This window comes from Neisseria animaloris, from assembly GCF_900637855.1.
In the GTDB taxonomy this organism is placed as follows: Bacteria; Pseudomonadota; Gammaproteobacteria; order Burkholderiales; family Neisseriaceae; genus Neisseria; species Neisseria animaloris.
In genome coordinates this window covers 800,878-858,548 of record NZ_LR134440.1, presented here as the reverse complement: position 1 = coordinate 858,548, position 57,671 = coordinate 800,878, and the positions used below count along the sequence as shown (strand labels likewise).

54 protein-coding genes and 2 tRNA genes (2 of these 56 only partly in view) are annotated in these 57,671 nt (G+C 48.0%); 40 read left to right on the top strand and 16 right to left on the bottom strand.

Annotated elements, in window-relative coordinates:
- Positions 1-291, top strand: the 3' portion of a protein-coding gene (locus EL216_RS04060) for a hemerythrin domain-containing protein (RefSeq protein ID WP_085389466.1). The gene continues 225 nt to the left of window position 1, outside the view; 291 of the gene's 516 nt are visible here — the last part of the coding sequence; its start codon lies beyond the left edge, outside the window; it ends in the stop codon at positions 289-291.
- Positions 292-355: 64 nt separating this feature from the next.
- Here EL216_RS04060 and lptG read toward each other — a convergent pair whose 3' ends face one another.
- Positions 356-1,426, bottom strand: a complete 1,071-nt coding sequence (lptG, locus tag EL216_RS04055) for an LPS export ABC transporter permease LptG (RefSeq protein WP_085389467.1) — start codon at positions 1,424-1,426, stop codon at positions 356-358.
- Positions 1,423-2,535 (bottom strand): LPS export ABC transporter permease LptF, encoded by a 1,113-nt coding sequence (gene lptF / locus EL216_RS04050; protein ID WP_085389597.1) that lies wholly within the window; start codon positions 2,533-2,535, stop codon positions 1,423-1,425. Before lptF ends, lptG begins: the two co-directional genes overlap by 4 nt.
- A gap of 197 nt (positions 2,536-2,732) precedes the next feature.
- On the opposite strand from lptF, the gene EL216_RS04045 reads away from it, so the two are divergent.
- The 4 genes from EL216_RS04045 to ushA all read left to right on the top strand — a co-directional run bounded on the left by EL216_RS04045 (position 2,733) and on the right by ushA (position 9,803).
- Positions 2,733-4,157, top strand: a complete 1,425-nt coding sequence (locus EL216_RS04045; RefSeq protein ID WP_085389468.1) for a leucyl aminopeptidase — start codon at positions 2,733-2,735, stop codon at positions 4,155-4,157.
- Between the two features lie 380 nt (positions 4,158-4,537).
- Entirely contained in the window at positions 4,538-6,835 is a 2,298-nt protein-coding gene (locus EL216_RS04040) for a type VI secretion system Vgr family protein (RefSeq protein WP_085389469.1), read from the top strand.
- A 12-nt stretch (positions 6,836-6,847) separates the two neighbouring features.
- Positions 6,848-7,984, top strand: coding sequence for a DUF2169 family type VI secretion system accessory protein (locus EL216_RS04035; RefSeq protein ID WP_085389470.1), 1,137 nt, complete (start codon positions 6,848-6,850; stop codon positions 7,982-7,984).
- A gap of 181 nt (positions 7,985-8,165) precedes the next feature.
- Positions 8,166-9,803: a bifunctional UDP-sugar hydrolase/5'-nucleotidase UshA gene (gene ushA, locus EL216_RS04030; RefSeq protein WP_085389471.1), complete on the top strand. Its 1,638-nt coding sequence runs from the start codon at positions 8,166-8,168 to the stop codon at positions 9,801-9,803.
- 83 nt (positions 9,804-9,886) lie between these two features.
- Here ushA and EL216_RS04025 read toward each other — a convergent pair whose 3' ends face one another.
- Positions 9,887-10,366: an FKBP-type peptidyl-prolyl cis-trans isomerase gene (locus EL216_RS04025; protein ID WP_085389472.1), complete on the bottom strand. Its 480-nt coding sequence runs from the start codon at positions 10,364-10,366 to the stop codon at positions 9,887-9,889.
- A gap of 484 nt (positions 10,367-10,850) precedes the next feature.
- On the opposite strand from EL216_RS04025, the gene EL216_RS04020 reads away from it, so the two are divergent.
- From EL216_RS04020 to EL216_RS04010, 3 genes are all read left to right on the top strand, one after another.
- Positions 10,851-11,153 carry a hypothetical protein gene (locus EL216_RS04020; RefSeq protein WP_085389473.1) on the top strand — a complete coding sequence of 101 codons (303 nt, stop codon included), beginning with the start codon at positions 10,851-10,853 and terminating at the stop codon, positions 11,151-11,153.
- Positions 11,154-11,375: 222 nt separating this feature from the next.
- Complete coding sequence (locus tag EL216_RS04015; RefSeq protein ID WP_085389474.1) at positions 11,376-12,755, top strand: FAD-binding oxidoreductase; 1,380 nt, start codon at positions 11,376-11,378, stop codon at positions 12,753-12,755.
- 176 nt (positions 12,756-12,931) lie between these two features.
- A complete protein-coding gene (locus tag EL216_RS04010; protein ID WP_085389475.1) occupies positions 12,932-13,984 on the top strand; it encodes an ABC transporter permease subunit in 1,053 nt (350 codons plus the stop codon).
- A gap of 61 nt (positions 13,985-14,045) precedes the next feature.
- Here the strand turns inward: EL216_RS04010 and ykgO are convergent, their stop codons facing one another.
- The 3 genes from ykgO to EL216_RS03995 all read right to left on the bottom strand — a co-directional run bounded on the left by ykgO (position 14,046) and on the right by EL216_RS03995 (position 14,956).
- Positions 14,046-14,171, bottom strand: coding sequence for a type B 50S ribosomal protein L36 (ykgO, locus tag EL216_RS04005; protein ID WP_003685279.1), 126 nt, complete (start codon positions 14,169-14,171; stop codon positions 14,046-14,048).
- The gene (locus EL216_RS04000; RefSeq protein WP_085389476.1) at positions 14,171-14,446 is read right to left on the bottom strand and encodes a type B 50S ribosomal protein L31; all 276 of its coding nucleotides are present in this window, start codon (positions 14,444-14,446) and stop codon (positions 14,171-14,173) included. The genes ykgO and EL216_RS04000 overlap by 1 nt, the downstream gene beginning before the upstream one ends.
- Before the next feature lie 204 nt (positions 14,447-14,650).
- Positions 14,651-14,956 carry a monooxygenase gene (locus tag EL216_RS03995; RefSeq protein ID WP_085389477.1) on the bottom strand — a complete coding sequence of 102 codons (306 nt, stop codon included), beginning with the start codon at positions 14,954-14,956 and terminating at the stop codon, positions 14,651-14,653.
- A 131-nt stretch (positions 14,957-15,087) separates the two neighbouring features.
- On the opposite strand from EL216_RS03995, the gene EL216_RS03990 reads away from it, so the two are divergent.
- From EL216_RS03990 to dld, 5 genes are all read left to right on the top strand, one after another.
- Entirely contained in the window at positions 15,088-16,110 is a 1,023-nt protein-coding gene (locus tag EL216_RS03990; protein WP_085389478.1) for an ABC transporter permease, read from the top strand.
- A gap of 31 nt (positions 16,111-16,141) precedes the next feature.
- Positions 16,142-16,423: a hypothetical protein gene (locus EL216_RS03985; protein WP_085389479.1), complete on the top strand. Its 282-nt coding sequence runs from the start codon at positions 16,142-16,144 to the stop codon at positions 16,421-16,423.
- Between the two features lie 241 nt (positions 16,424-16,664).
- The gene (locus EL216_RS03980) at positions 16,665-18,206 is read left to right on the top strand and encodes an ABC transporter ATP-binding protein (protein ID WP_085389480.1); all 1,542 of its coding nucleotides are present in this window, start codon (positions 16,665-16,667) and stop codon (positions 18,204-18,206) included.
- An 81-nt stretch (positions 18,207-18,287) separates the two neighbouring features.
- Entirely contained in the window at positions 18,288-18,617 is a 330-nt protein-coding gene (trxA, locus tag EL216_RS03975) for a thioredoxin TrxA (protein WP_054598580.1), read from the top strand.
- Between the two features lie 132 nt (positions 18,618-18,749).
- A complete protein-coding gene (gene dld, locus EL216_RS03970) occupies positions 18,750-20,441 on the top strand; it encodes a D-lactate dehydrogenase (RefSeq protein WP_085389481.1) in 1,692 nt (563 codons plus the stop codon).
- A gap of 54 nt (positions 20,442-20,495) precedes the next feature.
- Here the strand turns inward: dld and EL216_RS03965 are convergent, their stop codons facing one another.
- From EL216_RS03965 to EL216_RS03955, 3 genes are all read right to left on the bottom strand, one after another.
- Entirely contained in the window at positions 20,496-21,245 is a 750-nt protein-coding gene (locus EL216_RS03965; RefSeq protein WP_085389482.1) for an amino acid ABC transporter permease, read from the bottom strand.
- Between the two features lie 445 nt (positions 21,246-21,690).
- Positions 21,691-21,765, bottom strand: a tRNA-Glu gene (locus EL216_RS03960).
- 14 nt (positions 21,766-21,779) lie between these two features.
- Positions 21,780-21,856: transfer RNA gene (locus EL216_RS03955), tRNA-Arg, on the bottom strand.
- Between the two features lie 102 nt (positions 21,857-21,958).
- Here EL216_RS03955 and EL216_RS03950 point away from each other — a divergent pair.
- Positions 21,959-23,350, top strand: a complete 1,392-nt coding sequence (locus EL216_RS03950) for a 3'-5' exonuclease family protein (protein WP_085389483.1) — start codon at positions 21,959-21,961, stop codon at positions 23,348-23,350.
- A 62-nt stretch (positions 23,351-23,412) separates the two neighbouring features.
- On the top strand, positions 23,413-24,207 hold the full coding sequence (locus EL216_RS03945) for a Cof-type HAD-IIB family hydrolase (RefSeq protein ID WP_085389484.1): 795 nt from the start codon (positions 23,413-23,415) through the stop codon (positions 24,205-24,207).
- 87 nt (positions 24,208-24,294) lie between these two features.
- Here the strand turns inward: EL216_RS03945 and EL216_RS03940 are convergent, their stop codons facing one another.
- The 3 genes from EL216_RS03940 to EL216_RS03930 form a co-directional block, all read right to left on the bottom strand.
- Positions 24,295-24,963: a hypothetical protein gene (locus EL216_RS03940; RefSeq protein WP_085389485.1), complete on the bottom strand. Its 669-nt coding sequence runs from the start codon at positions 24,961-24,963 to the stop codon at positions 24,295-24,297.
- Positions 24,964-25,435: 472 nt separating this feature from the next.
- Complete coding sequence (gene erpA, locus EL216_RS03935; RefSeq protein ID WP_085389486.1) at positions 25,436-25,774, bottom strand: iron-sulfur cluster insertion protein ErpA; 339 nt, start codon at positions 25,772-25,774, stop codon at positions 25,436-25,438.
- A gap of 111 nt (positions 25,775-25,885) precedes the next feature.
- Positions 25,886-26,575 (bottom strand): S24 family peptidase, encoded by a 690-nt coding sequence (locus tag EL216_RS03930; protein WP_085389487.1) that lies wholly within the window; start codon positions 26,573-26,575, stop codon positions 25,886-25,888.
- A 303-nt stretch (positions 26,576-26,878) separates the two neighbouring features.
- Between EL216_RS03930 and EL216_RS03925 the strand changes: the two genes are divergently transcribed.
- Positions 26,879-27,154, top strand: a complete 276-nt coding sequence (locus EL216_RS03925; protein ID WP_085389488.1) for a hypothetical protein — start codon at positions 26,879-26,881, stop codon at positions 27,152-27,154.
- Between the two features lie 114 nt (positions 27,155-27,268).
- Here EL216_RS03925 and argC read toward each other — a convergent pair whose 3' ends face one another.
- The 3 genes from argC to EL216_RS03910 form a co-directional block, all read right to left on the bottom strand.
- Positions 27,269-28,312, bottom strand: coding sequence for an N-acetyl-gamma-glutamyl-phosphate reductase (argC, locus tag EL216_RS03920; protein ID WP_085389489.1), 1,044 nt, complete (start codon positions 28,310-28,312; stop codon positions 27,269-27,271).
- Positions 28,313-28,442: 130 nt separating this feature from the next.
- On the bottom strand, positions 28,443-29,597 hold the full coding sequence (locus EL216_RS03915) for an NnrS family protein (protein ID WP_085389490.1): 1,155 nt from the start codon (positions 29,595-29,597) through the stop codon (positions 28,443-28,445).
- Positions 29,598-29,659: 62 nt separating this feature from the next.
- Positions 29,660-30,025, bottom strand: a complete 366-nt coding sequence (locus EL216_RS03910) for a hypothetical protein (RefSeq protein WP_085389491.1) — start codon at positions 30,023-30,025, stop codon at positions 29,660-29,662.
- Between the two features lie 148 nt (positions 30,026-30,173).
- Between EL216_RS03910 and EL216_RS03905 the strand changes: the two genes are divergently transcribed.
- The 22 genes from EL216_RS03905 to EL216_RS03805 all read left to right on the top strand — a co-directional run bounded on the left by EL216_RS03905 (position 30,174) and on the right by EL216_RS03805 (position 53,499).
- Positions 30,174-30,638 (top strand): Rrf2 family transcriptional regulator, encoded by a 465-nt coding sequence (locus EL216_RS03905; RefSeq protein WP_085389492.1) that lies wholly within the window; start codon positions 30,174-30,176, stop codon positions 30,636-30,638.
- 275 nt (positions 30,639-30,913) lie between these two features.
- Positions 30,914-31,855, top strand: coding sequence for an energy transducer TonB (locus EL216_RS03900; protein ID WP_085389493.1), 942 nt, complete (start codon positions 30,914-30,916; stop codon positions 31,853-31,855).
- A 61-nt stretch (positions 31,856-31,916) separates the two neighbouring features.
- Entirely contained in the window at positions 31,917-32,048 is a 132-nt protein-coding gene (locus EL216_RS11400; RefSeq protein ID WP_267894240.1) for a hypothetical protein, read from the top strand.
- A 41-nt stretch (positions 32,049-32,089) separates the two neighbouring features.
- Positions 32,090-32,749, top strand: a complete 660-nt coding sequence (locus EL216_RS03895; protein WP_085389494.1) for a MotA/TolQ/ExbB proton channel family protein — start codon at positions 32,090-32,092, stop codon at positions 32,747-32,749.
- A 4-nt stretch (positions 32,750-32,753) separates the two neighbouring features.
- The gene (locus EL216_RS03890; protein WP_085389495.1) at positions 32,754-33,185 is read left to right on the top strand and encodes an ExbD/TolR family protein; all 432 of its coding nucleotides are present in this window, start codon (positions 32,754-32,756) and stop codon (positions 33,183-33,185) included.
- Positions 33,186-33,455: 270 nt separating this feature from the next.
- Positions 33,456-34,853 (top strand): hexose-6-phosphate:phosphate antiporter, encoded by a 1,398-nt coding sequence (uhpT, locus tag EL216_RS03885; protein ID WP_085389496.1) that lies wholly within the window; start codon positions 33,456-33,458, stop codon positions 34,851-34,853.
- A 116-nt stretch (positions 34,854-34,969) separates the two neighbouring features.
- Positions 34,970-35,677 (top strand): phosphoglycolate phosphatase, encoded by a 708-nt coding sequence (locus tag EL216_RS03880; protein WP_085389497.1) that lies wholly within the window; start codon positions 34,970-34,972, stop codon positions 35,675-35,677.
- 53 nt (positions 35,678-35,730) lie between these two features.
- Positions 35,731-36,177, top strand: a complete 447-nt coding sequence (gene recX, locus EL216_RS03875; protein ID WP_085389498.1) for a recombination regulator RecX — start codon at positions 35,731-35,733, stop codon at positions 36,175-36,177.
- Between the two features lie 114 nt (positions 36,178-36,291).
- Entirely contained in the window at positions 36,292-37,065 is a 774-nt protein-coding gene (locus EL216_RS03870) for a formate/nitrite transporter family protein (RefSeq protein ID WP_085389499.1), read from the top strand.
- Between the two features lie 253 nt (positions 37,066-37,318).
- Positions 37,319-37,798, top strand: coding sequence for a 2-C-methyl-D-erythritol 2,4-cyclodiphosphate synthase (gene ispF, locus EL216_RS03865; RefSeq protein WP_085389500.1), 480 nt, complete (start codon positions 37,319-37,321; stop codon positions 37,796-37,798).
- An 85-nt stretch (positions 37,799-37,883) separates the two neighbouring features.
- The gene (gene rpiA, locus EL216_RS03860) at positions 37,884-38,549 is read left to right on the top strand and encodes a ribose-5-phosphate isomerase RpiA (protein WP_085389501.1); all 666 of its coding nucleotides are present in this window, start codon (positions 37,884-37,886) and stop codon (positions 38,547-38,549) included.
- A gap of 90 nt (positions 38,550-38,639) precedes the next feature.
- Positions 38,640-39,266, top strand: a complete 627-nt coding sequence (locus tag EL216_RS03855) for a thermonuclease family protein (protein ID WP_085389502.1) — start codon at positions 38,640-38,642, stop codon at positions 39,264-39,266.
- 55 nt (positions 39,267-39,321) lie between these two features.
- The gene (locus tag EL216_RS03850; RefSeq protein WP_085389503.1) at positions 39,322-40,065 is read left to right on the top strand and encodes a uroporphyrinogen-III synthase; all 744 of its coding nucleotides are present in this window, start codon (positions 39,322-39,324) and stop codon (positions 40,063-40,065) included.
- Between the two features lie 220 nt (positions 40,066-40,285).
- Positions 40,286-41,563, top strand: coding sequence for a uroporphyrinogen-III C-methyltransferase (locus tag EL216_RS03845; RefSeq protein ID WP_232005278.1), 1,278 nt, complete (start codon positions 40,286-40,288; stop codon positions 41,561-41,563).
- On the top strand, positions 41,560-42,765 hold the full coding sequence (locus EL216_RS03840) for a heme biosynthesis HemY N-terminal domain-containing protein (RefSeq protein WP_085389505.1): 1,206 nt from the start codon (positions 41,560-41,562) through the stop codon (positions 42,763-42,765). Before EL216_RS03845 ends, EL216_RS03840 begins: the two co-directional genes overlap by 4 nt.
- 306 nt (positions 42,766-43,071) lie before the next feature.
- Entirely contained in the window at positions 43,072-44,133 is a 1,062-nt protein-coding gene (gene hemE, locus EL216_RS03835; protein WP_085389506.1) for a uroporphyrinogen decarboxylase, read from the top strand.
- 151 nt (positions 44,134-44,284) lie between these two features.
- A complete protein-coding gene (nhaA, locus tag EL216_RS03830; protein WP_085389507.1) occupies positions 44,285-45,439 on the top strand; it encodes a Na+/H+ antiporter NhaA in 1,155 nt (384 codons plus the stop codon).
- A gap of 164 nt (positions 45,440-45,603) precedes the next feature.
- Complete coding sequence (cls, locus tag EL216_RS03825; RefSeq protein ID WP_085389508.1) at positions 45,604-47,091, top strand: cardiolipin synthase; 1,488 nt, start codon at positions 45,604-45,606, stop codon at positions 47,089-47,091.
- Between the two features lie 292 nt (positions 47,092-47,383).
- Positions 47,384-49,249, top strand: coding sequence for an NAD(P)-binding protein (locus EL216_RS03820; protein ID WP_085389598.1), 1,866 nt, complete (start codon positions 47,384-47,386; stop codon positions 49,247-49,249).
- Between the two features lie 269 nt (positions 49,250-49,518).
- Positions 49,519-51,798 carry an NADP-dependent malic enzyme gene (locus EL216_RS03815; protein WP_085389509.1) on the top strand — a complete coding sequence of 760 codons (2,280 nt, stop codon included), beginning with the start codon at positions 49,519-49,521 and terminating at the stop codon, positions 51,796-51,798.
- 100 nt (positions 51,799-51,898) lie between these two features.
- Positions 51,899-52,993 carry a tRNA (uridine(54)-C5)-methyltransferase TrmA gene (gene trmA / locus EL216_RS03810; RefSeq protein WP_085389510.1) on the top strand — a complete coding sequence of 365 codons (1,095 nt, stop codon included), beginning with the start codon at positions 51,899-51,901 and terminating at the stop codon, positions 52,991-52,993.
- Between the two features lie 137 nt (positions 52,994-53,130).
- On the top strand, positions 53,131-53,499 hold the full coding sequence (locus EL216_RS03805; RefSeq protein WP_126300836.1) for a hypothetical protein: 369 nt from the start codon (positions 53,131-53,133) through the stop codon (positions 53,497-53,499).
- Positions 53,500-53,560: 61 nt separating this feature from the next.
- Here the strand turns inward: EL216_RS03805 and secA are convergent, their stop codons facing one another.
- The gene (gene secA / locus EL216_RS03800) at positions 53,561-56,317 is read right to left on the bottom strand and encodes a preprotein translocase subunit SecA (protein ID WP_085389599.1); all 2,757 of its coding nucleotides are present in this window, start codon (positions 56,315-56,317) and stop codon (positions 53,561-53,563) included.
- Positions 56,318-56,477: 160 nt separating this feature from the next.
- Here secA and EL216_RS03795 point away from each other — a divergent pair, with 160 nt between their 5' ends.
- Positions 56,478-56,900 carry a DciA family protein gene (locus EL216_RS03795; protein WP_085389511.1) on the top strand — a complete coding sequence of 141 codons (423 nt, stop codon included), beginning with the start codon at positions 56,478-56,480 and terminating at the stop codon, positions 56,898-56,900.
- 289 nt (positions 56,901-57,189) lie between these two features.
- Positions 57,190-57,671, top strand: the 5' portion of a protein-coding gene (azu, locus tag EL216_RS03790) for an azurin (protein WP_085389512.1). 97 nt of this gene lie beyond the right edge of the window; the window shows 482 of its 579 coding nt (coding positions 1-482); the start codon lies at positions 57,190-57,192; the stop codon falls past the right edge of the window.

Sequence of the window (57,671 nt, the reverse complement as noted above, 5' to 3'; positions counted from 1 at the left end):
CCCTTGCTGCTGCAACATGCTCCGCAAGCACAAGACAGTGTCGACCGCCTTTTGCAGCAACATGAAAGCCTGCATCAGAATTGGGCCGCATTGGCCGAAGAGTTTGCCAAACTTCAAAAAGATAAAAACTATAGACCTGATCGGGAAATATTGGAACGTTTCACTGCCGGTTACGATGTCCATTTGGCACTTGAAGAATCGCTGTTTGAAATGGGCAAACAGTTTGTGCCGCAGGATCAATTGGCGGCAATCGGTCGAAATATGGCGGAGCGCAGGAAACCGAAAGCGTAGGTTATATTATGAGAGAGGCCGTCTGAAAACTTGTTTTCAGACGGCCTCTCGGCTTTTTGTTCCTTCAACGCCGTTCCTGCCTGCGTATCAGATAAACACCTAAGATACCGAAGAGTACCGTCGGCAGTATGGCGGCGATGAAGGGAGGAACGCCGTAGAGTTGGCTGGTAAAGCCGAACAGCCGTCCGGCGAAGTGGAAAGCAAGCCCCAAGCAGATGCCGGCAAACAGCTTCAAGCCCATGTTGCCGTGGCGGGTGGTTTGCGGCGTAAATGCCAGTGCGACCAAGGCCATAATGGTGGCGGCAACGGGATACATCAATTTGCGCCACCATGCTATTTCATAAGTTTTGGTTTGTTGGTTGTTGGCCTTCATATGGCCTATGTAGGTGGTGAGGGCCGATACCGACATCTGTTCGGGCTTAACCAGCAACACGTCAAGCAGGTTGCGTTGCAGCTCGACCGGCCATTTTTGCACGGCTTGGATTTCGGTGCGTACTTGTTCGCTTTCGAGCAGGCTGCGGCGCACGTTTTTAAGCTGCCAGCTGTTATCGTCGTTCAATACGGCGGATTCTGCTTCTATGGCTTCGGCAAGCCGGAAGGCTTCGTTGTGTTTCCAGATTTTTACGCCGAGCAGAGTGTGGTCGGGCAGCATTTCGCGCACATTGATAATGTTATCCTGCTCCTTCAGCCATAAACCTTGGCTGCCGGTACTGATTTTACCGTTGACGGCGGTGGCCTTGAGATTTTCGGCACGTTGGCTGAGCGAGGGTGCGATCCATTCACCCAGCAGTGCGGTTAACACTGCAAAAATCAAACCGAACTGGAACAAAACGGTGATCAGTTTTTTGGTACTCATGCCGCTGGTTTTCATCACGGTAAGTTCGCTGCCGGAAGCCAGTTGGCTGAGTGCGACCAAGCCGCCGATTAAGACGGCCAGCGGCATCAATTCGTAAGCATGGGCAGGCATCTGCATCAGCACATACTGCATCATTTTGATACCGGTGTAACTGCCTTGGCCGATGTCGCCCACTTCGCCGATGATGTCGAAAAAGCTGTATAAGGCGAGAAATGCCAGAAGGGCATATACCGACATCACGCTGAGTTGGCGGATAAGATAGCGGGTAAGCAGCATCATTTCACACCGCCTTTCATACTGTTTTGCAAGGCTTGCCAAAACGGTTGCGCCGGCATACTGCGTACGCGCAGCAGAATAACGGCGATAGCAAGCATGAGAATGTGCATGGGCAGCATCCCGACCCAGAAATTGAGTTTGCCGTCTTCCACGGCGTTGCGCAGAAAAGTGAGGCCGTTTTGATAAACCAGATAAAGGCCGATGGCAATCAAGATGTTATAAGTGTGCCCCGTGCGCGGGTTGAAATAGGAAAGCGGCACGGCCAGTATGCTCAACAGCAATACGCTGATGGGCAAAGACAAGCGCCACATCAATTCGGCTTGGTATTGCGGATTGTCGCTGCCGAAAAGTTTGGATGTCGGAATGGTGCGGCGGTGGGAAATCGGGTCGACGATTTTCGGCACGGTGCTGATGATCAGGCTGAGGTGTTCGAACGATACTTGGTTATAGTCGGCTTTGCCGGGCGTGCCGCTGTAACGGTAGCCGTTGCTTAATTCCAGCGTACGTTTGTTTTCTTTTAAAGAAAAAGTGCCTTCTTTGGCTAGAATAATGTTGTCGTTGCCTTTGCTGTCGTGTTCGCGCAGAAACAGATTTTTCATAATGCCTGAATCGACATCGAAAGTTTCAACGAAATATACCCGCCTGTTGCGTTTGCCCAGCGTGCGGAATTCTCCTGCTTCGATTAAAGAAAGCTCCTGTTTCTGCTTGAGGATTTCGGCAAATTCACGGCTGCGCAGCTCGGCCCACGGCATTATGAAAAGCTGCATCACAGCAATCAGGATGGCAAACGGCACGGCGAACTGCAATACGGGACGTATCCATTGCTTCAGTGCCAAACCGCAGGAAAGCCAAACCGACATTTCACTGTCACGCCAATATCTTGTAAGTACGGTCAGTGTACTGATGTAGGCCGTCAGTACCAAAAGAAGCGGGGTCATGCCGATAACCCAAAATCCCACCAGAGCCGCTACGGCATCAATAGCCACACGGCCGTCTGCAGCTCGCCCCAGCAGGTTGATGGCCTGTGTAGACACCAAAACCGCCAACAGTACTACAAAAATGCCGACTGCAGTAAATGAAAGCTCTTTAATAAAATTACGTTGATAAATCATAAAAATATGCTGCTTTTTCATGCGGGAAGGGCTTCGGGCGGCCTTTAGAGCCGGAAACGGGGCTTGCCGTTTGGTGTGTTCCGAATGGCCGGATATGGAGTACAATCGAACCATATGTTTCAGACGGCCTCGGATAATATACTGAAGGCCGTCTGAAAAAATCCATTTAAATCACCGCTTCAACTAGGAGAATAAACATGGAATTTAGCATAAAAGCTGAAAAATTGCAGCCGAACCAAGCCGGCGCATTGCTTTACATCTGTGAAGATGCTTGCCCGTGCAGCAAGAATAGTGATAATCCGGTGGCCGCATTATTGTGCGGTGCATTGGAGGAAGATCAGGTGTTTGCCGAAACCAAAACATCCGAAGAAGGTAGTTTGAAAGCGGTTGCCGTTGTCCGTTTGAAGGATATGCAGCGTGATGCAGTTGCTAAAGCTGCATCGGAAGCAGCTACTTGGGCTCAAAAACAAGAACGGGTAAGTGTGTGCGTGGCACCGTTCAATAAAAAAAATGCTGCTTTAGTGGTAGAAGTGTTTGCTGAAGCTTTCGGCAATGCCGTTTACCGTTTCGAGCGCTATAAAAAAGAAAGCAAACCGGCCAAATTGGAAAAAGCGGTGTTTTTCTGTGCCGAACACACCCAAGCCGTTCAGACGGCCTTGGAAGTGGCCGAAGCGCAGATTCACGGTGTAAACATCTGCAAAGACCTCGGTAATGCGGCTCCCAATGAGTGTACGCCTAAATTTTTGGCTGAAACCGCCAAAGAAGAAGCCGAAAAAGTGGGCGCATCGGTAAAAATTCTCGATAAAGACTACATCAAGAAAAACATGGGTGCGTTTTGGTCGGTAGCCAAAGGCAGCAAACAGAAACCGTATTTGATTGAACTTTCTTATTTCGGCGCAAAAGACCAAAACGAAGCTCCTATCGTGCTGGTAGGTAAAGGCATCACTTTCGATTCGGGCGGCATTTCCCTGAAGCCCGGCCTGAATATGGATGAAATGAAATACGATATGTGCGGTGCAGCCAGCGTTATCGGTACTTTCTGTGCCGCCGCCAAGCTGAAACTGCCGATTAATCTGATTGCCATTGTGCCGACTTGTGAAAACATGCCTTCCGGTGGTGCAAACAAACCGGGCGATATTGTAACCAGCATGAAAGGTTTGACCATCGAAGTACTGAACACCGATGCGGAAGGCCGTTTGATTTTGTGTGATGCGCTCACTTATGCTGAACAGTTCAAACCTAAAGCGGTGGTTGACGTAGCCACGCTTACCGGCGCATGTATTGTGGCACTCGGCCATGACGTGAGTGGCGTGATGGGCAACAATCAGAAACTGGTCGACAGCTTGCTTGCCGCGGCCAAACATACCGATGACAAAGCATGGCAGTTGCCGCTGTTCGACACTTATAAAGAACAGCTTAAATCCAATTTTGCCGATCTTCCCAATATCGGCACGCCCGGTGCAGGCACGATTACTGCAGGAGTGTTTTTGTCTTACTTCACCGAAGATTACCCGTGGGCGCACTTGGATATCGCCGGAACCGCATGGAAATCAGGCAAAGAAAAAGGTGCAACCGGCCGTCCGGTACCGCTGCTGCTCAATTATCTGCGTCATGTGAAATAGTATCGGAAAGCAGGCTTGTGCCTGCTTTTTTATTGGCAGGTATTTTGCAGAGCATTGTTTGCCGCACATTTCTTCTTGTGCTTTGAGCTTGCTTCGGCCGGTTTTGAAAGCCGTCAGGCCGTCTGAAAGCATGGTTTTCAGACGGCCTCCGGAAAAGTGTAAAAAGCGTTTGTTATAACCGGAACCTTATCTTTGCAAGTGTAGTCTATACATAATAAGTAATAATAATTTACTGTATTTTGCTATAATTTATACTGAAGTTTGAACAGTAGGTTGGTGGCATTTCGTTGATTCAAACGGTATTGTCAGCCGGATGTGTGATTCGGCTCTCGCATAAGGCACCGTATCGGAGCCGGGTTCTCCAATCAGGAATATTCTAAATGAACAGAACAGTCATTGCTCAAACGCCTTTAGGTCAAAGTTTGTTGTTTAAAAAGCTGGAAGGAACCGAAGCGGTTTCAGAGCTTTTCAAATTCGATATTACTTTTGTTTCTAAAAACCCTAATCTACAAGGCCGCGATATTGTCGGCCAGCCGGTAACATTGGAAATCGATACCGAAGCAGGCAGCCCGCGCTATCTGAACGGCTTGGTTACTGATTTCGGCTATATCGGCGAAGATGAAGACGAAGAAGGCTATCATGCTTATGCTTGTACTGCCCGCCCGTTTATGTGGTATCTCACTCAAAATGTAGACAGCAGAGTATTCGTGGATAAATCGGTGCTGGATATTGCTGACGAAGTTTTATCTGCATTCGGCTTTCCTTATCAGGTTAAATGCCAAAAAAGTTATCGTACGCGAGGCTTCTGTGTTCAATATCAGGAAACCAGTTTTAATTTCTTGAACCGTTTGTTTGAGCAAGAGGGCATTTATTATTACTTTACCCACAGCAACGGCTCGCACGAGTTGATTATCGCCGACGATGTCGGCATCTTAGAGCCTATCCCTTCTTCCAACATTCCTTACCACTCTCGTCAAACCGCACCGGGCGCACCCAGCACTGCTTATATCGACATCTGGGAAGAGAGGGATTCTCTTAAATCCAGCCAGTTTGTAACACAAGAATACAATTACAAAAATGCCAAAGTGCCGATGAAATCGCAGGATTCCGTTCACGATTTCAGCTCGGTAACCATGGAACACTATGATTTCTATACCGGCTTCAGCGATGTTTCCGAAGCGCAGAATTACAGCCAAGTGCGCAGTGAAGATTTAAAGAGCCAAACCAAAGTCATCACCGGCTCCGGCACGGCGTTGACGATTGCTCCGGGTTATGCATTTACCCTTAGCAGACACCCGCATTCATCATCCAATACCGAATATACAATTCTGAATGCAAACTACGATTTTGAAGAAGCTGGTTATACTACTGGCACCCGTATCGGCAAATTCAGAATTTCGTTCCGCGTATTGCCGAAGTCGTACCAATACCGCCCGCCGCTGAAAACACCCAAACCGAAAGTATTGGGTACGCAGGCTGCAACGGTTACCGGTCCGGCCGGAGAGGAAGTTCATACCAACGAATACGGCGATATTAAAGTCCAATTCCATTGGGACCGCTACGGTAAAATGGATGAGAATAGTTCTAACTGGGTTCGTGTAACGCAAGGCTCGGCCGGTGCAGGATACGGTTCCATCAATACGCCGCGTATCGGCGAAGAAGTGTTGGTCGACTTCATTAACGGCGATGCCGACCGGCCGATCGTATTGGGCCGTCTGTATAACAGCGCGATGTCGCCGCCGTGGGGCTTCCCCGCCGCCGCCAAGCAATCCGGTATTAAGAGTAAAAGTTTCAACTCGCCGCTTTCTAACTTTAACGAACTGATGTTCAACGATACTGCAGGCTCTGAAATGGTGAATTTTCAGGCGCAGAAGGATTTGACATCGCTGGTTAAAAACAACGAAACCCGCAACGTCAATAACGATCGCACCACCACCATCGGTAACAACGAAACGGTAACAGTGGTAGGAGATAGGACTAAAACCGTCCAAAAAAACGAAACGGCTTCGATTACCCAAAATCGTACTAAATCGGTCGGTCAGGACGAAACGGCGAGCATTACCCAAAACCAAAACGTCAGTGTAGGCCAAAACCAAAGCACCAGTGTAGGCCAAAACCAAAGTACCAGCGTGGGTAAGGACCAAAGCGTCAACGTGGCGATGAACCGCAGCCGCTCGGTCGGTCAAAACGAGAATGTAACCATCGGCCAAAGCCAGGCGTTGACGGTGGGGCAGGATCAAAACGTTACTGTCGGCCAAAACCAAGCGTTTACCGTCGGAGCCAACCGCAATAAAACCGTGGTTTCTAACGAAGTCAGCAGCATCGGCGGCAACAAGCAGGAAACGGTAAGCCAAAACGGTATGAACAATGTCGGCATCGGCCAGATGACCAATATCGGTGCGGGCTATATGCTGAACGTCGGCGGCGGCTGGATGACCAACGTCGGTGCGGCGGAAATGCACAGTGTCGGCCTGATTATGGCCATTAATGCCGGCATGAACATCGGCCTCAATGCCGGCCGCAACATCACTTTGTCGGCTAATTCCAAAATCACTCTGCAAGTTGGCAATTCCATGATTGTGATGGATAAAAACAAAATCGCCATCGTGAGCAAAAAAATCAAAATCGTCGGCACCAAAGACATAGATATAACCGGTCAAAAAGTGGACATCAACTAGAGAAGAACCGCCATGTTCGAACTGGAAAACTTTACCTGTTTTCATACGCAGCAATTTAAAAATGTCGACCAGTTGGATCGGGCATATGATGTTGTTGTTGCCAAAGTCAGCTATGAATTTGAAATCGACCCGGCAACCGGGCAAACAGAGCTTCAGTTTGCCCGCACGCAAACGCCGCTTACGTTTGCCGACACTTTTTACGGTAATCCGTCACAGACGACAACCTTGCTCGAAAGCGATTTTTCACTTTATAAACCGAAAGTGGATATCGTGGTTAACGCCACTGCTTACTCACCCGACGACAGAATGATCGGGCAATTTCCGGTTTCGGTACAGATCGGCGATTATAAAAAGCCTTTGGCCGTTACCGGTCCTCGCTATTGGGTAAGGGAAGCATTGGGCTGGACTTTGGGTGAGGCTTCCCCCATCGATTCGCTGCCGATCCGTTATGAATTTGCTTTCGGCGGCAGTGAGGTGGAAGACGACCATGAAGGGTATCAGGAAAACGCCATCGGTATGGGTTATTACCCGAAAGCGTTTTTGCGGAAAAACAGCGCCAAACGTATGTTGCCCGCCCATCAGATTTACAATCCCGCCAAGCCGGTGAGAGATCCGAGCGAAATTGCCGTGCCTGAAGGTTTCGGCTTTTTCCCCCGATATTTTGCCCGGCGCGCGCGGCATACGGGTACGGCGGATGCGGAATGGATAGAAAAGCGCGCTCCCTTGCTGCCGGAAGATTTTTCCATGGCGTATTGGAACGGCGCGCATCCGTCGTTGCAATTGCAACATTTCAAACCCAACCATATTTATGAATTCGGATTTACCGGATTGGTGCATTCTTTCCAAGCGCCCAACCAACATTTTACAGTTTCCCTACCGGTGGAAACCGTGTTTGCCCATGTATACACGCCGGCCAATTTGTCTCTTTGCAAAGATTTGATTTTGGATACGGTGGTGGTGGATGTGGAAAAACGCAAGATCGACTGTACTTATCGGACATCGTTTCCTGAAGAGTTGGAAGTTACTTCGTGTCAGTTGAGATTTATCGCAAGACATGAACGTGCTGCACAGATCGAATTGGCAAAAGAGAACAAAGCGTCGAAATCGCAATTTACGCCTATTCCACCGTCGCTGGCAGCAATGATGTAGCAGCAAGTTTGTCTGTTTTTAGAATCATTCCGATAATAGGGAGCTGATTTATGAATCGAAAAGGCCGTCTGAAAAATTCAAGAATTTTCAGACGGCCTTTTTATTGGTATCGATATTTAAATTGTTGTATTTATAATATTTTTATCTACTTTAATCTGTTTGATAACAGAAAGGCTGCGATATGAAACATACTTTATTGATGGCATTGTTACTGCCTGCGCTTGCCCATGCCTACCAACCCGGTAAAACTTACTCTCTGACCGTACTCCACACCAATGACCTGCACGGGCGTTTCTGGCAGAATGCACAGGGTGAATACGGTTTGTCGGCACATCAGACTTTGGTAAAGCAGATTAAAAGGGAAGTGAGAAAAGCGGGAGGTTCGGTTATCGTGCTGAGTGCGGGAGATATCAATACCGGTGTGCCTGAATCGGATATACAGAATGCCCGTCCCGATATTGCCGGCATGAACGCTATCGGTTATACGGCGATGGCTTTAGGAAACCATGAGTTCGATAATCCGTTACAGATTTTAGATATGCAGGAAAAATGGGCAAAATTTCCATTTCTTTCCGCCAATGCCCGTTGGAAGAAAAACGGCAAGCCGCTGGTCAAACCTTATGTTATTTTGAGGAAAAACGGTTTGAAAATTGCGATTGTAGGTTTGACGACCGAAGATACCGCCACGATAGGCAACCCCGAATACACAACTGAAGTCGTGTTCGAACCGTCCCAAAAAGCAGCAGAGGCCGTCTTAAAAGAAGTAGATGCACGCAAGCCCGACATCAAAATTGCGCTGACCCATCTGGGCTATTATCACGACGGCAAACACGGTTACAACGCTCCCGGGGACGTTTCTTTGGCGCGTGGCCTGCCGAAACAGTCTTTCCACATGATTATCGGCGGCCACAGCCATACGGCCGTTTGTTTGGATGAGGCAGGCCGTCTGAAAGAACCTTATAAACCGGGAGACGATTGCCGTCCGGACTATCAAAACGGCACATGGATTATGCAGGCCGGAGAGTGGGGTAAATATTTGGGGCGCGCCGACTTTGAATTTAAAGACGGAAAACTAACCCTTAAATCTTACCGTCTGATTCCGGTCAATTTGAAATACGAAGTAAAAACCGCCGACGGCAAAACTGAATACAAACTTTATCAAAACGAAATCGCACAAGACAAAATACTTGCCTATAGATTGGGTAAATATCAGGCGCAGGGCGATAAATTGCTCGGCGTTAAAGTCGGTTCGGTTAACGGTAAACTTGAAGGGGACCGCAGTCTTGCCCGCCACCAGCAAACCAATCTGGGACGTTTGATTGCCCACGCGCAACGCGAACAGACCCGTGCGGATCTGGCTATTGTAAACAGCGGCGGTATCCGCGATTCGATTCCTGCCGGCGATGTAACCTATAAAAGTATTTTGAAAACGCAACCGTTCGGTAATATCGTGAGTTATGTCGATTTAACCGGCAGCGAGCTGAAAAGCTATCTTAAAGTTGTGGGTTTGAAACAACGCGGTTCCGGTGGTTATCCCCAGTTTGACAATGTCGGCTTGAGTGTTAATTATAAGAACGAGCAGGTCGGCGATATTCGTGTTGGCGGACAACCGGTAGACGACAGCAAAACTTATCGCTTGAGTATTTCAAGCTATCTGGCTTCGGGCGGAGATGGTTATCCGAAAGTGTCCGACCATCCGAAGTACGTCAATACCGGATTCGTTGATGCCGAGATTCTGAAACAGTATTTTGAAAAACACTCTCCGTTGGATGCCACGAAATTCATGCCGCAAGGCGAATTCAAAGTGTTGGCGGATTAATGTAAAAAGGCCGTCTGAAATTTTCAGACGGCCTTTTTACAGCCGATAAACAATCTTTTCAAAAAGTGTCGGAAAGCGGCGATTTAGTGATGATGGCCGTGCTCGCCGTGAACATGGCCGTGTTCGATTTCTTCTTGTTCCGCATCACGTACGCTTTCTACAGTGGCTTTGAAGCGGATTTTCATGCCTGCCAGCGGATGGTTGCCGTCTACTACGGCTTTGCCGTCGGCAACATCGGTTACACGGTAAACCCAAATGTCGCCGGTTTCGGGATCGTCGGCTTCAAACATCATACCTACTTCGACTTCCACCGGAAAAACGTCTACGCTTTCAATGCGTACCAATTCGGGGTCTTGCTCGCCGAAAGCATCATCGGGAGACAAAATCACGTCTACCACATCCCCCACGTTTTTGCCGTGCAACGCTTCCTCCACCAATGGGAAAATACCGTCGTAACCGCCGTGCAAATAAACAATGGGCTGCTCGGTTTTATCGAGTAGCTGGTCGTTGACATCATACATTTCGTAGTGAAGGGAAACGACGGAATTTTTTTGGATGGTCATTTTAAAAATCCTTTTATTATTTGGAAATGGAAAATCTCGATTATTGTAGCACAGCATTAACTGTGCCTGCCCTGAGAGTTTGTACCGGTAATGCGAATAAAACAGTTGGGTATGACGATGTTTTTAAAATTATTATTATTTATTTGTAACTTCTCAATAAAAAGATAAAAAATTTTGTTATGCATCAAAAAATGTTTTTTTATTGCCTTGTGCTTAAATCTTTTGAAATATCAATGCGAACTTAAATTTTCACGGGAATTTTGCGGTAAAAAAGACTATTTCTTTTGAACTTATTTATGCTTCCATATGACTAAGCATCATGTTCTTGCTGGTGCTCGGATACTGTTATGTTGTACCGGCATATTGTGCCGGACATAATCGTATGAGGATTCGGTAATGAATTCCTAAATAAGGTCTGCCTGATAAAGGTTATGACCCTTTGTTTTTTTAAACTTTATTTAAGTCGATTTAAAAGGTATTTAAAATGAAAAAATCATTGTTTGCTGCTGCCCTGATGTCTTTGTTTTTAGCTGCTTGTGGTGGAAATGCAGAAAAAGCTCAAGATGCCGCTGCTAAAGCATCTGAAGCAGTAACAGAAGCAGCATCTGCGGCTTCAGAAGCCGCTGTTGAGGCTTCTACTGCAGCTTCAGAAGCTGCTGCCGACGCACAAAAAGCCGTTGCAGAAGGTGCTGCCGATGCCTCTGCCGCCGTTGCTGAAGCTGCCTCCGCTGCTGAAGCCGCTGCATCCGCCGTTGAAGCTGCTGCATCCGCCGAAGCTGCTAAATAATTTTTATTTGGTACAGATACAATAAAAAGCAGGATACTTGAATAAGTATCCTGCTTTTTGTTTTGCCGTTTTAAAGTTGATTTGGTTGTATTATATGATAGGTATGAATATCTGCGCATGGCGGAATAGATTGTTTCCGATGTTGGCAATTCATCAGGCTTGTTGTTGAAAACAGAGTTTTCAGACGGCCTTATCTTTACTATCAATGAAATCGGGTAAATCATGAACCGACAAACACTACAACAAAAATTGGAAAGATTTTTAGCGGAAAACGAGATAGGAGTGGTTGAAGACGCTGCCGTATGGCTCACCGACCAGCGCGGCCGTTATCGGGGTAGGGCGGATATCGTTGCACAGCCGCAGAGTGTGGAGCAGGTGCAAAAACTGATGCGCTTTTGTTTTGACAATAGAATTGCGGTAACTCCCCAAGGAGGGAATACGGGTTTGTGCGGTGCCGCAGTGCCTGAGGGCGGGGTACTGTTGAATCTTTCCAAACTGAACCGGATCAGGGAAATCAATTTGGCCGACAATGCCATCACTGTAGATGCAGGAGTGGTGTTGCAGAAAGTGCAGGAAGCAGCGGAAAGCGCAGGCCGGTTGTTTCCGCTGAGCTTGGCGAGCGAAGGTTCGTGCCAGATTGGTGGGAATATTGCGTGTAATGCAGGCGGTTTGAATGTGTTACGTTACGGAACCATGCGCGATTTGGTACTGGGTTTGGAAGTGGTGCTTCCCAACGGCAAACTGGTGTCGCATCTGCATCCGTTGCATAAAAATACCACCGGTTACGATTTGCGGCATTTATTTATCGGTAGTGAAGGAACCTTGGGCATTATCACAGGAGCGACGTTGAAACTGTTTGCCCAACCGAAAACCACGGAAACCGCTTGGGTGGGCGTGGATTCAATCGGACGGGCGGTGGAGCTGCTGACCTTGATGCAGGGAAAGTTTGCCGAACGTTTGTGCAGCTTCGAGCTGGTTAGCGGTTTTGCATTGTCGCTGTCGTCGGATTTCAGCCGTCTCCAGCCGCCTACCGATGCAGAATGGCATGTGTTGTTAGAGCTTACCGATTCGGTGGAGCGGGGTGATTTGGGCAATCTGTTGGCGGAATTCCTGTTTGAGCAGGGGTTTGAAAATACTGTTTTGGCCTATTCCGAAACCGACCGTAACGAATTATGGACTTTGCGTGAGAATATTTCCGCCTCGCAGCGCAGTTTGGGTGCAAGCATCAAGCATGATATTGCCGTACCGATTGCCCGTGTTGCCGAATTTGTAGAATCTTGCGGCGCGGCACTTCAGACGGCCTTTGACGATATCCGGATAGTGGTATTCGGGCATCTGGGAGACGGCAGCCTGCATTACAATACGTTTTTGCCGCAAGTGTTAAGCAACGACGTATATGCATATGAAGATGCGGTAAATACCATTGTTTACGAAAATGTTTTGGCCTGCAACGGCACGATTGCGGCGGAACACGGCATCGGTAAAGTAAAAAAACATTGGCTGCCGCGGGTGCGCAGTGAAGCGGAGATTGCGTTGATGCGTGCCATCAAAGTCCAACTTGATCCGCATAATATTCTAAATGCCGATAAGCTGTTACCGTAGCCGGAAAATCTTTGCCATATGCTGTTTCCGCAATAACACCGCTCCGGCATCGGCAGAGCCTTCCGAACGGCAATAAAATATCGAATCCTTATCAAAGGCCGTCTGAAAAAGCCAATCTTTTCAGACGGCCTCAATATGATAAGATGCCTGCATCTTTTGATTTCGGATAAAACCCTATGTGGCGGTATATTTTTCATCGTCTGCTCTTGTTGGTGCCTACGCTGTTGGGCATCTTGGCGGTAACGTTTGCCGTGATCCAGTTCGTACCCGGCGGGCCGGTGGAACAGATGGTGCAGCAGCTCACGCAAGGCGGAGGAGTAGGCGGCGAAACGGCAGCACAGACCGACAGCATATTGAAGCGCGGGGGCGGCTTGAGTGCCGACGATATGGCCGCGCTCAATGCTTTATACGGTTTCGACAAACCGCCGCTCACGCGCTTTTTCGATATGGTGTGGCGTTTTGCCCGTTTTGATTTGGGCGAAAGTTTTTTCCACCACCAAACCGTGTTCGAGCTGGTAAAGGAAAAAATGCCGGTGTCGATGAGCTTGGGGTTGTGGACGTTTTTTCTAACTTATTTAATCTGTATTCCGTTGGGTATCGTGAAGGCGGTGCGCGACGGTTCGCGGTTCGATATGGTTTCCGGCATGGTGATTTTGGTGGGCTACACCATTCCGCCTTTTGTGCTGGGTTTGGTGTTGCTGGTGTTGTTCGGCGGCGGCAGCTTTTTCGCATGGTTTCCGCAGGGTGGTTTGGTGAGTGATGATTGGGAAACGCTCAGTTGGGGCGCGAAAATAACCGATTATCTGTGGCACATGGCTTTGCCGATTACCGCCTCGGTGGCTGGCAATCTGGCGGTGATGATGGTGCTTACCAAAAATGTGTTTCTCGAAGAAATCCACCGCCAGTATGTGTACACCGCCCGAGCCAAAGGTTTGCCGGAAAAGCAGATTTTAATGAAACATGTGTTCCGCAACGCCATGATTCCGCTGATTACCGGTTTCCCCGCCGCCTTTATAGGCGCACTTTTTACCGGCAGCCTGTTGATTGAAACGCTGTTTTCGCTCGACGGCTTGGGTTTGCTTTCTTATGAATCGGTAATTAAACGCGATTATCCGGTGGTGATGGGCACATTGTATGTGTTTACGCTGATGGGGCTGTTGGCGAAATTGCTGTCGGATATTTCTTATTCGTGGGTGGATCCCCGCATTCACTTCGGCGGGCAGAAGTAGCAGAATATACGCAAAGGCCGTCTGAAAAGTTTCAGACGGCCTTTGACATATCCAAACGCATTTAACGCTGGCGGGCTTTAAAACGCGGGTTGCTTTTGCAGATTACATAAACTTTACCCTTGCGGCGTACGATCTGGCAGTCGCGATGGCGTTTTTTAGCCGTTTTCAGCGAAGATAATACTTGCATTATTTGTCCTTTCTGAGTGTGCCCATCATCGATTGATAGCGTTGGTTGAATTTGCTGGCGCGTCCTTCGGTGTGGAACTGGCGTTGTTTGCCGGTGTATACCGGATGGGATGCGGAAGAAGTATCGAGCATGAATACGGGGTATTCGTTGCCATCTTTCCATTTCATCGTTTTGCCGTGGGTATCGGCGCACGAGCGGATGAGCCAGCCTTCGTCGGCACCGCTGTCGTAGAATAATACGGTGCGGTAGTTTTCGGGGTGCAGATTCGGTTTCATTAATCAATCCTCTCTCAAATGTTATGGCGTAACATTATAGACAATTTGAGAATAGTTATCAACATATTTTGCGATGTCCGTATTTAAGCGGCAAAAAGTAGTTCGGCCGATGCCGAAAAGAGCGGTGCCGACAGTCGGGAATAGGCCGTCTGAAATAATGCGGCTTTTCAGACGGCCTTTAAGGTGTTGAAAAAATAAGGATGATTAATCCACTTTGCCACGGTTAATCAGCGTGAGCGGTTCGTTAATATCAAAGATTTTATAGATTATTTCGTTGATGCCGAATGTTTTTAAGCGGGCAGAATGCTTTTCCACATAGGCCAGAGCGGTTTCTTCGTTTTCAAAAAGATAAATTCCGCCGGCCTCTTGGTTTTTCTCGCTTTCCGTCCATACTTTCCAAATAAAGCCCGGCTCCTGATTAATCGATTCGGCAAGTTCGCGCAGTTGGTCGGCCATTTCCGAACCGAACGGCCCGCGAAAGCTAAAATGCATTTGCAGTAATTTTTTCATTTCTATTCCTTATCGACAATAGGCGGAAATTCCATATTCCGCTCACATTTAACAGTATAAACACAAATTGCTGTGGCAGGGCCGTCTGAAAACCGTTATCCTTTTCCACGGTTTTTATTACGGTTAATGATATGCGACTTGATTCCTTACGAACCACATGGCAGGCATTCAAACAACACAAACGCGGCTGGCTGGCCTTGAGGCTGCTGGCCGTGTTGTTTGTGATTGCTTTGGCCGCGCCGCTTTGGAGCAACGACAAACCGTTATGGATACACTACAACGGCCAATATTACTTCCCGCTCGTCAACACCTATCATGAAACCGAGTTCGGCGGCGATTTCGACACGCCAGCAGATTACCTCGACCCTTTGGTGCGGCAAAATATCACTACCAACGGCAACTACGCCGTGTATCTGCCCAACCCTTATGATGCCGACACCCTCAACGATTTCGACACGCAGCCAGACCCTGCAAGGCCGTCTGAAACCCATTGGCTCGGCACCGACGACCGCGGGCGCGACGTGTTGGCGCGGTTGGTGTACGGCTTTCGCGATTCGCTGCTGTTTGCGCTGGCCTTAACCGCCGTAACCACCCTTATCGGCGTGCTGGCAGGCGCGGTACAAGGCTATTTCGGCGGCAAGGTTGATTTGGTGATGCAGCGGTTTCTCGAAATTTGGGGCGGGCTGCCCGAACTTTATTTGCTGATTATCTTATCTTCGTTTTTCAATCCCGGCCTGCTGGTGCTGCTGGTGATTCTGTCTCTGTTCGGTTGGATGGGCTTGTCGGACTATGTGCGCGCCGAGTTTCTCAAAAACCGACAGGCCGATTATGTGCTGGCGGCGAAAAGCATGGGCGTGGGCAACCGCACGATTATGTGGCGGCACATTTTGCCCAACAGCTTAACGCCGGTGCTGGCGTTTCTGCCGTTCCGCATTTCCGGCGCGGTGCTGGCCTTAACCAGCCTTGACTTCCTTGGCTTGGGCGTACCCGCTTCGCAAGCCAGCTTGGGCGAATTGCTGGCGCAAGGCAAAGACAATCTCGACGCATGGTGGATAGGCCTATCGGCCGTCGGCGCGCTGACGGTGATGCTGTTGCTGCTGGTGATGATAGGCGAAGGGCTGCGGTATGCGTTTGACGTTAGGGCGCGGACATAGTTGAAAGTATTTTTAATAAGGAGCATTTAAGGTGAGTGGTAAAGCGGAAAACGATGTAAATGTATTCAATCCAGAAATGAATAAATTACATTTTCTTATTGAAGAATTGGCGGCTTTTTTTACACAAGTATTAATTTTTTTCTGTGTAGCGATGCTTTTATCTAATGGGTTATCGAATGAAGCAGATTTGATAAAATTTGCAGAAAGTAAATTAGCTTCTCATAAAGAATTTTTGTTTACTCTAATCGCAACTATATTCGCATTGGGTTTGCTCACTACAATGCAAAAGCTCTCAAAAGCTCTTAGGAAGTGAAGACACATTTTTGAATAAAATTATTGATAATACTTTGCTGGAATTCCCTAGAACACTTTATTTGTTCGGCAGTAGCTTAGTAGCTGTAACTTTATCTGTTGGTATTTACATTAATCTGAACGCGAGTAGTGGAGATAATCCAACCTTCTTTTTCGTACATGCAATATTTTTTGCGATAGTATTTTTTCTATATGGCTGCATAGTGAAATATTTGCTTATAAGAAATACATTGAAAAAGTAAATGAACATTCTAGAAATCCAAAACCTAAACGCCTTTTTCCCCGGAAAACAGGTGCTGCACGACATTAACCTCAACGTCAAACAAGGGCGCAAGCTGGCGATTGTGGGCGAGAGCGGCAGTGGTAAAACCGTATTGGCGCAAGGCATGATGCAGTTGAATCCGGCGGTGTCGTTTGCAGGCCGTCTGAAATTCAACGGCGAAAACCTGCTCGATAAATCGCCGCGTGAGCTGCAAAAATGGCGCGGCAGGCAAATCGGTATGGTGTTTCAGGAGCCGATGACGGCGTTGAACCCGGTAATGCGCGTGGGCAAACAGATTGCCGAAGTGCTGACGCTGCATCTGGGTTTGCCGCCCAAGCAGGCGTGGGCACGGGCGGTGGAATTGCTGGCGGAAACGGGTATTCGGAATCCCGAAGAGAAAGTGTCTGCCTTTCCGTTTCAGCTTTCGGGCGGTCAGCGGCAGCGGGCGATGATTGCGATGGCGGTGGTGGCGGAGCCTAAATTGCTGATTGCCGACGAGCCGACTACCGCGCTGGATGTGGCCGTGCAGGCGCAGATTCTCGATTTGCTTTCGCGCTTGCAGGCTAGTCATAACATGACTTTGGTGTACATCAGCCACGATTTGAACTTGGTGCGCCGTTTCGCCGACGATGTCGCGGTAATGCGGCACGGGCGGATTGTCGAGCAAGGCGAGGCCGCGCAGGTGTTTGCCCGTCCGCAGCACGAATACACCAAAATGCTGCTGAACGCCGGAGCAGTACGACAGGTGCAGCCTTTGGCCGAACATGCTGCAACCGTGCTCGAGGCGGAAAACATCAGCGTGGCGGTGGGCGAGCGGGCAGGGTGGTTTAAAAAGCGCAGCAAAGTGCTGCTGCATCCGTTGTCGTTCGACTTAAAAGCGGGCGAAACGCTGGGCATTATCGGCGAAAGCGGCAGCGGTAAAACCACATTGGCCAAAGCGGTGATGCGTTTGATGGAGTCGGAAGGCCGTCTGAAAATCAACGGGCAGGCTTGGCAGCCGTTGCTGCGTAAAGAAGTGCAGATGGTGTTTCAAGACCCGTTCGGCGCGTTCAACCCGCGTATGAATGTGTTTGAGATTGTTTCCGAAGCCCTGCGTGTGCACGAGCCGAAAATGAGCCGCGAAACCATGCGCTCCCGTGTGGTGGAAGTGCTGCAACAAGTCGGCCTGCCCGAAGATATTCTCGACCGCTATCCGCATGCTTTTTCAGGCGGCCAAAGGCAGCGGCTGGCGATTGCCCGCGCCATTATCGTACACCCGAAGGTGCTGGTGCTCGACGAACCCACCAGCGCGCTCGATGTGCAGTGGCAGCAGCAGATTTTGGCATTACTGGCTGATTTGCAAAGCAAACATGGCTTGAGCTTAATCATCATCAGCCACGATTTGGCCGTAATCCGCGCGTTGTCGCACCGCGTGATGGTGTTGAAAGACGGCAGGGTGGTGGAGCAGGGCATGTTGGAAGAAGTGTTTGCCAAACCTGATGCGGACTATACTCAAAAACTATTAGCCCATTGCAGCCCTTGAAATTTTAGCGGCCAGCCTCTATGCTAGCGGTCATAAGCTAATCGAATGGCTTTCATTCATCATCATTTAAAGGAACAGAATATGAGCAGCAATTTAATCGTACACGCTACCGATGCTACTTTCGAGCAAGACGTTTTGAAATCAGACGTACCCGTATTATTGGATTTCTGGGCACCGTGGTGCGGCCCCTGCAAAATGATTGCTCCGATTTTGGACGAAGTAGCCGCCGAATTTGAAGGCCGTCTGAAAGTGGTTAAAGTGAACATCGATGAAAACGAGCAAACCCCGAGCCAATTCGGTGTACGCGGTATTCCTACGTTGATGGTGTTCAAAGACGGTCAAAACGTAGCCACTAAAGTGGGCGCATTGGCCAAAGGTCAGTTGGTTGCGTTTGTAAACGCTTCTATCTGATTATATCCGGTATCTAGATGAATCAAGAGGCCGTCTGAAAAATTTTCAGACGGCCTCTTGATATTTGACCCGAAGATAAAAAGATAGCACACTCCTTATTTGATTTATTTATCTGACCGGAAAGATTTTTTCATGACCGCTACCCAACTGATTCAAGCTCTCACCGATATAGTCGGCCGGCAATTCATCATTACCGATCCCGCCAAAACCGAGCCTTACCGCCAAGGCTACCGTTTCGGCGAAGGCAAAGCGTTGGCGGTGGTGCGGCCGGGTACGCTGCTGGAGCAATGGAAAATTCTGCAAGCCTGTGTAGAAGCCGATGTGATTGTGCTGACGCAGGCGGCCAATACGGGGCTGACCGGCGGTTCTACGCCCGACGGCAACGATTACGACCGCGATATCGTGATTGTGAACACCATGCGCATGGATATCATCCGCCCCATCAACAACAACGAACAGGTTGTCTGCCTGCCCGGAGCAACACTCAACCAGCTTGAATTGCTGCTCAAACCGCTTGGCCGTGAACCGCATTCGGTGATCGGTTCGTCGTGCATCGGTGCATCGGTGCTGGGCGGCGTGTGCAACAATTCGGGCGGCGCACTGGTGCAGCGCGGCCCTGCTTATACCGAAATGGCCTTGTTCGCGCAAATAGACGAACAGGGAAAGCTGCATTTAATCAACCATTTGGGTATTGATTTGGGGGAGACCCCCGAAGAAATCCTCACCAATCTGCAAGGCCACCACTATCAGCAGAAAGACATCACCCGCGATGCCGGCAAAGGCCACGACCATGCTTATTGCAACCATGTGCGCCAAGTGGACGAACCCACCGCCGCCCGTTTCAACGCCGACCCCACGCGCCATTACGAAGCATCGGGCTGTGCGGGCAAGCTGATGGTGTTTGCCGTGCGCTTGGATACCTTTCCTTTGGAAAAACACACCGCCGTTTTCTATATCGGCACCAACGATACTGCCGAACTCGCCGACATCCGCCGTGCAGTGCTGGGCGGTTTTCAAAACCTGCCTGTTTCCGGCGAATACATCCACCGCAATGCCTTCGATATGGCTGCCGAATACGGCAAAGACACGTTTTGGGTGATTAAAAAATTCGGCACGCACCAACTGCCCAAGTTGTTCGGTTTTAAAGCGAAAGTGGATAGATTGGGCAAGAAGTTCAAGCTGTTGCCGGCGCATTTTTCCGATAAAGCGTTGCAATTTATCAGCAAATATCTGCCCGAACATCTGCCGCAGTCTTTACGCGACTACCGCAGCCGTTTCGAGCATCATCTGATTTTGAAGATGGGCGGCGAGGGTGTTGAAGAAGCGCGGACGTTTTTGAAAAGCTATTTTGCCGAAAAATCGGGTGCTTATTTTGAATGCAGCCCCGAAGAAACCCAAGCTGCGATGCTGCACCGTTTCGCAGTAGCGTCTGCCGCCGTGCGTTACCGTGCCGTTCACGATCAAGAAGTGGAAGACATTGTTGCTCTCGATATCGCCCTGCGACGCAATGATGATGATTGGTTTGAACGGCTGCCGTCTGAAATTGACAGTAAAATCATCCACAAACTCTACTACGGCCATTTTATGTGCCATGTGTTCCACCAAGACTATATCGTGAAAAAAGGCCACGACTGCATGGATTTGGAACACCAAATGCTCGAGTTGCTCGACCAACGCGGCGCACAATATCCGGCAGAACACAATGTCGGTCACCTGTATGAGGCCAAGCCCGCATTGAAACAGTTTTACCGCAAGCTCGACCCGACCAACAGTTTTAACCCGGGAATTGGTAAAACTTCTAAGAAAAAGGGCTGGGTCGAATAGCTTGGATTTTATTGTGAAGAGGCCGTCTGAAAAGTTTTCAGACGGCCTCTAGAGTTAACGATGTCCGGCAGTGTTGTAGCGTTTCTCCAACCATGAGAACATCCAGCTCAGGCACATGGTCATAACCAGATAAATCAATGCCACGGTGTAGAGCGGCGTATCGTAGATTGAATAACGTCCCGAAATGGTTGCCTGTACGTAAGCCAACTCGGTAACGGCAATTGCCGATAACAGCGAACTGTCTTTCAGCAGGGTAATAAATTCATTAGCCAGAGGAGGCAGCATGCGGCGTAACGCCTGAGGCAAAATCACATAACGCATGGCTTGAGGATAAGTTAAACCCAAAGAGCGGGCAGCTTCTATCTGGCCGCGGTCGATAGATTGGATGCCGGCACGGAAAATTTCCGTAATATACGCGCCTGCGTTTACCATTAACGCTAAAGTACCCGCGATCAGCGCACCGTAATTACGGCGGAGTTCGATGGCCAAATCGCCTGAAATCAGCCAACCGTCGGTAGGGTGGATAAGTGCAACCGCCCAAACAAAATACCAAATAAAAATCTGCACATACAAAGGTGTGCCGCGAAAAAGCGTAACATAAACCAACGAGCATGTACGCAGCAGCCAGGCCAATGTATGGGTAAAAATATTGCCTTTTTCAAAGCGGATAATACGTGCCAATGCGCCGAACAACCCTAGAATCGTACCGCCTAAAGTAGCTGCCACAGTTAAACCCAGCGTGGTTAATGCTCCGTAAAAGAACATCTCGCGATATTCATACACAATGTCAAAACGAAAATCCATATCAGGCTCTTGTGGTTGGTGGTTGCATGGCGAAAATGAAACGCGTCATTTTACAAGAAAATGCAAAAATTGAAATTGTTTATTTTTGATTATGCGGATGAAGTATATGTCTATAACGGTTCAAAAATGATATTTGGTTTTTATAGTTGTCGTTTTAATCTTTTATTTACAGATGATTTTGGAATGTTTGAAGATAATTGAATTTTAAATAATTGATTATTATAAATAATTAAGATATTTAAAATAGTGAGGACGGATAAATTTTATATCTGGTTGCATTTGGCTTTATATTTTTTATTGCGATTCGATTTCTCTGTTATATATCAATTAAACTCTAAAACAGTTAAATATTTTTAGCTTATTAACAAACTTCTTATGATTAGATTAATCAGAGGAAAAATGAAAAACTAAACCCTTCAAGAAAACTCTTGAAGGGTTTAAAAACTGGCACGCCCACGGGGAATCGAACCCCGGTTACCGCCGTGAAAGGGCGATGTCCTAACCGCTAGACGATGGGCGCGGAGATAAAATTTTTGGCGCACCCGGAGCGATTCGAACGCCCGACCCTCTGGTTCGTAGCCAGATACTCTATCCAACTGAGCTACGGGTGCGGAAAAATTTGAATTATATGGATAGGGTATAAACCTGTCAAGCATTTGGCTGTGAAAAAGTGTAGAATATTATTTTGTTATTTGAATTAAATCGGAAAGATTATGGAGGGAGCTTCTCGCTGGCCGTTGCTGGCAGGTTGTTTTGCCCGTTTAGGCATACCCGTGGCTATTGTGGATTTGGAATCGACCGGTGGTAACCTGTATCAAGATCGTGTAACTGAAGTGGCCATCTTGCGTTTTGAAAACGGACAGATTGCACGTTATGAATGGTTGGTAAATCCGCAGCAGCCGATTCCTAGTTTTATTACCGGTTTGACCGGAATTGACGATACAATGGTAGCAAATGCACCGGTTTTTGCCGAATTGGTTTCCGAACTGTTGCCGCTTCTGCGCGGTGCTTTGTTGGTGGCACATAACAGTCGTTTTGATTACACTTTTTTACGCCATGAGTTTCAACGTGCAGGTGTGGATTTTGCGGCCCCTACTTTGTGTACCGTACAGTTTTCCCGTCGTCTTTATCCGCAGTTTCATAAACATAATCTTGACAGCATCATCGAACGGTTCGGACTTATGATTGAAAATCGCCACCGGGCGATGACCGACGTGTTGGCATTGACCGATTTTTTGGAAAAAAGCGTAACCGAAAAAGGTGTGGAAGAATGGGACAATCATTGCCGGGCCTTGATGAATCCCAAAATGTTGCCGACTTGGTTGCCAACATCCCTTTCGGAGCAGTTATATGCTTTGCCCGATACATATGGCGTGTTGACTTGGCTGGATCGGTATGGGCAAGTATTGGCGGTAGAGGCTCACGAGCGCACTTTCTCTGAAATTTCTTATTTGCTTCATACTAAAAAAGTACCTGTTTTTGCGCAGTCAGCAGTATCGGTAAAATTTTTACCGGCACTAGGTGGCATTCATGCGTTATGGTTGAAAGCACAGATTGCAACTGAATATCGGTTGAGGCCGCCTGAAAATTTGAAAAACTATTTAACCGTACAATTTGTACCTGATGAGCAATCTCGTTTACAGGCAAGAATTGTGCCGTTACCAAACGGCAGCCGTCAATCCCAGCCGTACGGGTTGTTTCTCCATAAAAAAGCCGCTAAGCGCGCCTTGGCGGTTTGGGCTAAAGAATATGAATTATGCCCGTCGTCGTTGGATATTTTGCCTGTTGCACATGCTAAAGATGTACCTTGTCCTGTGCAGGAAATCGGGCAGTGTAACGGGTATTGTCATACTGAAACGGGGGTGCAGGTTCAGAACAGTCGCATTCTTGAACGGGCAAAAACTTTACCGGTGGCAGATTGGGGGCGTGCTCATACTATAGAAATTGTGGAAACTAATGCATTATCCCGGCAATCCATAACTTTGCGTTGTGCCGGTGGTGCTTTGGCTTTACCTGATGGCCGCTGGTATTTTGATGAAACGTTGCCTATGTTGTTAAAAGCTAAGTTTAAACAAGGAAAAGGAGCAGTTAGGGTTTTGGCTTAGTTTTTTCAGACGGCCTGAGTATAACAACTCAATTTTTTATTAAACCTTCTTAAGAGAAAATGATGAAAAATCCGAAAATTGTGTTTTTCGATATCGATGATACGCTTTATCGCAAATATACCGATACTTTGCGCCCGTCGGTACTGGAAGCCATGAAAGCTTTAAAAAACCGAGGTATTTTGACAGCAATCGCTACCGGCCGGCCTTTTGTGGCAGTTCCCAGTAAAGTGCGTAAGGTTGTCGAAGAAGCAGGCATGGATTTATTGGTAACGATTAATGGGCAGTTAATCCGCTATCATGGGGAAATATTGAAAAAACATCCGATGGATAGTAGAAAAATAGAGAAGATATGTGCATGTTTTGATGAAAAGCAGATTCCTTATGCTTTTGTATCAGATGAAAAAATTGCAGCATCTGGGTCTGAATTGGTAGTAAAAGAAGCGATGCAATATATCCTTCCCGAGTACATCGTGGATAAGAATTTTTTCCGTAATAATGAGGTTTATCAGATATTAGGGTTTTATACGGCAGAGCAAGAGAAAGAAGTGGGATCGGAAGCGGCAAAGCATGGTTATAAAACCGTGCGTTGGCATGAAACAGCAGTTGATGTGCTTGATAATGAAGGTTCAAAGGCACGAGGCATTCGTACTGCCGTTGCTGAATTGGGCATAGACATGAAAGATGTTATGGCATTCGGAGACGGCTTGAATGATATCGAGATGATGGAAAGTGTAGGCTTTAGTGTAGTAATGGATAATGGACATCCTGATTTGAAAGCAATTGCAGATTTTATTTGCCCAAGCGTTGAAGAAGATGGTGTACTAAACGGTTTGAAGGCTTTAGGTATCATTGATTAAGCTAAGGTTAATAAGGCCGTTAGAAATAAAGATTTCAGACGGCCTTATTTTAATAATATAAATACTTAGGAGTTACATACTCAATGTTTATCGAATAAGGTGGGCAGTGAAGTAGCCGGCTGCAACTAAAATAATAACAATAACTAAAATTACCATACCAGCAATAGCTGCATTTTTCCCTTTGAACAGGAAACGCCAGTTTGGTTTGCCCAACTCTTTTTGAAGTTTTTCCTCTAATTCTGCACGGATTTGTTTACGCAGACGCTTTTCTTCTTCCTGTTTTTCTAGCAATAGTTTGTGTGCAATTTCTTGCTGCTTTTTATGCTCGAAAGCTACTTTTTCTTCCCATTCAATACGTTTACGTTGTATTAGGATTTCGGTTACTGACGGGAAATGTAGACGGCAGGTTGGACAATCTGTAACTTCTGGGCCATCGATGATGGTATTACATACAGGGCATTGTTCAAATGTTTGAGTTTTGTTTTCTTCTTCGGTAACCCTGTCTGGAGCAAGTTCCATTGAACGGCGCACGATAACGTCAAGCCCCAAAAAGCTGAAATAATGCCGTGCATTTTCTCGTTCGTCATTTGTGCAGTATTCAGCGATGATGGCTTGAGGACGTTCTGACAATGCTTGGATTAAGTCATTGGCTTCATTTTCAGGCAAATTATCACGAAGGCAGGCGTTAATTCTTTCATGATCAACACCAGGCGGGTAAGAAACATATACATCGTAAAAATTTTCTGGCTTGTTCATAAGTTTTCCATTAAAAATTAAAGCCATATGAGAATTGCATGTGTTTATTGGGATTATTTAGATGGATTGATTGCAATTTAGGCTCGATTGTTTCTTCTTATAAAATATAACTATTTTATGAGGGAATAGATACTAAAGGGGATATATCTAAATAAACGGTTCTAATTTCAGACTATCAAGTCATATCTTTGTTATTAAATAAAAAATATAGGAAATTACTGAATAATTAAAGCTGTTTGGTATATTTTATTTGTATAATGGTTTGGTAATAAAGGAATAAATTATAAATTATGTTGTTTGATTTGTGGAGAAATATTTTAAACGTGACACATTGGGCACTTATTTTAAGTAATTTATTTTTTGCTTGAAAGTTTCAGATACCTTATTTAGTTAAAACAAAGGCTAAACATGGCTTTTGTCAAATGTAATAACGGCCGCCAGTCATTGGCGGCCTTGAATATTCATTTTGTAGTTAAACTGAAAAAGAAGAACCGCAGCCGCAAGTTGTAGTGGCATTGGGATTGCGGATCACAAATTGGGAACCTTGTAGACTTTCGGTATAATCAATTTCAGCTCCTACTAAGTATTGATAACTCATAGGGTCTACTAAAAAAATCAAGCCGTTTTTTTCAATTTCAAAATCATCATCGTTTTTGATTTCGTCAAAAGTGAAGCCGTATTGAAATCCTGAACAGCCGCCCCCGTTTACAAATACGCGTAGTTTTAAGTCGGGATTATTTTCTTCGGCGATCAAGTCGGCTACTTTTGCACAGCAGCTTTCGGTAAAGATAATAGGGCTTTCGTCTGACATGATGTGATTCCTTTTATTTAAATATATTGAGTGTATTGTCGCGCAAACGTATTACTTAGGCAAGTTGAGGTGTAGAAGAAAATTTCAATGGCTAACTGAGTTATATTGTATTTAAATATTGCGGCCAAACCATTCTACTCTGCCGATAATAGCGACATCATCTGTCATTTTGTTTAAATTAATCTCAAAGGTGGGATAGGCTTCGTTTGCAGATATAACATTCACTATTCCTCCAGGCATTAACTGCAAACGTTTGACTAGCAGGTTTTCGTTTAGGCGCAATACATATAGCCCGTCTCGCGGTGTGGTTTCTCCATGGTTTATCAAGATAGAATCGCCGTCATTCAATACTCCTTCCATCGAATCCCCTTTTACCGAGATAACGGACAGGTTTTTAGTGTTGCGGGTAATATAGTTTTCTATCCAGTAGCGGCGGAATGCCATGGTAAATACAGGAGTTTCATCGCCTACCAACTGTCCGTGACCGGCTGCCGCTTGAATATCGTAACGTGGGACGAATATGAATTCGTCGATATCAACCGGATTACCTAAAGTGTCTTGAGCGGTAGTGTTGGAGGGAGTTTGTGCGTCTGGAAACGGTTCGCCTTCGCCTGTAAGCAACCAATCTATGCTACATCCTTTTAGTTGTTTGATTTTTTTTAGAGTTTCGGCTTTCGGTAAGCCGCCTTCATTCCAAATGCGGCTGAAACCTGCGATGGTCATGTCAATGTCGGCTGCGATTTTGGCTTGTTTGGCTTCGTTTTTCCAAAGAAAAACTAATCTGTCTTTAAAGGTATCCATCATTTATTCCTTCTAATCAGGTGTTTTTGTATACATGCCCTGAGATTTTTTATATTTTACTTTATTTTTGATAAGAAAGTAAGAAAAATATGAAAAATAATAAGAAAAAGTATTGAAATTTTAATTTTATATTAGTAATATTCTTTTAAATTTTAATTTTTCTGAATTTTCTTGTTTTTTCTAAGAGTATTTTCACAATTTTGAGTAGGGTTAAATTTTTACTTTATTTTGGGAACTGGATTTATAAATTAAGTAAGTAAAATTTTAGTAATGCATTTGATTTGAATGTATAAGGAGCAAATGATGAAGCATAATAAACGAAATAATTGGGCTTTGGTTGGTATGTTGACGGTGATGTTGGCAGTATTTCCTTTTAGCCGCTCTGAAGCTCAATCTGCGGAAATGCCTTTGTCTGAATTGGGTTGTAATAAGCTGAATGTTCTACAACTGGGCAATATGAATGCCAAGCAGAAATCTTATGCACACCAATGTGATATGGAGGAAGCTGCATCTGCTTGGGAGCGATCGTATGGCGGCTTGGTGAGTGAAGATTTAATTGCCGGTGTTGTGTATGAATAAGGAGAGGCCGTCTGAAAAGGAGTTTCAGACGGCCTAAACAGAATTACATTGCTAATGGATATATTTTAAAGATACGTAAATCCAAATATGGTTATGGTAGAAATTTAAAGTGCTTCAAGGGAGCAGCGGAGTAATTTGCAAACCGGCATCCTCATTAAAGCCAAACATAATATTCATATTTTGAACGGCTTGGCCCGCCGCTCCTTTGACCAGATTATCGATAACTGACAATACAATCCAAATATCGTGTTGGGGAGCTTTTTGAACGCTGATACGGCAAAGATTGGCACCCCGTACGCTGCGTGTTTCTGGTGAACTGCCTTCGGGCATAACATCGACAAAGGGGCTGTTTTGATAGAAATCTGCCAAAATACGATGTGGATCGGTGCCGTCTTGCAAATGCAAGTAAAGGGTGGCATGCATGCCGCGGATCATGGGGGTTAGATGTGGGACGAACACAAAACCCTCGGCAATATTGTGTTGTAGCTGGTTGATGGTTTGCTTGATTTCAGGCAGGTGGCGATGGCCGGATACGCCGTAAGCCTTGAAGTTATCACCGGCTTCGCAAAAGAGAGTGCCGACGTTGCTCTTGCGTCCCGCACCGGAAACACCCGATTTGCAGTCGGCAATCAAAGGCATATTTTCTTTCAGACGGCCTGATTTCAACAAAGGAAGTATGGCAAGGGTAACGCAAGTGGGGTAGCATCCCGGATTGGCTACCAATTTGGCTTGAGCTAAGCTTTCACGGTTCATTTCGCTCAGTCCGTAAACCGCTTCTGCAACTGTTTCGGGGCTGGCGTGGGTCATGCCATACCACTTTTCCCAAGTGGGGATGTCTTGAATACGGTAGTCCGCCGAAAGGTCGATTACACGAATGCCTTTGGCAAGAAAAGCAGACGCTTCTTTCATGGCTACGCCGTTTGGAGTGGCGAAGAAGACAACATCACATTTATCCAAGAGTGCATCGTTTGGCGTTTGGAAAACCAAGTCATAAACGCCGCGTAGACTGGGGAAATAATCGGCAACGGTTATGCCTGCTTCGCTACGGCTGGTAACTGCCGTAACTTCTACATGGGGATGTGCAAACAATAAACGCAATAACTCTACTCCGGTATAACCGGTGGCACCGACAATGCCGACTTTGATGCGGTTTGACATATTGCTTCCTTGTGATTTATGAATGGAGTGATCTGAAAAGCCGAGGTAATAGTTTAAGCGTAAGCAGGCCGTCTGAAAAGGTTCAGACGGCCTGCTTGCTTTCAAGATATATATTTATATTATGGCTTGATTAACCGGGTTTACCATCGGCACGGGGAGTGAGCAACCATGGAAGATAACGCCATGCGTATAGCAGTAATGAAAGCGCGAATAAAGCTGCTGAAAGACGGATGCTGTGCGTATAAGCAGTGCCGCCGGTAAAAGCGGCCAGTATGCGTACAAAAGTCGCGGCAACCATCAACCAGAAAGCCAGCGGCATGGGATTCGGGGCGGGATAAATCGGATGCCCAGTGTGGCCGAGAGCGGTGCGCGCCATCATGCCGACAGTCAATAAACCGATGCCGCCGACACCGATAAGGTGTACACCCAAGCTCAGATATTCCGTCAGCCAATAGGCGATACCCATAACCAATAGCCCGAGTGCGGTAAAAAGATAACCTGCAAACAAAACCCATAACATCGGTTCGCGTAAAACATTTTTATGCCACCAGCGGAACAACTGCACGCAATTGATGGCACCGGCTGCAACAGCGCATAAGGCGGCAAGAGGCAGGGCGGTTTGCAGCATCATCAGAATGGCGGCAAACATCGGCAGAACCAAGGCCGACAGAGCCACCCACAGCGGGCTGGACACTTGCGGAATGCCTAAACGCTTGGCGGTAAAAAACGGCATGATACGCATACCGACTAAGCCGATGAATCCGGCTACCATAATCAAACCGGCCAATAAGCCGTTTAATACTAAGGCCGCCTGAAAAGGATGAAGATAGAGGTGGAAAACGGCATGGGTAAGCCCGAATAAAAATAGTGCTACAACGGCGATATAGTTACGGGAATTGCGGCTTTTGATGACCGGTATGGCCATACATACTGCGGCATACCAAAAAAACAACGTTCCCAAGATGCCGCTGAGTAATACTCCGTGAGGAAAGTACATGGCGGCACGGGCCAGCAGCCAAAGTAATGCCAGTCCGAATAGCGCTCCGCCGCGTGTAGGAGGCTGGCCGGTCCAAGTGGCGACGGCAGTTAACAGAAAACCCACCACAACCGCACCTGAATAACCCCAAATCATCTCATGCGCGTGCCAGTAGAAGGAGGGCAAATCGATTGTGCCTTGATAGCCGAATCCCCACAATAAAACCGATAATGCTCCGAAAAGTGCCGCCAGTATGTAGAACGGGCGGAAAGCCATGGCCCAAACGGGGTGGTTGAATAGCGAGTTCATGGGAGGTTCCTTGGTTGTTTTTAATATTTAAGTGTCGGCAGGCCGTCTGAAAACAATACGGGTCAGTCTAAAAAAGGCTCAATGGCAGGGAACAATTCGCGTTCTTCAAATCGGGCATGTTCGCGCAGTGTTTGTGCAAATGATGTGTTCCAATCTTTATCGTTAAATTGCGGGGCATGGATCATGGCGCGTAGTTGGGTATGCTCGTTTTCAAAACGGCGGCGCAAAGCATCGTTCAACCGAAACCAATGCGGGGCAAACTGAGTTTCTTCGGTTTCAAAATGTTTTAATAAGCCAGGAATGTGGGATTCAATGTCGGCTTGATGATCCGCAGTAGGATCTCTCAAGATACGCAAACATAAAGCAAGAGCGTGATGATGCTCGCGAGAGAGTTCAAGTAGCCTGGGGTGGCGTTTCAATGGTTTCATGGTTTATTTGAGGTTTATTTGCGCTGGCTTGTTTTATAAGTTTCATATATTATGAAAGTTAATTGCTGATAAAGTCAAACAAACAAAAACGATAGCGGCGAAAATGAGCCGGATATAACGGTTTTATTGATTATTTTATAGAGATATTATGTACTTAACTCAACATACGGATTACGGATTACGTGTACTCATTTATACTGCCATCAATGATGACGCACTCGTGAATATAGGCACGATCGCCGATACTTACGGTATATCTAAAAGCCACTTGATGAAGGTAGTAACCGCTTTGGTAAAGGGCGGGTTTTTAGACAGTGTGCGGGGCAAGGGGGGAGGTTTGAAACTCGCTTGCTCGGCCGACCAAATCAATATCGGGGCGGTAGTCCGTCATTTGGAACCGATGCAGATGGTGGAGTGCATGGGATCGGATAACGATTGTTTAATTGCCCCCAATTGCCGTTTGGCAGGCATTATCGGGGGAGGTGTTAAAGCGTTTTTAAACTATCTCGACGGATTTACCTTAGCGGATTTATTAAATAAGCCGACTTATAATTTACTTTACCTTCCTAAAATAGAGATTGTAAACGACTATAGGTTGAGTGCCGTTAGGTAAAGACAGAGGTGCTACATTAAGCATTCGAGGCTGCCGGTCAGATATGGATATTCATGTAAAATGCCGTCTGAAAACATGACTCATAACCGTGTTTTCAGACGGCATTTTGTTACAAAAGTTACTTTAACCGCTTTTACCTGAAAATTTTTCGATAATTTATTTTTTTATTGAACGATATTTTACCTAGTTGATTTATATATTTTTTTAATATCTTATTTGCTGCAGGAACTTTAATATCTTGCAAATCATAATGGTTTGCATTAACATTTCATATTATGAAAAATGAACGTATTTTAACTCCCACCACATTCGCTTTGGTGGCCTTTTTACATATCGGACTAATGTCTCTATTGTGGCGTGCTGCCCCTCCCACGGCGGTCGGTATCGAACATATTGAATTTGTAGATTTGGGAGATTTTGGTGGGGGCGACGGTAAATTGGAGGGAACCGCCGGAGGAGGGGCGGCTCCTGAAGTGGAAAAGCCGCGTCCTAAACCGCAGCCTCAAAAACCCAAAGAACAACCAAAACCTAAAGAGAAGATCAAGCCGGTTATTACCACTAAAGAAAAGGCGGATATCCGTCAGGAAAAGGAAAAGCCGAAACCTAAAGTAAAACCGATAGAAAAGCCGAAACCTATTGAAAAGCCGGTTGAAAAAAAGAAACCGGTGGAAAAACCCGTTGAAAAGCCGGTTGAGAAACCGGCCGAAAAAGTTGCAGACAAACCAGCAGATAAACCTGCGGGCGGGGAAGATAAGAAAATTACCGCCCCGGGAGGTACTGGTGACGGCAGCAGTGAAGGGAAAGGCGGCGGCAAAGGCTCAGGAAAAGGCAGTGGTGTTGCCGGAGATGGTGAAGGTCGCGGCGTAGGTAGCGGCACCGGCAGCGGTGATAAAACCGGTAGCGGTCGCGGTAATGGAGGCGGCGGAGGTGACGGCAGCGGCAGAGGAGGTAGCGCGTCTAATCCTGTTAAAGCAACCGGTAGGATTCCCAGGCCGCCCTATCCTCCGCTATCCCTTGAAAATGGAGAAGAAGGTACGGTTGTTTTACATGTATTGGTTGCTCCCGGCGGAAAAGTGGCAAGCGTGAAGATAGCCCGTTCAAGCGGTAAGTCCCGATTGGATAGAGCAGCCCAAAAAGCAGCGCAAACGGGTAGTTTCAGTGTGGATAAGTGGACGGAATTCACTGTTCCGGTGAAATTCTCCCTTGATGATGCCTAATTTTAAACCTAACGGCGGAATCACTTTTGATTTCTCTCAGCAAAGATAAAAAGATAACTTTATGATGATGCCTACCTTTTCCGGCTTTTATTTCTGGCTTTCAGGCGGCCTGCTTACGGTATTTGTGCTTACTTATCTGCTGTTCGGATTAATAAAGGCATTGGTTTTGGTTACTGCACAAAAAGAGTTTTAAGTAACTTAAGTAACATTTATTTGATATTTTAGGAAGAAGTTATGAATTTAGGATTGGTTTTTGAATCAGGCGATTATGTGCTGATTGGTGTGTTTTTGACATTGGTACTGATGAGTATTGTTACTTGGACGGTAATCGTTGTCCGTGCAGTCAAACTAAGCAAGGCCAAAAAAGGCAACCGCACCGTGAAACCGATGATTTGGGATGCCAAGTCGCTGGATGAAGCTGTACAGAAAGCAAAAAAAGTGGATTCCCCGATGAGCGATTTGACGTTGGAAGCCGTGCGGGCACATCAAAACTACAATAGGCACAAAGATACTCAGATTGCCGCTGCGGTACCGTTAAACGAATATCTGGTGCGCCAAATCCGCAACAGCATGAGCCAAATTCTACGCAGATTCGATGGCGGTTTGACCGCATTGGCTTCAATCGGTGCCACGGCTCCTTTTATCGGCCTTTTCGGTACAGTGTGGGGGATTTACCATGCATTAATCAACATCAGCCAAAGCGGGCAGATGAGTATTGCAGCCGTGGCCGGTCCGATTGGTGAAGCATTGGTGGCGACGGCAGCCGGTTTGTTTGTGGCGATTCCCGCTGTGTTGGCATACAACTTCTTGGTACGCGGCAATAAAACCCTGGCGCAGGATATGGACGCTTTTGCCCATGATTTCCATGTGCAGCTGTTGAACAACAAGGATTAAGATTATGGCATTCGGTTCTATGAACTCAGGCGAAGATTCGCCGATGGCCGAGATCAACGTTACGCCTTTAGTGGACGTGATGTTGGTGTTGTTGATTGTATTTATGATTACCATGCCGGTGCTGACGCATTCGATTCCCCTGCAACTGCCAACCGCTTCGGAAACCGCTAAGCAGGAAACGCAACCGAAAGAACCGTTACGCCTGACAATTGATGCGGATGGTGCTTATTATTTAGGAGCGGAATCAACTGAAAAACGCAGCCTGGAAGAATTGACGGCACAACTGAAGCAGGCCAAGGCTGATAATACGGATACTATTGTTGCTATCGCTGCAGATAAAAGCGTGGAATACGATTTTGTGAATAAAGCATTGGGGGCTGCCCGCGAAGCCGGTATCAGTAAGATAGGCTTCATCACAGAAACCCGTACAAAATAAAAATATAGGTTGATTTAAGGTAAAAAGGCCGTCTGAAAGTAGTATCCAGACGGCCTTTTTACCGTATGTCGAATAGGTTGAGTAAGATTCACATTGGATAGTTAATTAATTAACTATCCAATGTGGAAATTTTAAACGGAGATTATGAGATTTACGTTAAATATATAAAAATAATATTAATTTTTTTGACATAAAACAGAAAATTTAAGACAAGAATATTTTAATGAAGAGTAATATTATTACCACCCTACAAATTAAAGGAGTCTAGCCATGTCAAGATTTTTGGCCATCAATAAAATTCCCAACAAGGGTATTCCTATTGCCGAGCAGCGCAGGATGTGGCTCCGGCAATTTTTAAAAGCTTTTTTGGTAGTGTTTGTTACCTACATGTGCATGTATTTGATTCGTAACAACTTCAAAGCTGCACAGCCGATGATGAAAGAACAACTGGGGCTGACCACGCTTCAGCTCGGTTATATCGGTTTGGCTTTCAGTATTACTTACGGTTTGGGCAAAACGGCTGTCGGTTATTACATCAGCGATAAAAATACCAAAAAATCTATTTCAGTGATGTTGGTGTGTTCTTCCATTGTTGTACTGGCAATGGGCCTTTTAATGAGTTTTTATGGTTCCGTAATCGGTATTTTCATTGTTTTATGGGGATTAAACGGTATTTTTCAGGCGGCCGGCGGGCCGGCGGCTTATTCTACCATTTCCCGTTGGGCTCCGCGTAAGGAGCGCGGCCGGTACCTCGGTTTCTGGAATATGTCGCATAACGTCGGCGGGGCCGTAGCCGGCATATTGGCATTATGGGGTGCTAATGTTTTCTTCGGCGGTAATGTTTACGGTATGTTCATTTTCCCTGCGGTAATCGCTTTGGTGATTGGTATTGCCAGTTTTTTCATCGGCAAAGACGACCCCGAAGAGCTGGGTTGGAACCGTTGCGAAGAAATTTTCGGCGAACCGGTGGAATCGGAAAATACCAAAGCCGATGAAATGCCGATGTGGCAGGCTTTCAAACAGTTTGTATTGCGTAATCCGTGGATTTGGATGCTGTGTATTGCCAATGTGTTCGTTTATATCGTGCGTATCGGTATCGACAATTGGGCGCCGCTTTATGTAACCGAGGTGCTCGGATTCGGCAAACTTGATGCGGTCAATACGATTTTCTATTTTGAAGTAGGTGCGATTCTTGCCAGCTTGAGCTGGGGTTATGTTTCCGACCTGCTAAACGGCCGCCGTGCCGCTGTTGCGGTGGGTTGTATGATTGCTATTATCTTTGCGGTAATGATGTATCGCAATGCAACCAGCGTGCTGATGGTGAACATTTCACTTTTCTTGCTTGGCGCATTGATTTTCGGCCCGCAGTTGCTGATCGGTATTTCTTTGGTAGGGTTCGTACCTAAAAAAGGTATCAGTGTCGCTAACGGTATGACCGGTACGTTCGGCTATCTTTTCGGCGATTCGATTGCCAAAGTCGGTTTGGCTGCTATTGCCGATCCGAAAAGCGGCGGCCTGACTTTGTTTGGCCATACCTTGCACGGCTGGTCTGATGTATTTATTGTGTTTTATCTTGCCTTGTTTGCCGGTATCGTATTGCTGATTATCGTGGCTTACGGTGAAGAAAAACGTATCCGCGTGATTAACGAAGTATTGGACAAGCATTAACCTCCTTGATATGGAATGTTTCGACTGAAGGCCGTCTGAAAGCTTTTCAGACGGCTTTTCCTCTTGAGGGATGCTACAATAGCTACTTTTAAAAATACTTCCGCATAAGAATCTTTATGACTACCATCGAACACGTTCAAGCCGTTGCGTTCGACCTTGACGGCACCCTTTGCGATTCCATTCCCGATTTGGCCGCTGCCGCCAATGCCACCCGCGAGCATCTCGGCTTGGAGCCGCTTCCCGGCAAAACAGTAGAAAGCTACGTGGGCGACGGCATTGCCAAACTGGTTCACCGCGTGCTTACCGATACCCGCGAAGAGCAGGCCGAGCAAAGTTTGTGGGAACAGGCTTTTACCTTTTTCATCCGCCACTACCGCGAACATTTGAGCGACCTTACCCGCCCGTATCCCGAAACCGAAGCAGGATTGGGGCTGTTGAAAACGTTGGGCATTCCGCTGGTGGTGATTACCAACAAAAACGAAGTGTTGGCAGTGGAGCTGCTGCAACAGCTCGGCCTTGCCGACTACTTCAGCCTGATACTCGGCGGCGACAGCCTGCCGGAAAAGAAACCCAGCCCGATGCCCTTGCTGCACGCCGCCGAAGTGCTGAATATCGACCCCGCCAATATGATTATGGTGGGCGATTCCAAAAACGATATTCTCGCAGCCAAAGCGGCCGGTTGCTTGAGCGTGGGCGTAACTTTCGGTTACGGCGACATGACCATGCTGGCACAGGAAGCGGACACCAAACCCGACTGGATTATCGGAGCCTTGCCCGAAATTTATGAAAATCTGCAACCGCAGAAAGATAAAGACCAAGAATAACCCCATCGCTTGTAAGGCCGTCTGAAAAGTTTTCAGACGGCCTCTTTTAAAAAATGAAACCGCAAAAATCCCTACGTACCCGCGCCTTAGATATTCTCGCCCGCCAAGAAATCAGCCGTGCCGAATTCAAGCGCAAGCTCGCGCCTTATGCCGAAAGCGAAGAAGAGTTGGATAAACTGCTGGCGGAGTTTGCCGAACGCAACTGGCAGTCTGACGAGCGTTTTGCCGAAGCCTATATTCACAGCAAAAGCAGAATGCATGGCAGGCTGCGTTTGAAACAGGCGTTGGCGGCGAAAGGCGTGGCCGAAGAAACCGCCCGCGAATTTCTGCCCAATCGCGACAGCGAACTGCAAACCGCCGTTGCCGTGTTGCGTAAAAAGTTCAAACGGCCCGGCCCGGATTTAAAAGAAACCCAGCGGCAGATGCGTTTTCTGGCTTACCGCGGCTTTGATATGGACATTATCCGGGCGGCTTTGAAAAGCGATTGGGAAGAAGGCTGAACGGTTTGGTAAAAATCAATGTAGTTTCCTTACAAACAAGTGAGCTATATCAAGAGGCCGTCTGAAAAAATAATTACAATACCGCTGTTAAAAAGATTTTACGGACAGTAGAACATGAGCGATTTATATCCGGATCAGATTTTGCAGGCGACGATTGAAAAAGGGAAAGCCAAAGCCGCCGGCAGTACGCTTTCATTGAGCCTTTTGGGTTTTCTCGGCGGGGCGTTTATTTCATTGGGTTATCTTGCCTATATCCGCGTGGTCGGCGGCATGCCGCACGAATGGGGCAGCTTGGCCGTGTTGCTCGGCGCAGCGGTGTTCCCAATCGGGTTGGTTTGTATTTTGATCGGCGGAGGCGAATTGATTACCGGCAACATGATGGTGGTGCCGGTGGCATGGCTGGCGAAAAAGATTTCGCTGGCGGCTTGGGGGCGGAATTGGTTGATCGTAACGCTGGCCAACGTCGTCGGAGCCTTTTTCGTGGCGTGGTTTTTCGGGCATTACGTCGGCCTCACCGAAGGCGAAGTGCTGCATAAAACCATTGCCGTGGCGCAAGGCAAAGTGAGTGCCGGTTTCGGACGGGCCTTCGTATCGGGTATCGGCTGCAACTGGATGGTGTGTATGGGCGTGTGGCTGTGCTACGGGGCACATTCGATTTCTGGCAAAGTATTGGGCATTTGGTTTCCGATTATGATTTTCGTGCTCATCGGCTTCCAGCACGTCGTGGCTAATATGTTTGTGATTCCCGCCGCCATCTGGGCGGGTGCGGACATCACTTGGATGCAGTTTTGGGAGAACATGGTTTCGGTGTATCTGGGCAATGCCGTCGGCGGCGCGGTGTTTGTGGGTGCGATGTATTTATATGCTTATCGGGACAAACTGAAATAATTTCCGGCAGCGGTGCCGTTAAGCGGATAGAGGCCGTCTGAAAATGTTTGAATGTTTTCAGACGGCCTAATCTGTATAATAAGGCCGCCTGAAACATACGACGGCTGTGAAACTTAATGTTTTATACCGAATTGCCGCGTTCCGATGCGGCGGGAAACGCCCGGCAGGCTGCTAAAGCGGCGGCAAAACCGGTTTGCGGCAGGCTTGGATGAAACATTAACTTTCACAGTTATCACACCATATAGGAAACGATATGAATATCCGTGTCGGACAAGGCTACGATGTCCATCAGTTGGTTGAAAATCGGCCGCTTATTCTCGGCGGCGTAACGATTCCGTTTGAAAAAGGGTTGCTCGGACATTCCGATGCCGACGCACTTTTGCATGCCGTTACCGATGCGTTGCTCGGTGCGGCGGGTTTGGGCGATATCGGCAGCCATTTTCCCGATACCGCCGCCGAATTCAAAGATGCCGACAGCCGCGTATTGCTGCGCGCCGCTTATCGCAGCGTAAAAGAGCAGGGTTGGGAAGTGGTGAATGTGGACAGCACCATTATCGCCCAGAAGCCGAAGCTCGCTCCGCATATTCCGGCCATGTGTGCCAATATCGCGGCGGATTTGGGCTTGCCCGAAACCGCCGTCAACATCAAAGGCAAAACCAATGAAAAGCTCGGCTATTTGGGGCGGCAGGAAGGCATTGAAGCGCAAGCGGCGGTGTTGCTGCGGGCGGTTTGAAAAAGTGGCTCGGGATACTGCGCGGTCAGTCGAAAACTGTTAACATACGAACCGCTTAACCTTTTTATGTAGAGAGAGGAAAATCATGGCATCACAAGACGAACTGAAACGTATGGCGGCCGAAAAAGCCGTCGAATTCGTGCCGGAAGGTGAGTATATCGGCATCGGCACCGGTTCTACCGTTAATTTTTTCATTGAAGCGCTGGCAAAAAGCGGCAAAAAAATCAAAGGAGCGGTTTCTACATCAAAAGGCACTTCCGAGCTGCTGGCCCGTTTTGAAATCCCCGAAGTACAGATGAACGAAGTATCCCATCTGGCCGTGTATGTCGACGGAGCCGACGAGGTCAACCATTCGCTGCAAATGATCAAAGGAGGAGGCGGTGCGCATCTGAGTGAAAAAATTGTAGCCAGCATTGCGGACAAGTTCGTATGCATTGCCGATGAAAGCAAATACGTTTCCCGTTTGGGCAAATTCCCGCTGCCGGTGGAAGTGATTCCAATGGCGCGTTCGATGGTATCGCGCAAACTGGTGGCTTTGGGCGGCCAGCCCGAGTTGCGCATGGGCTTTATCACGTTTAACGGCCATCAAATCGTTGACGTACACGATTTGGAAATCAACCTGCCGGTAACGCTGGAAGACGAAATCAACAAAATTCCCGGAGTGGTGGAAAACGGCCTGTTCGGGCACAATGCCGCCGACGTGCTGGTGTTGGGTACGCAAAACGGCGTGCAAGTCATCAAGCCCAACTGATACGGTAGGGCGAAAGGCCGTCTGAAACTTTTCAGACGGCCTTATTCGTTGCGGTGGTTTTATGGCCGGCAGCCTCATTCGGTTTCAAATATGAAAATACCTTCTTTATATACGCTTATAGTTGCCATGCTGTTCGTTTCAGTTGCCGATGTGCAGGCAGAAGGCGTTCCCCAATGGTGGCGTAAAAGTGCCGAAACGGCGCGGCGACTGCACTCGTTTTGGGTACAGAGCAACGCCGTACAAAACTATTCCGGCCGCGTAATCGCCGTATCCGACGGAGACACGGTGCGTGTAGTTGATAGCAACGGTAATAAACATAAAATACGTTTGGCCTATATTGATGCGCCGGAATTGCAGCAGGCACACGGTACGGCTTCCAGAGATGCGTTACGCGAGACCCTGCAAGGCAAAAATGTGGAAGTAACAGTGTTTGAAACCGACCAATATAAACGTGAAGTCGCCCAAGTGTACCTGAACGGGCAGGACGTGAACCTTGCCCAATTACAGCAAGGTCATGCGTGGCATTATGTGTCGATTGCCAAGCGCAAACAGAATGCTTTTGATTATGCAGCCTATGCTTATGCCGAAGCTAATGCCCGGCAGGATAGCAGAGGATTGTGGAGGAACAGGAACCCCCAAGCTCCTTGGGATTACCGCAAAGCGCAACGGCAGACACAAAAGCCGCTGCAAAACGATGCGTTGTGGCAGCTGTGGTAAGGTATCGTGCCGAATATTGCGAATAATTTATTTTAAACAGAGGCCGTCTGAAAACATGCCAGCCATTTTGATTATCCGCCCCCAATCCCAAACCGCCGCCGATATCCTCACGTGCACGGCGGCAGGTTGGGATGCCGTACCGTTCGGCCCGATACGCATCGAGCCGGACGAGGCAGCCTTAAAAAAACTCAACCGGCAGTTTCAGACGGCCTCAGCCGTATTCTGGGTCAGCCCCACGGCGGTGGAAACTGCCGCGCCGCATATTGATTTTTCAGACGGCCTCGTCCGCCAGATTACCGTAGGGCAGGGCAGCCGCAAGGCATTGTCGGCATTCTGCCCGCACGAAATCATTTGCCCGCAGGAAGGTAACGACAGCGAAGCCGTATTGGGTTTGGATATTTGGAACAGCCTGCCCCGAGGGGCAAAAGTGCTGATTGTACGCGGACACGGCGGGCGGGATTTTCTGGTGCAGAATTTGAAACGGCGCGGCTTTGAGGCGGAAACGGCCGAAGTTTATTTCAGACGGCCTCAAGCACTTGATTGGACTATATTTAAGCGGATACAACCCGTTGCCGCCTACATTACTTCCGCCGAGATGGCGGGTGCTTTGTTTGCGCAAGTGCCGCCTGAATTGGCGCAACCATTAAGAACCTTGTTATACTTCACGCATCATCCTCGCATAGCCGATGCCTTGCATGCCGCAGGGGCGGTGCGCACCGAAGTGGTTGCGCGTTTGGATGTACAGACTTTAAAACAAGCCTTGCACGGAGTTCAGAATGAACAGCCAAGACGAAAATAAACCCGAAGATTCGCAGACCGGAAACGGTCAGGAAACCGAAAGGCGAATGCTGGTGGTGGCAAAAGACGGTACGGTTACGCCGCCATCTTCCGTCCGGTCATCTGAAAACAGTAAACCCGATGCGGCCGCAGTCGAGCCGGAAACAGAAATATTGTCTGAAAAATCGAAAACCGGTTTTTCGGCCGCTGCTCCGAATAACCCCGAACCCGCAGGAAATCTTATGTCTGACTCAAAAAACAACCAACCCCTTGTTACACCCGTAGTGATCAAGCAATCGTCGGGCAGAAGCGTGGCAGTCGTTGCGCTGGCCTTATCCCTGTTGGCTTTGGGAGCCAGCGGGTTTTTGTTCGTACAGGGGCAAAACCTGTTGAAAACGCAGGAAATAGACTTCAATCAAAAAATTGAAAAAGCTGCTTTGGGCGAATCGCAGAATGCCAGAATGCTTCAAGATTCTATGCGCAAACAGAATGAAATTCAGGCTGCAATGGTTCAGTTGGCCGCCATGCAGAAAAGAAACGGCGAAAAAGCGGCGGCCGCCGAACGTGCTTTCCAAGAGTTAAGTAAAGGCCGGGCCGATTGGCTGGTGGATGAAACCGAGGTGATGCTGAATCTGGCTTCGCAACAATTACTGCTTTCAGGCAATGTGCCTGCCGCCATCGGAGTGTTGGAAAACATCGAAAGCCGCATGAGCCGTTTCGACCATCCCGAATTGCTTCCGGTAAAACAAGCCGTTGCAAGCGATCTGACGGCATTGCGTAACCGCCCCTATGTGGATATTTCGGGCGTGTCGTTGCGTCTCGACCGTTTGGAAACCGCCGTTGCCGGCCTTCCGTTGATGGTTGACGGAGCATTGAAACCCGGCCAAACCGCCCCTCAGGTTGTGGACGTAAGCAATTTGCCGTGGTGGGAGGCCGCATGGCAAAAAACGCTAACGGCTTTGAGAGGAATGGTGGAAGTGCGCCGTTTAAACAGCAACGACTCTATGCTGATGGCCCCCGAACAAGTATATTTCGTGCGTGAAAATCTGCGTTTGCGGCTACTGGACGCACGTGCTGCTTTGATGCAGTACAACGGCGAGGTCTATCAAAGTGATTTGAACAATGCGGAAGCGGCTGTAAAACAATATTTCGACGTTCGTTCTCCAGCCACCCAATCTTGGTTGAAAGAATTGGCCGAATTGAAAACGGCTGATTTGCGTATGGTTACTGATGACGTATTGAAAAACAGTTTGAATGCAGTGCGTAATTATCAAAATTCGGTGCGTCCGAGCCGTCCGACATTGTTATCTGAAACGACGGCTCCTGCCGCCGCAAGCGAAGCCGCTTCCGAGCCGTCTGCCGCATCAGCCCCGGAAATACCTGCTGTTCCGGTCGTACCTGTCGTACCGAAAGCAGCGGAGCCTCGACAGCAACAGCCGCAACCTGCCAAACCGGCCGTGCCGTCTGAAAACAAACCGGCTTCTGCACCGGTAGAGGAAGTGAAAGGGGCGCGGGTATGAGAGGCTTGATCTGGATTATTGTCCTATTTGCCGTAGCGGTAGGCTTGGCGATTGCGGCAGGTTCATACAGCGGTAATGTGTATGTGGTGGTGGAGCAAACCATGCTGCGCATCAATCTGCATGCTTTTATTCTCGGCTTGATTGCCCTTGTGGTGGTGCTTTACCTGCTGGTGCGCCTGATTGCCGGCATTCTTAATGTGCCCGGGCGTATGCAGCGTTTCGGTGTGGCGCGCAAAGGCCGTCAGGCTGCTACTGCTTTGAACAATGCCGGATTGGCGTTCTTTGAAGGCAAGTTTCAAAAAGCCGAGCAGGAAGCGGCTAAGGTATTGGCCAATAAAGAAGCGGGCGACAACCGCACATTGGCTTTGATGCTTGGCGCACATGCCGCCGACCAGATGGACGATACCGCTCTGCGCGACCGTTATTTGCAGGACATCGAAAGTCTGCCTGCCAAACAGCAGCTTTCACGTTATCTGTTGCTGGCGGAATCGGCATTGACCCGCCGCGATTATCCGGCTGCCGAAAACCACTTGGCGGCTGCGGCACAAATCAACCCGAGCCTGACCCGGTTGGTGCGTTTGCAGTTGCGCTATGCTTTCGATAAAGGCAACGCACTGGAAGTATTGGATAAGGCCGACAAATTAGTTAAAGCGGGGGCAATCAGCGATTATGAAGCCGAACAATATCAAAACTGGGCATACCACCGCCTGCTGGCATTGGCTTCCGATCATAACGGTTTGAAAGTTTGCCTCAAGCGTATTCCCGAGCATTTGAAAACCGGCGAATTGTGTATTGCCATCGCCGAGAAATATGAGCGTTTGGGCTTGTACGGCCATGCGGTGAAATGGGTGGAGAAATATTATCCGCATACCCAGCAGGCCGAGTTGCTGGAAACTTTCGTTCAGAGCGTGCGTTTTTTGAACGACAAAGAACAGCGCAAAGCCATCGACCTTGCCGACGGCTGGTTGCAGGCGCATCCGAATAATGCCAAATTGCTGATGTATCTGGGCGAACTGGCTTACGGCAAGCAGCTTTGGGGCAAGGCGCAGACGTATCTGGAAGCCAGCCTCGCCATCGACCCGAGCATGCCGGCGCGTTTGGCTTTGGCTAAAGTGTTTGACGAAACCGAGCAGCCCGAAAAGGCGGAGCAGCAGCGCAAACTGGCTTTGGAGAGTGTGTCTGCCGATGATGAATCCCTATAACAGATAAGCCGCCATACCAAAAGAGGCCGTCTGAAAAACCGGATAAATGTTTTCAGACGGCCTTTCGATACTTTGAAATTTTAACACCCCGATCACGCGTGCAAAGATTTATAGCGAATCAACTTAACTTGCTGCGGCATTGCTGCGCCTTAGTTTAAAGAGAACGGTTTTGTAAGCCGGCGAAGCGATAGCAGAATCGGTTCCGCACTATTGGTGCTGCCTACGGCTTGCCGCCTTGTGTCAAAAATCAGTTTGTTTGCTATAACACAGGCAGGCGTTTTCAATATTTTTCGACGAAAGCCCGATATGACCACATTGAAAAACGATACTTTCTTACGCGCTTTGTTAAAACAACCGGTTGAATACACACCGATTTGGATGATGCGTCAGGCAGGCCGCTATCTGCCCGAATACAAAGCCACCCGCGCCCGGGCAGGCAGTTTTCTGGATTTGTGCAAAAACACCGAATTGGCCACCGAAGTAACCATTCAACCGCTGGAACGCTTTGATTTGGACGCGGCGATTCTGTTTTCCGACATCTTAACCGTGCCCGATGCCATGGGTTTGGGTTTGTATTTTGCCGAAGGCGAAGGCCCCAAATTCGAGCGCGCTTTGCAGCATGAGGCCGACATTGCCAAACTGGAAGTGCCTGATATGGGCAAGCTGCAATATGTATTTGATGCCGTTGCTTCCATCCGCAAAGCCTTAAACGGCCACGTGCCTTTAATCGGCTTTTCCGGCAGCCCGTTCACGCTGGCCTGCTATATGGTGGAAGGCGGCAGCAGTAAAGAATTCCGCATCATCAAAACCATGATGTATTCGCGCCCCGACTTGCTGCACAAGATTTTGGATGTCAACGCCCAAGCCGTAACCGCTTATTTGAATGCCCAAATCGATGCGGGTGCGCAGGCGGTGCAGATTTTCGATACATGGGGCGGCGTGTTGAGCGATGCGGCGTTTGAAGCCTTCAGCCTGCACTACATGAAGCAGATTGTCGGCGGTTTGAAACGCCAAAGCGAAGGCCGCCGCGTGCCGGTGATTGTGTTTACCAAAGGCGGCGGTTTGTGGCTGGAAAAAATGGCCGACACCGGTGCCGATGCCCTCGGTTTGGATTGGACATGCAACATCGGCGAAGCCCGCAAGCGCGTAGGCGGTAAAGTGGCCTTGCAAGGCAATTTCGACCCCTTCGCACTATTCGGCACGCCCGACAGCATCCGCGAAGAAACCGCCCGTATTTTGGCGGCCTACGGCCACGGCAGCGGCCATGTGTTCAATCTCGGCCACGGCATCAACCAACATGCCGACCCCGAACACTCCAAGTTGCTGGTGGATACGGTGCATGAATTGTCTCGACAGTATCACCGTTAATCTGTATTTTAATGATACAGAGGCCGTCTGAAAAAACATTTTCAGACGGCCTCTGAGAGAAAACCCACTGCGGAGTTATTGGTTACAGCAGTGGGTTTGTGTTCGGTAATCAATTTAATAAATCAAAGACTTTTAAAAGAAAGGAAGGTCAGTGAGGGATAAGTTAGCTCATTTTTTCAGTTCCGAGCCTGCGGCGGGTATCGTGTTGATGATAGCGGCGATGCTTGGTATTGTGGCAGCGAATTCTCCGGTATCGGAACATTATTTCAGCATGCTTGGAAGCTATGTTGCCGGTTTGAGTGTTTCACATTGGATTAATGATGGCTTAATGGCGGTGTTTTTCCTGTTTGTGGGGTTGGAAGTCAAACGGGAATTGTTGCAGGGTGAATTGGACACCAACGCCAAGCGGATATTGCCCGGGTTGGCCGCTTTAGGCGGGTTGATGATGCCTGCCTTGTTTTATGTTTTGTTTAACAGCGGTAATCCCGAAACATTGAAAGGTTGGGCTGTGCCGGCCGCCACTGATATTGCTTTCGCATTGGGTGTGCTGGCGTTGTTGGGCAGCCGTGTTCCGGTTTCTCTGAAAATATTTCTGACGGCTTTGGCGATTATGGACGACTTGGCCGTTATTGTGATTATTGCCTTGTTTTACAGCAGCAGCATCAGTTTCATTTATCTGGCGTTGGCTGCTGCAACTCTGGCCGTACTGTTTTTCTTGAATAAAAAAGGCATATTGAAAAGCCTTCCGTATTTGTTGTTGGGCGTGCTGCTGTGGTTTTTCGTTTTGAAATCCGGCCTTCATGCCACACTTGCAGGTGTGTTGCTGGCTTTTGCCATTCCTCTGCGGGTTCAGGATTCTGTTCAGGAAGCACCGTTGCTCAAGTGGGAGCATGCTTTGGAAAATCCGGTTGCTTTCTTTGTCGTGCCGGTTTTCGGTTTTGCCAATGCCGGCGTATCTTTTGCAGGATTGGACGGTTCGGTGCTGTTCGATCCCGTGGTTATGGGTATTTTTGCCGGATTGTTTTTGGGTAAGCAGTTGGGTGTTTTCGGCGTGGTTTGGGTAACGGTCAAACTAGGCTGGACCGAACTGCCTGAGGGCGCAAGCTGGTTGCAGGTGTATGGTGTGGCGCTGCTATGCGGTATCGGTTTTACCATGAGCCTGTTTATCAGCCTATTGGCGTTTGTTGACCCCGCCATACAGGATTACAGCAAAGTGGGTGTATTTTTAGGTTCTCTGTTTGCAGGTGTTTTGGGTTATCTCGTGTTGAAATTCGCACCGTTTGAGAGAATTAAAATTAAGTATTAAACGATGTTGTGAGGCCGTCTGAAAACTTTTCAGACGGCCTTTTTCATAGTCGGGTCGATTGCCCGCCACCGTTTAAAACCAAAAAGGAACTTTCAGACGGCCTTTTATACCTTAATGATGATTACTTCTATAATTTAGGCCGTCTGAAAATATCTTGCATGCTTATGAATATTGAAATTCCGTGGGGTCAGATTCTTATTTACCTGCACACCGCCGCCGCCTTGGTTTGTGCGGGGCGGGTGCTTTACAAACAGCGCAATACCGGCGCGGCATTTGCATGGTTGATTATTCTGTTTGTTTTCCCGCTTTTCGGTGTGGCCGCTTATTTGATGGTAGGAGAGCCGCGACTTGGAACGGCGAGGGCCAAACGCACGGCAGAAATGAACCGTTTTTACAGCGAGTTTATCGAGCTTTATATGGCGGATATCGACTTGGATATTACCGACGAAATGCGCCCGCGTTATCGGGGGATTGCCAAAGTTGCCGCCGATACCACCGGTATGGGGCCGACCAAAAGCAATGCCGTGACGCTGCTTTCGACCACCGACGAAATCGTCGATGCCATGCTTGCGGATATTGAATCGGCACGGCAGTCATGTTTGTTGGCATTTTACATTATCGAACCTCAGGGCCGAATTGAAACTCTTTTGGATGCAGTGATTCAGGCAGCACAACGCGGAGTGGACTGCGTTATTCTTGCCGATGCCGTCGGCAGCCATAATTTTTTCAACAGCAGCTGGGTGAAGAAGTTACGCAGTTTCGGCGTGGAAGTGCATGCAGCCTTACCGGTGGGGCTGTTGAAAACCCTATTTACCCGCAGCGATTTGCGAAATCACCGCAAAATGCTGATTATAGATAAAAAAATCGGTTATACCGGCAGCTACAACTTGGTAGACCCGCGCTTTTTCAAGCAAGGTTCGGGCGTGGGCGAATGGGTGGATGTGATGATGCGTTGTTCCGGGCCGCTGGTGTTGGAAATGACTGCGGTGTTCTATGCGGACGTGGCTGTGGAAGACGATCAAAACTTAACCGAAGTACAGCAATATTTGCGCGGACTCAACGAGCTGATTCCTGCCATGCTGCCTGAAAAAATGCGCGCAGGTAATATTGTGGCCCAAGTGATTCCTTCCGCGCCCGACCAAGTAAACCGGGTGATTTACGAAACCATACTCAGCGCGGTTTATTCGGCCACACGGAAAATCATGATTACCACGCCGTATTTCGTGCCCGACGAACCTTTGCTGACGGCATTGACCACCGCAGCCAAACGCGGTGTGGAAGTAACCTTGATTTTGCCGGCCAAAGTCGATTCGCTGATGGTGCGCTATGCTTCGCAAGCTTACTATCCCATGCTGCTTAAAGCAGGAGTAAAAATCGCTTTGTTCGGCGGTGGGCTGCTGCATGCCAAAACCATGGTAATAGACGATGGTTATACGCTGTTCGGCACCGTGAATATGGATATGCGCAGTTTCTTTTTAAATCTGGAAATCAGCTTGGCAATTTACGATAAAAGTATTACTTGCCAAGTGATTGATTTGCAAAAGCAATATCTGGCCGACAGCAGCTATATCACAGTTAAAGGCTGGCAGCAGCGGTCAAAATGGTGGGGGCTGGTGGAAAATACCGTCAGACTGATGAGCCCGCTTTTGTAGCAAGTGATGCAAAATTGTCAAAAGGCCGCCTGAAAAATTTTTCAGACGGCCTTTTAATTACTTGAAAAAATATCATAGAGTTGATTGGGGTTATATATTTGTTAATATGAGTGAAATGCTGATTATTTTTATAACATATTATTTTTTAAAGATATTTATAAGGGATTTTTTAGAAGGTTTGTCATATGGTTTTGAAATAATATGACAAGGGTAAAGAAATTCAATTTTGTGTAAAAGATGGGAACTTGTTAGAATTGTGCGTTTACAAAAATTGAACCCGAAAGTATTTCAAATGAAACGTAAATTTTCCCGCCGCACTTTTTTAGGCGGAACGGCCGCTTTGGCCGGTTCGTTTGTGCTGGGCGGTTGCGAAAAAATCTACCGCACCGTTTCTCCGGCAGACCAAGTAAAAAACGCTACTCTGAAAAGCATTTACTATCCTCCCGCTTTGCTCGGTTTGCGCGGCGATACGGAGGGTGTTCAAAATGCGGCACACAGTGTTGCATTGGCCGGTGGCAAGTTCACACTGCCGGGTAAGGCCGAAGAGCAATATGATTTGGTAGTAATCGGTGCCGGCATTAGCGGTTTGTCGGCCGCTTATCTCTACCAGAAGCAACGTCCGCAAGCCAAAATCCTGATTTTGGACAACCACGAAGATTTCGGCGGCCATGCCCAACGTAACGAATTTACCATCGACGGCAAGACGCTGGTTTCCTACGCGGGCAGTGAGTCATTTGATTCTCCCAAAGCTAATTTTTCAGACGACGTTAACGCACTGATGAAAGATTTGGGTGTGGATTACACCAAGTTTGAAAAATATTTCCAACAAGATTTGTACGAAAAGAAATGGAATTTGGAAAAAGGCGTGTTCTTCAACAAAACGGCCTTTGGAAAAGATGCCGTAGTGCGCGGCGAGCCGGAAACGGGTGAAGAAAGCGCAGCCGAAATCATTCAGAATTTTCCGTTGCCTGAAGCCGATAAACAGGCTTTAATCAAGCTCTATACTGATCCTGACGACTATTTGAAAGGCAAAAGTAAAAGCCAGCGTGAAGAATATGCTGAAAATACCAGCTATTATGATTTTCTGAAAAATACCGTCAAATTGCCTGAAACCGCATTGAGATACTTGCTCAATATCAGTTCCGAATACTGGGGCCATGCGATTAACGCCGTTTCGGTAAGCGAGGCTTTAAGAGGAGGCTATCCGGGCGTGCAAAACCTCCGTCTCCCCGAAGAAGAGGATGAAGAAGAACCATATATCTATCATTTCCCCGACGGCAATGCCTCGGTGGCACGCTTGCTCGTGCGTAAGATGATTCCGGCTATTGCCCCGGGCAACAGTATGGAAGACATTGTGTCGGCCAAATTCGATTACAGCAAACTCGATTTGCCGGAAAACAATGTCCGCATCCGCCTCAAGTCAACAGCATTGATGGTTGAAAACAATGCCGAAGGTGTGGCCGTGGCCTATCTGCCCCAAGGTGATGCTGATTTGAAGCAGGTTCAAGCCAAGCAATGTATTTTTGCCGGCCACAGCGCACTGGCCGCACGCATCATGCCGCAATTACGGCAAACACAGAGCGAAGCCATGTTGAGCAATGTCAAGGTGCCGATTCTTTACGGCAAGGTGTTGGTGAAAAACGCCCACGCTTTCCAAAAACTCGGTGTATATGCAGTTTATGCTCCGGATGCACCGTATTGCCTGATCCAGCTTGACGATCCCGTGAGTATGGGTGATTACCGCTGCCCGCAGACTCCCGACGAACCGATTATTGTGCATATGGTGCGTGTTGTTACCGATATGCAGGGTAAAGATGCCCGCGAGATGTACCGCAACGGCCGACGTAAGCTGCTCCGCCAAAGTTACGAGTCACTCAAGCAGGAGATGTTGGAGCAACTACGCAATATGTATGCAGTGGCAGGTGAAAATCTGGACGAAGTTCTCGCAGGCGTAACTATCAACCGTTGGGCCCACGGTTACAGCTACGAGCGGGTGGGCCTGTGGGATTCTGAAAACCGCGCGGAAAGAATTACCGAGAGAATGCAGGAGCCTTTGGGTAACATATTTATGGCCAACAGCGATGTGGCATGGCTGCCCTACATGCATGATGCCATTGATCAGGCATACCGTGCAGTAAGGGAGGCATTGAAGGCTTGATGCCGATATAAAAGAGGCCGTCTGAAAAAATCTTTTCAGACGGCCTCTTTTATATCGGTTGAAATCTGAGCCATTGTTTTGATAAAAGTCCATATTTTCCGATAATGCGGCCTTAACATATTGATTCGGAAAAATCCTGTCAGTATTTCCCGCTTTCCGTTATAACGGTATGCGCCGTTTACTACACATGATAACATTACAATTTTCCCGCAATGCCGTCTGAAAAAATCTTTTCAGATGGCCTGAACAAACCGTCAGGACGAATCAACATGGATGATTTAATTAAAGAAGCCGCCTTACACTTCCACGAATATCCCAATCCCGGCAAAATCCAAGTTGCCCCTACCAAACCGCTGGCCACCCAATATGATCTTTCCCTCGCTTATTCCCCGGGCGTAGCCGCCCCTTGCATGGAAATCCATAATGATCCTCTGGCCTCTTACAAATACACCGCCCGCGGCAATCTGGTTGCCGTGATTTCCAACGGCACGGCCGTGTTGGGTTTGGGTAATATCGGTGCGCTGGCAGGCAAGCCAGTAATGGAAGGCAAGGGCGTATTGTTCAAAAAATTCGCCGGTATCGACGTATTCGATATCGAAGTTAATGAAACCGACCCAGACAAACTGGTCGACATTATCGCTTCGTTGGAACCGACTTTCGGCGGTATCAATCTCGAAGACATCAAAGCGCCCGAATGTTTCTACATCGAGCAAAAGCTGCGCGAGCGGTGCAATATCCCCGTATTCCACGACGACCAGCACGGCACGGCGATTATTACCGCCGCGGCCGTCTTAAACGGTTTGCGCCTGATTAACAAAAACATCGCCGATGCCACTTTGGTTTGTTCCGGTGCCGGTGCGGCTGCAATCGCCTGTTTGAATTTGTTGGTTGCTTTGGGGATGAAGCGCGAAAACATTACCGTTTGCGATTCCAAAGGCGTGATTTACCAAACGCGCGAAGACAAAGACCGCATGGACGAATCGAAAAAACATTACGCTATTCCCGACAACGGCCAGCGCGTATTGGCAGATGCGGTGAGTGGCAAAGATATTTTCCTCGGTTTGTCCGGTCCCAACGTTTTGAGCCCCGACATGCTCAAAACCATGAATGCCGACCCTATCGTACTGGCATTGGCCAACCCCACGCCGGAAATCTGGCCGCCTGAAGCCAAAGCCGCACGCCCTGACGTGATTATCGGCACCGGACGTTCCGACTTCCCCAATCAAGTCAACAACGTATTGTGCTTCCCGTTTATTTTCCGCGGTGCGCTGGATGTGGGCGCAACCACCATTAACGAAGAAATGAAACTCGCGTGCGTGCGTGCGATTGCCGATTTGGCGATGGCTGAATCCAATGATGTTGTGGCCGGTGCATATGGCGATGCGGAGTTGAGCTTCGGCCCTGAATACCTGATTCCCAAACCTTTCGACCCGCGCCTGATCGCCACGATTGCTCCGGCGGTTGCCCAAGCGGCGATGGATTCCGGTGTCGCTTCCCGCCCGATTGAAGACATGGATGCTTACGTAGAGAAGCTGAACCAGTTTGTTTACAAATCCAGCTTGTTCATGAAACCGGTGTTCACACAGGCGAAAAAAGACGTGAAACGCGTGGTGTTGGCCGAGGGTGAAGACGAGCGCGTGCTGCATGCGGCGCAACAGATTGCCTCGCAAAAACTGGCTTTCCCCGTTTTAGTGGGCCGCACGACGGTAATTGAAAGCCGTTTGCAGCAGTTGGGTTTAACCATTCAGGCGGGCAAGGATTTCGAGCTTATCGACAATGAAAACAACCCGCATTATGAAGAATCGTGGAAAGAATATTACAACCTGCTTAAGCGCCAAGGCGTTACTGAAGAAATGGCACGCCGCCGCATGTTGGCCAACACTACATTGATAGGAGCGCTGATGGTGCGTTTGGGGCATGCCGACGCATTGGTGTGCGGCACGGTAGGCCGTTACCGCGACCATTTCAAAATCATGGAGGAAGTGATCGGTTACAACAATGCCGATCATTACGCTTTCGCTATGAATGCCTTGATTATCAACAATAATAACTTCTTCATCGCCGATACCTACGTTAACGCCAACCCGACGGCCGAACAGTTGGCACAGGGCACATTGATGTGTGCCAAAGAAATGCAGCGTTTCGGCATCACCCCGAAAGTGGCGCTGCTTTCCAACTCCAATTACGGCACTATCGATAAGCCGGAAAGCAGAAAAATGCAGGAAGCCCTCAGAATCATTCAGGCCCAGAAACCCGATTTGGAAATCGACGGCGAAATGCAGGGCGACGTGGCAATGGATGAAGGCATGCGTAAACAGATTTTCCCCGAAACCTCGCTCAAAGGTTCGGCCAATCTGCTGGTTATGCCCAACGTTGAAGCCGCCAACATCAGCTACAACCTGTTACGCGTTTCGTCCCCGAACGCCATTACCATCGGCCCGATTTTGGTAGGCTTGAATAAGCCCGTTCATATCATCACACCGATTTCAACTGTGCGCCGTATCGTTAATATGGTGGCTCTGGCCGCCGTGGATGCGCAACGCCAATAAAGCCGGTGTTATTTTAAGAGGCCGTCTGAAAGTTTGTTTTCAGACGGCCTTTTCTTTATCCGCTATAATCTGCCCGATTTGAAGCAACACGGACAATGCCATGAAAAGCCCTGCTTATCGCCGACAGTTAAACGAAAAAATAAATTACATCAATACTTTGTTTGGGCATCTCAATACGCCGGAATTGGAGGTCTTCGAGTCGCCGGAACAACATTACCGCATGCGTGCCGAGTTTCGAGTGTGGCATGAAGGCGAAGAGATTTTTTACGCCATGTTCGAGCGGGGTCAAAAAGCAAGCGGAGCCTCTTTAGTGCGTTGCGACCGCTTCCCGCCTGCCTATACTTCCATCAACGAATTAATGCCGAAACTGATCGAAGCAGTAAACAACCGGCCGGTGTTGAAAAACCGTTGGTATCAGGTGGAATTTCTGGCTACTTTGAGCGGCGAAATGCTGGTTACCATGATTTACCATAAAAAATTGGATGATGAGTGGAAAGCAGCGGCGGAAAATCTGCAAAAGGAGTTGAATATCCGCATTATCGGTCGTAGCAAAGGGCAGAAAATCGTACTTTGCCGAGATTTTGTTACCGAGAAGCTGCATGTGGGCGACCGTGATTTTGTTTACCGTCAAATCGAAGGCAGCTTTACCCAGCCAAATGCAAAAGTATGTGAAAAAATGCTGGAGTGGGCATGCGGTGCGGCGCAAGGTTCGAGCGGCGATATGTTGGAACTTTATTGCGGCAACGGTAACTTTACTTTGCCTTTAGCGCAATATTTCCGACGGGTGTTGGCAACCGAAGTTTCCAAAACATCGGTTAATGCTGCGTTATGGAATATGGAGGCAAATCAGGCTGACAATATAAAAATCGCACGGTTGTCGGCGGAAGAGTTTACCGAAGCCTATATCGGAGGCCGAGAATTCCGCCGCCTTCAGGAACAAGGCATCGTGTTGGCTGATTATGTGTTTTCCACAATTTTCGTCGATCCTCCGCGTGCCGGTGTGGATGAAGAAACGCTGAAATTGGTAAGCCGGTTCGACCGAGTGATTTATATTTCGTGTAATCCCGAAACCCTACGCGATAACCTCGATACGCTCTGCCGAACGCATGAAATCCGCCGTATGGCATTGTTTGACCAATTTCCCTTTACGCACCATATTGAAAGCGGTGTGTTATTGGTTAAAAAGGCCGTCTGAAAATATATAGGTCTATATAGAACTTAAATACGAATCATTTTTTTATTTTATCGGGATAGCCAAAAGAATTTATTTGTTTATAATAAAAACCATTGTCATTTTAAGGTGGTTGCCCATATTCCGAAGAGGGGAGGGAAATGAAAAAATTTGCATTGGTGATTTTGCTGTTTGCTTCGACATTATCATTCGCAGTTGATCCGTTTGAGTTGGAACGGGTAGAACGATCCTGTAAACATGAAAAAAGCAGTATATCGCGTGATCGTTACGGTACGCCGTCATGTGATCATTTGGAGAGATTGTACGAATTGAAACGTGAGCAACAACATCTACGTTATGCACGTGAATTTAATGAATCGCAAGAACGCATTGCTGCAACGCCACAAAGAATCATAGTCGAACACAGAATTGCAAGGCAAAACGGTGTCGGCAGCGGTTACCGTTGGAATGGAAATGAAGGGCGGTACTGCAATCATGATGCGGCCGGTTATCCTATAAACTGCTATTAATCGTATAAAAAAGCCCTGCTTGGTAGCAAGGGCTTTTTTATGGCTTGGAGGCCGTCTGAAATCAGCTTAATTTGCCGTGGCAATGTTTGTATTTCAAACCGCTGCCGCATGGGCACAAATCGTTGCGGTGCACAACGCGGCCTTGTTCAGCCAATACTTCCGGGCTGAAATCATTGCCGGTAGGATCGAAAGCCTCGGTAGCCAAATCATCACGCGATTCGCCCAATATATCTTCCATAGCCGGCGCACCAGAATGGACAGCCTGTACATTGGTAGGTTCTTGGGGCTCGTTCTCAGCAACGATGTCATCACCATGCTCAATCTGTACGGCGACGAGCAGGGAAGCAACGTTCTGCTTGATGCCGTTCCACAGGTGTTCAAACATGATAAAGGCTTCGCGTTTGTATTCCTGTTTGGGATTTTTCTGAGCATAACTGCGTAGATGGATACCTTGGCGCAAATGATCCATGGCAGAAAGGTGTTCGCGCCAGTTGTTATCGATAACCTGAAGCATCACGTTGCGTTCAAAATCGCGCATCATCTGTTGGCCGACGATTTCTGTTTTTTCGGCGTATTCTTTTTCCACTTGGGCAAGCAAACGCTCTTTGATGTCTTGATTATCCAAAGTATTGTTGGCTTTCAACCAGCCTTGGATATCGGCCTGTAAACGGAAATCACCTGCAAGCTGGGCTTCCAGCGCAGGGATATCCCATTGCTCTTCCATGCTGTCGGGCGGCATGTGCATGTCGACCAAGTTGCTGATAACTTCTTCGCGGATTTCTTTTGCCAGTTCGCTCACATTTTGATTGGTTAAAATGGTGTTGCGGTAGTAGTAGATAACTTTACGTTGGTCATTGGCAACGTCGTCATACTCCAATACTTGTTTCCGCATATCAAAGTTGCGGCCTTCCACTTTGCGCTGTGCGCCTTCGATTTGGCGGGTAAGCATGCTGTGTTCGATGGCTACGCCGCGTTCGGGAGCAAGACGGTTAAGAATGGCTGCGGCACGATCGAGTGCGAAGAGGCGTAATAGCGGGTCTTCAAACGAGAGGTAGAAACGGCTGGAACCGGGGTCGCCTTGACGACCGGCACGGCCGCGCAATTGGTTGTCGATGCGTCGGCTTTCGTGGCGTTCGGTACCGATAATATGCAGACCGCCTGCGGCCAACACTTTTTTGTGATCGGCTTCCCAGCCGTTTTCCAGTTTGGTGATGCGGATTTGCTTTTCTTCGTCGCTCAGGTTTTCATCGGCACGGATGGCATCGCTTTGATGTTTGACGTTACCGCCCAACACGATGTCGGTACCACGGCCTGCCATGTTGGTAGCCACGGTAATCATGCCGGGTTTGCCGGCTTGGGCCACGATTAAGGCTTCGCGTTCATGTTCTTTGGCATTCAGTACGTTGTGCGGCAAACCGGCTTTGGTAAGCAGCTCGGAAACCAACTCAGAGTTTTCAATGCTGGTGGTACCGACAAGCACGGGTTGGCCCTTATCGAAGCAGGCTTGGATATCGTTGATAACGGCTTCGTATTTTTCTTCGGCAGTACGGAAAATTTGGTCGTTGAAATCTTTGCGCTGCATCGGACGGTTGGTCGGGATGATTACCGTTTCCAAGCCGTAAATGCTTTGGAACTCGAAGGCTTCGGTGTCTGCCGTACCGGTCATGCCGGAGAGTTTTTCATACAGGCGGAAATAGTTTTGGAACGTGATTGAAGCCAGTGTTTGGTTTTCGCGTTTGATTTCCACCCCTTCTTTGGCTTCTATGGCCTGATGGAGACCTTCGGACCAACGGCGGCCGGACATCAGACGGCCAGTGAATTCGTCCACAATCACGACTTCGCCGTCTTGAATCACATAATGCTGGTCTTTATGGAACAGGGTATGCGCACGCAGGGCAGCCATCAAATGGTGCATCAGCATGATATTGGCGGCTGAATAGAGGGAATCGCCTTCCTGCAGTAACCCCATTTCAGCCAGAATATCTTCGGCATGCTCGTGCCCTGCTTCGCTCAAGATAACGGTGTGGCCTTTTTCATCCACCCAATAATCACCTTCGCCTTCTTCGGTTTCTTGACGGCTTAGGCGCAAGGGTACTTTGTCCATGGTTTGGTAAAGTTGCACGTTGTCATCGGCTTGCCCTGAAATAATCAACGGGGTACGTGCTTCGTCGATCAAAATCGAGTCGACTTCATCGACTACGGCAAAGGCCAAATCACGCTGTACTTTGTCGTATTGGTCGGTAACCATATTGTCGCGCAAGTAGTCGAAACCGAATTCGTTGTTGGTGCCATAGGTAATGTCGGCATTGTAGGCGGTTTGCCGGAAGAAAGGCTGCATGTCGCTGATGATGACACCGACAGTCAAGCCCAAGAAGTTATAAAGCGGTTCCATGATGCCTGCGTCGCGAGCGGCAAGGTAATCGTTGACGGTAACGACATGCACGCCTTTGCCGTTGAGGGCATTCAGGTAAACGGCGAGGGTGGCTACGAGCGTTTTACCTTCGCCCGTGCGCATCTCGGCGATTTTGCCGTTATGCAGTACCATACCGCCGATAAGTTGTACGTCGAAATGGCGCATACCCAATACACGGCGGCTGGCTTCGCGGCAGACGGCAAAGGCTTCTTCGAGAATGTCGTCTAAGGTTTCGCCTTTGGCGAGGCGTTCTTTGAATTCGGCAGTTTTTGCTTGGAGGGCTTCGTCGCTCAAAGCCTGCATTTCGGTTTCGCGCGCATTGATTTTCGCAACGGTTTTACGGTATTGTTTGAGCAGTCGGTCGTTCCGGCTGCCGAAGACTTTTTTGGCTAAGTTGGTAAGCATGAATTTTTCCTGCGCCTTGAGATAGAAATAGTGGGCAAATTTAAGCCCGAATTTTAACACAAGCCGTTTAGTAAAGTTACAATGCCGTCTGAAATAGCGGCGGCTTTGCCAGATTTCAATATTATTTACCAACGAAAATCATACAGGAGGCCGTCTGAAAATGGATTTGCTGCATTTGGGTAAGAAAGACAGCCGTTTGCTAAACCTGTTGCAACAGTCGCAACAATGGCGTAGGCTGGATACCCGGCTCAAACAGATTATGCCCGCTAATCTACGGGCGTATTTTCAAGTGGCCTGTATCGAAGACGGTTGCTTGATTATTTTGGCAGCGAACAATATGGCTTCTTCGCGTTTGCGTATGATTGTGCCCAGCTTGCTGCCGCAAATTCAAAACCTTAAAAGTGATATTACCGATGTGCGTATTAAGGTGGTGCCGAAACAGCCGGTGAAAGTGCGCGTTAATAGTTTGCAGTTGAGTAGTGCAGCGGCAGCAAGGTTTTTGGAATCTGCCGAGCAGTTGGAACATCATCCTAAATTAGCGGAAGCTTTGCACAATTTGGCTAAGAAACACGGTAAATTGTAAAAAATGTAAAGCATACGGCAGGCCGGTTATCTTATTTTTGCCTTTGTGTGTTTGAGGTTTTTTCGTGGCGGGGATAAGCAGTGAAGGTTTTAGATCAGTCGGGTTTCTTTGGTTGTTAATTTGATTTAACTCAAATCTTAATTGATAAGGGTAATAAATATAGGCGGTTGACGGTAACTTTTCCGGCAATTTTATGCCTTATTATGGCAATATATCATTGTTTTAGCATTTCATCAGGGGCGAATGGCAATAGAGAAGCCCCGTAATTTAACCCACACAGGAGTATTGTATGAAAGTTTATTTAGCTCTGATTTCTGCCGCTGTTCTCAGTTTGGCGGCTTGTTCCCAAGAATCTTCTGCACCTGCTCAAAGCGAACCTGCTGCTGAGGCCCCGGCTCCTGCCACGTCCGAGGCTGCGCCTGAAGCTGCACCGGAAGCGCCTGCTGCTTCTGAAGCAGCTCCTGTTGCGGCAGCTGATGAGAAATGCGCCGTGGTGGTCGATTCCGACGATGCAATGAAATACAACATGTCTGAAATCAACATCAGCAAAACATGTCAGGAATTCAGCATTACCTTAAAACATGTGGGTAAATTGCCGAAAGCGGCGATGGGTCACAATATTGTGATTGCCAAAACCGAAGATGTGGACGATGTGGCTAAAGACGGTGCGAGTGTCGGCCCTGACGGTGGTTTCCTGAAAGCCGGCGATGAGCGTGTGATTGCCCATACCAAATTGATCGGTGGCGGTGAAGAAGACACTGTTAAAGTAGA

Coding starts and splice junctions, on each gene's coding strand:
- EL216_RS04040 (WP_085389469.1), top strand. CDS start 4,538: ATGAACAGAACAGTCATTGCTCAAACGCCTTTAGGTCAAAGTTTGTTG.
- EL216_RS04035 (WP_085389470.1), top strand. CDS start 6,848: ATGTTCGAACTGGAAAACTTTACCTGTTTTCATACGCAGCAATTTAAA.
- EL216_RS03930 (WP_085389487.1), bottom strand. CDS start 26,575: ATGGATACCTTTAAAGACAGATTAGTTTTTCTTTGGAAAAACGAAGCC.
- recX (WP_085389498.1), top strand. CDS start 35,731: ATGAAACCGCAAAAATCCCTACGTACCCGCGCCTTAGATATTCTCGCC.
- EL216_RS03890 (WP_085389495.1), top strand. CDS start 32,754: ATGGCATTCGGTTCTATGAACTCAGGCGAAGATTCGCCGATGGCCGAG.
- cls (WP_085389508.1), top strand. CDS start 45,604: ATGAATATTGAAATTCCGTGGGGTCAGATTCTTATTTACCTGCACACC.
- trmA (WP_085389510.1), top strand. CDS start 51,899: ATGAAAAGCCCTGCTTATCGCCGACAGTTAAACGAAAAAATAAATTAC.
- rpiA (WP_085389501.1), top strand. CDS start 37,884: ATGGCATCACAAGACGAACTGAAACGTATGGCGGCCGAAAAAGCCGTC.
- EL216_RS03895 (WP_085389494.1), top strand. CDS start 32,090: ATGAATTTAGGATTGGTTTTTGAATCAGGCGATTATGTGCTGATTGGT.
- EL216_RS03990 (WP_085389478.1), top strand. CDS start 15,088: ATGCGACTTGATTCCTTACGAACCACATGGCAGGCATTCAAACAACAC.
- secA (WP_085389599.1), bottom strand. CDS start 56,317: ATGCTTACCAACTTAGCCAAAAAAGTCTTCGGCAGCCGGAACGACCGA.
- EL216_RS04045 (WP_085389468.1), top strand. CDS start 2,733: ATGGAATTTAGCATAAAAGCTGAAAAATTGCAGCCGAACCAAGCCGGC.
- EL216_RS03900 (WP_085389493.1), top strand. CDS start 30,914: ATGAAAAATGAACGTATTTTAACTCCCACCACATTCGCTTTGGTGGCC.
- EL216_RS03945 (WP_085389484.1), top strand. CDS start 23,413: ATGAAAAATCCGAAAATTGTGTTTTTCGATATCGATGATACGCTTTAT.
- EL216_RS11400 (WP_267894240.1), top strand. CDS start 31,917: ATGATGATGCCTACCTTTTCCGGCTTTTATTTCTGGCTTTCAGGCGGC.
- EL216_RS03880 (WP_085389497.1), top strand. CDS start 34,970: ATGACTACCATCGAACACGTTCAAGCCGTTGCGTTCGACCTTGACGGC.
- EL216_RS04025 (WP_085389472.1), bottom strand. CDS start 10,366: ATGACCATCCAAAAAAATTCCGTCGTTTCCCTTCACTACGAAATGTAT.
- EL216_RS03795 (WP_085389511.1), top strand. CDS start 56,478: ATGGATTTGCTGCATTTGGGTAAGAAAGACAGCCGTTTGCTAAACCTG.
- EL216_RS03940 (WP_085389485.1), bottom strand. CDS start 24,963: ATGAACAAGCCAGAAAATTTTTACGATGTATATGTTTCTTACCCGCCT.
- EL216_RS04010 (WP_085389475.1), top strand. CDS start 12,932: ATGTGGCGGTATATTTTTCATCGTCTGCTCTTGTTGGTGCCTACGCTG.
- uhpT (WP_085389496.1), top strand. CDS start 33,456: ATGTCAAGATTTTTGGCCATCAATAAAATTCCCAACAAGGGTATTCCT.
- EL216_RS03965 (WP_085389482.1), bottom strand. CDS start 21,245: ATGGATTTTCGTTTTGACATTGTGTATGAATATCGCGAGATGTTCTTT.
- lptG (WP_085389467.1), bottom strand. CDS start 1,426: ATGATGCTGCTTACCCGCTATCTTATCCGCCAACTCAGCGTGATGTCG.
- argC (WP_085389489.1), bottom strand. CDS start 28,312: ATGTCAAACCGCATCAAAGTCGGCATTGTCGGTGCCACCGGTTATACC.
- EL216_RS04015 (WP_085389474.1), top strand. CDS start 11,376: ATGAACCGACAAACACTACAACAAAAATTGGAAAGATTTTTAGCGGAA.
- EL216_RS03820 (WP_085389598.1), top strand. CDS start 47,384: ATGAAACGTAAATTTTCCCGCCGCACTTTTTTAGGCGGAACGGCCGCT.
- EL216_RS03995 (WP_085389477.1), bottom strand. CDS start 14,956: ATGAAAAAATTACTGCAAATGCATTTTAGCTTTCGCGGGCCGTTCGGT.
- erpA (WP_085389486.1), bottom strand. CDS start 25,774: ATGTCAGACGAAAGCCCTATTATCTTTACCGAAAGCTGCTGTGCAAAA.
- EL216_RS03870 (WP_085389499.1), top strand. CDS start 36,292: ATGAGCGATTTATATCCGGATCAGATTTTGCAGGCGACGATTGAAAAA.
- EL216_RS03815 (WP_085389509.1), top strand. CDS start 49,519: ATGGATGATTTAATTAAAGAAGCCGCCTTACACTTCCACGAATATCCC.
- lptF (WP_085389597.1), bottom strand. CDS start 2,535: ATGATTTATCAACGTAATTTTATTAAAGAGCTTTCATTTACTGCAGTC.
- ushA (WP_085389471.1), top strand. CDS start 8,166: ATGAAACATACTTTATTGATGGCATTGTTACTGCCTGCGCTTGCCCAT.
- EL216_RS03980 (WP_085389480.1), top strand. CDS start 16,665: ATGAACATTCTAGAAATCCAAAACCTAAACGCCTTTTTCCCCGGAAAA.
- EL216_RS03840 (WP_085389505.1), top strand. CDS start 41,560: ATGAGAGGCTTGATCTGGATTATTGTCCTATTTGCCGTAGCGGTAGGC.
- EL216_RS03850 (WP_085389503.1), top strand. CDS start 39,322: ATGCCAGCCATTTTGATTATCCGCCCCCAATCCCAAACCGCCGCCGAT.
- EL216_RS03915 (WP_085389490.1), bottom strand. CDS start 29,597: ATGAACTCGCTATTCAACCACCCCGTTTGGGCCATGGCTTTCCGCCCG.
- EL216_RS04020 (WP_085389473.1), top strand. CDS start 10,851: ATGAAAAAATCATTGTTTGCTGCTGCCCTGATGTCTTTGTTTTTAGCT.
- EL216_RS04000 (WP_085389476.1), bottom strand. CDS start 14,446: ATGAAACCGAATCTGCACCCCGAAAACTACCGCACCGTATTATTCTAC.
- EL216_RS03855 (WP_085389502.1), top strand. CDS start 38,640: ATGAAAATACCTTCTTTATATACGCTTATAGTTGCCATGCTGTTCGTT.
- ispF (WP_085389500.1), top strand. CDS start 37,319: ATGAATATCCGTGTCGGACAAGGCTACGATGTCCATCAGTTGGTTGAA.
- EL216_RS03925 (WP_085389488.1), top strand. CDS start 26,879: ATGAAGCATAATAAACGAAATAATTGGGCTTTGGTTGGTATGTTGACG.
- EL216_RS03905 (WP_085389492.1), top strand. CDS start 30,174: ATGTACTTAACTCAACATACGGATTACGGATTACGTGTACTCATTTAT.
- EL216_RS03805 (WP_126300836.1), top strand. CDS start 53,131: ATGAAAAAATTTGCATTGGTGATTTTGCTGTTTGCTTCGACATTATCA.
- EL216_RS03845 (WP_232005278.1), top strand. CDS start 40,286: ATGTCTGACTCAAAAAACAACCAACCCCTTGTTACACCCGTAGTGATC.
- trxA (WP_054598580.1), top strand. CDS start 18,288: ATGAGCAGCAATTTAATCGTACACGCTACCGATGCTACTTTCGAGCAA.
- EL216_RS03950 (WP_085389483.1), top strand. CDS start 21,959: ATGGAGGGAGCTTCTCGCTGGCCGTTGCTGGCAGGTTGTTTTGCCCGT.
- ykgO (WP_003685279.1), bottom strand. CDS start 14,171: ATGCAAGTATTATCTTCGCTGAAAACGGCTAAAAAACGCCATCGCGAC.
- EL216_RS03910 (WP_085389491.1), bottom strand. CDS start 30,025: ATGAAACCATTGAAACGCCACCCCAGGCTACTTGAACTCTCTCGCGAG.
- dld (WP_085389481.1), top strand. CDS start 18,750: ATGACCGCTACCCAACTGATTCAAGCTCTCACCGATATAGTCGGCCGG.
- hemE (WP_085389506.1), top strand. CDS start 43,072: ATGACCACATTGAAAAACGATACTTTCTTACGCGCTTTGTTAAAACAA.